This is a genomic window from Pedobacter cryoconitis, assembly GCF_014207135.1.
GTDB lineage: Bacteria > Bacteroidota > Bacteroidia > Sphingobacteriales > Sphingobacteriaceae > Pedobacter > Pedobacter cryoconitis_D.
On sequence record NZ_JACHCC010000003.1, the window covers coordinates 457,715 to 498,709 of the forward strand.

General features: G+C 39.0%; 39 protein-coding genes (1 of these 39 running past the window's edge). 22 read left to right on the forward strand and 17 right to left on the reverse strand.

Features of this window, described 5'->3' with window-relative positions:
• The 4 genes in view from HDF25_RS07415 to HDF25_RS07430 are tightly spaced (at most 19 nt apart) and all read right to left on the reverse strand, a layout consistent with a single transcriptional unit that may run on beyond the window.
• A protein-coding gene (locus tag HDF25_RS07415; RefSeq protein WP_184624093.1) for a YihY/virulence factor BrkB family protein crosses the window boundary here: on the reverse strand, nucleotides 1–593 show its 5' portion. Its footprint begins 397 nt before the window's first position; 593 of the gene's 990 nt are visible here — the first part of the coding sequence; it begins with the start codon at nucleotides 591–593; its stop codon lies beyond the left edge, outside the window.
• Between the two features lie 9 nt (nucleotides 594–602).
• The gene (locus HDF25_RS07420; RefSeq protein WP_184624094.1) at nucleotides 603–1,010 is read right to left on the reverse strand and encodes an acyl-CoA thioesterase; all 408 of its coding nucleotides are present in this window, start codon (nucleotides 1,008–1,010) and stop codon (nucleotides 603–605) included.
• A gap of 2 nt (nucleotides 1,011–1,012) precedes the next feature.
• Complete coding sequence (gene mltG / locus HDF25_RS07425; protein ID WP_184624095.1) at nucleotides 1,013–2,068, reverse strand: endolytic transglycosylase MltG; 1,056 nt, start codon at nucleotides 2,066–2,068, stop codon at nucleotides 1,013–1,015.
• A 19-nt stretch (nucleotides 2,069–2,087) separates the two neighbouring features.
• Nucleotides 2,088–2,855: a PASTA domain-containing protein gene (locus tag HDF25_RS07430; RefSeq protein ID WP_184624096.1), complete on the reverse strand. Its 768-nt coding sequence runs from the start codon at nucleotides 2,853–2,855 to the stop codon at nucleotides 2,088–2,090.
• A gap of 199 nt (nucleotides 2,856–3,054) precedes the next feature.
• Here HDF25_RS07430 and HDF25_RS07435 point away from each other — a divergent pair, with 199 nt between their 5' ends.
• From HDF25_RS07435 to HDF25_RS07445, 3 genes are all read left to right on the forward strand, one after another.
• Nucleotides 3,055–4,041, forward strand: coding sequence for a D-alanine--D-alanine ligase (locus HDF25_RS07435; protein WP_184624097.1), 987 nt, complete (start codon nucleotides 3,055–3,057; stop codon nucleotides 4,039–4,041).
• A 5-nt stretch (nucleotides 4,042–4,046) separates the two neighbouring features.
• Nucleotides 4,047–4,628: a Crp/Fnr family transcriptional regulator gene (locus HDF25_RS07440; protein ID WP_184624098.1), complete on the forward strand. Its 582-nt coding sequence runs from the start codon at nucleotides 4,047–4,049 to the stop codon at nucleotides 4,626–4,628.
• Nucleotides 4,629–4,705: 77 nt separating this feature from the next.
• Nucleotides 4,706–5,131, forward strand: coding sequence for a DUF983 domain-containing protein (locus tag HDF25_RS07445; protein WP_184624099.1), 426 nt, complete (start codon nucleotides 4,706–4,708; stop codon nucleotides 5,129–5,131).
• On the opposite strand, the gene HDF25_RS07450 is transcribed toward HDF25_RS07445, so the two are convergent.
• Nucleotides 5,118–6,539 carry an MATE family efflux transporter gene (locus HDF25_RS07450; protein ID WP_184624100.1) on the reverse strand — a complete coding sequence of 474 codons (1,422 nt, stop codon included), beginning with the start codon at nucleotides 6,537–6,539 and terminating at the stop codon, nucleotides 5,118–5,120. The genes HDF25_RS07445 and HDF25_RS07450 overlap by 14 nt on opposite strands.
• 11 nt (nucleotides 6,540–6,550) lie before the next feature.
• Complete coding sequence (locus HDF25_RS07455; protein WP_184624101.1) at nucleotides 6,551–6,970, reverse strand: acyl-CoA thioesterase; 420 nt, start codon at nucleotides 6,968–6,970, stop codon at nucleotides 6,551–6,553.
• A gap of 227 nt (nucleotides 6,971–7,197) precedes the next feature.
• On the opposite strand from HDF25_RS07455, the gene rpsO reads away from it, so the two are divergent.
• The 3 genes from rpsO (at nucleotide 7,198) to HDF25_RS07470 (ending at nucleotide 12,361) form a co-directional block, all read left to right on the forward strand.
• The gene (gene rpsO / locus HDF25_RS07460) at nucleotides 7,198–7,503 is read left to right on the forward strand and encodes a 30S ribosomal protein S15 (RefSeq protein ID WP_184624102.1); all 306 of its coding nucleotides are present in this window, start codon (nucleotides 7,198–7,200) and stop codon (nucleotides 7,501–7,503) included.
• A 116-nt stretch (nucleotides 7,504–7,619) separates the two neighbouring features.
• Nucleotides 7,620–9,767, forward strand: a complete 2,148-nt coding sequence (pnp, locus tag HDF25_RS07465) for a polyribonucleotide nucleotidyltransferase (RefSeq protein ID WP_184624103.1) — start codon at nucleotides 7,620–7,622, stop codon at nucleotides 9,765–9,767.
• A 356-nt stretch (nucleotides 9,768–10,123) separates the two neighbouring features.
• On the forward strand, nucleotides 10,124–12,361 hold the full coding sequence (locus tag HDF25_RS07470; RefSeq protein ID WP_184624104.1) for a S41 family peptidase: 2,238 nt from the start codon (nucleotides 10,124–10,126) through the stop codon (nucleotides 12,359–12,361).
• Between the two features lie 23 nt (nucleotides 12,362–12,384).
• Here the strand turns inward: HDF25_RS07470 and HDF25_RS07475 are convergent, their stop codons facing one another.
• Both HDF25_RS07475 and HDF25_RS07480 read right to left on the reverse strand, forming a co-directional pair.
• Nucleotides 12,385–14,751 carry an ABC transporter permease gene (locus HDF25_RS07475; RefSeq protein WP_184624105.1) on the reverse strand — a complete coding sequence of 789 codons (2,367 nt, stop codon included), beginning with the start codon at nucleotides 14,749–14,751 and terminating at the stop codon, nucleotides 12,385–12,387.
• Between the two features lie 19 nt (nucleotides 14,752–14,770).
• On the reverse strand, nucleotides 14,771–17,137 hold the full coding sequence (locus HDF25_RS07480; protein ID WP_184624106.1) for an ABC transporter permease: 2,367 nt from the start codon (nucleotides 17,135–17,137) through the stop codon (nucleotides 14,771–14,773).
• Between the two features lie 483 nt (nucleotides 17,138–17,620).
• Between HDF25_RS07480 and HDF25_RS07485 the strand changes: the two genes are divergently transcribed.
• Complete coding sequence (locus HDF25_RS07485; protein ID WP_184624107.1) at nucleotides 17,621–18,076, forward strand: VOC family protein; 456 nt, start codon at nucleotides 17,621–17,623, stop codon at nucleotides 18,074–18,076.
• A 238-nt stretch (nucleotides 18,077–18,314) separates the two neighbouring features.
• On the opposite strand, the gene HDF25_RS07490 is transcribed toward HDF25_RS07485, so the two are convergent.
• Nucleotides 18,315–18,542 (reverse strand): GNAT family N-acetyltransferase, encoded by a 228-nt coding sequence (locus tag HDF25_RS07490; RefSeq protein WP_184624108.1) that lies wholly within the window; start codon nucleotides 18,540–18,542, stop codon nucleotides 18,315–18,317.
• Nucleotides 18,523–18,792 carry a hypothetical protein gene (locus HDF25_RS07495; protein WP_184624109.1) on the reverse strand — a complete coding sequence of 90 codons (270 nt, stop codon included), beginning with the start codon at nucleotides 18,790–18,792 and terminating at the stop codon, nucleotides 18,523–18,525. The genes HDF25_RS07490 and HDF25_RS07495 overlap by 20 nt, the downstream gene beginning before the upstream one ends.
• A 234-nt stretch (nucleotides 18,793–19,026) precedes the next feature.
• Here HDF25_RS07495 and rpe point away from each other — a divergent pair, with 234 nt between their 5' ends.
• The 4 genes from rpe (at nucleotide 19,027) to HDF25_RS07515 (ending at nucleotide 23,094) form a co-directional block, all read left to right on the forward strand.
• The gene (gene rpe, locus HDF25_RS07500) at nucleotides 19,027–19,701 is read left to right on the forward strand and encodes a ribulose-phosphate 3-epimerase (protein ID WP_184624110.1); all 675 of its coding nucleotides are present in this window, start codon (nucleotides 19,027–19,029) and stop codon (nucleotides 19,699–19,701) included.
• Between the two features lie 87 nt (nucleotides 19,702–19,788).
• Nucleotides 19,789–20,856: a 3-phosphoserine/phosphohydroxythreonine transaminase gene (gene serC, locus HDF25_RS07505; protein ID WP_184624111.1), complete on the forward strand. Its 1,068-nt coding sequence runs from the start codon at nucleotides 19,789–19,791 to the stop codon at nucleotides 20,854–20,856.
• Between the two features lie 6 nt (nucleotides 20,857–20,862).
• The gene (locus HDF25_RS07510) at nucleotides 20,863–21,813 is read left to right on the forward strand and encodes a D-2-hydroxyacid dehydrogenase (RefSeq protein ID WP_184624112.1); all 951 of its coding nucleotides are present in this window, start codon (nucleotides 20,863–20,865) and stop codon (nucleotides 21,811–21,813) included.
• Between the two features lie 57 nt (nucleotides 21,814–21,870).
• Entirely contained in the window at nucleotides 21,871–23,094 is a 1,224-nt protein-coding gene (locus HDF25_RS07515) for a DUF1015 domain-containing protein (protein WP_184624113.1), read from the forward strand.
• 1 nt (nucleotide 23,095) lies between these two features.
• Here HDF25_RS07515 and HDF25_RS07520 read toward each other — a convergent pair whose 3' ends face one another.
• Together HDF25_RS07520 and HDF25_RS07525 are read right to left on the reverse strand one after the other, a co-directional pair.
• Nucleotides 23,096–23,608 (reverse strand): hypothetical protein, encoded by a 513-nt coding sequence (locus tag HDF25_RS07520; protein ID WP_221450871.1) that lies wholly within the window; start codon nucleotides 23,606–23,608, stop codon nucleotides 23,096–23,098.
• Between the two features lie 66 nt (nucleotides 23,609–23,674).
• Nucleotides 23,675–24,454, reverse strand: a complete 780-nt coding sequence (locus HDF25_RS07525) for an S-adenosyl-l-methionine hydroxide adenosyltransferase family protein (RefSeq protein WP_184624114.1) — start codon at nucleotides 24,452–24,454, stop codon at nucleotides 23,675–23,677.
• A gap of 102 nt (nucleotides 24,455–24,556) precedes the next feature.
• On the opposite strand from HDF25_RS07525, the gene HDF25_RS07530 reads away from it, so the two are divergent.
• The 5 genes from HDF25_RS07530 (at nucleotide 24,557) to HDF25_RS07550 (ending at nucleotide 28,830) form a co-directional block, all read left to right on the forward strand.
• The gene (locus HDF25_RS07530; protein ID WP_184624115.1) at nucleotides 24,557–25,531 is read left to right on the forward strand and encodes a PhoH family protein; all 975 of its coding nucleotides are present in this window, start codon (nucleotides 24,557–24,559) and stop codon (nucleotides 25,529–25,531) included.
• Between the two features lie 35 nt (nucleotides 25,532–25,566).
• Nucleotides 25,567–26,520: a phosphoribosylaminoimidazolesuccinocarboxamide synthase gene (locus tag HDF25_RS07535; protein WP_184624116.1), complete on the forward strand. Its 954-nt coding sequence runs from the start codon at nucleotides 25,567–25,569 to the stop codon at nucleotides 26,518–26,520.
• A gap of 38 nt (nucleotides 26,521–26,558) precedes the next feature.
• On the forward strand, nucleotides 26,559–26,948 hold the full coding sequence (locus HDF25_RS07540) for an STAS domain-containing protein (protein ID WP_184624117.1): 390 nt from the start codon (nucleotides 26,559–26,561) through the stop codon (nucleotides 26,946–26,948).
• Entirely contained in the window at nucleotides 26,948–27,859 is a 912-nt protein-coding gene (locus HDF25_RS07545) for a ribonuclease Z (protein ID WP_184624118.1), read from the forward strand. The genes HDF25_RS07540 and HDF25_RS07545 overlap by 1 nt, the downstream gene beginning before the upstream one ends.
• Nucleotides 27,860–28,089: 230 nt before the next feature.
• Nucleotides 28,090–28,830: a hypothetical protein gene (locus HDF25_RS07550; RefSeq protein WP_184624119.1), complete on the forward strand. Its 741-nt coding sequence runs from the start codon at nucleotides 28,090–28,092 to the stop codon at nucleotides 28,828–28,830.
• Here HDF25_RS07550 and HDF25_RS07555 read toward each other — a convergent pair.
• Nucleotides 28,795–29,610: a CPBP family intramembrane glutamic endopeptidase gene (locus HDF25_RS07555; protein WP_184624120.1), complete on the reverse strand. Its 816-nt coding sequence runs from the start codon at nucleotides 29,608–29,610 to the stop codon at nucleotides 28,795–28,797. The genes HDF25_RS07550 and HDF25_RS07555 overlap by 36 nt on opposite strands.
• Nucleotides 29,611–29,697: 87 nt before the next feature.
• On the opposite strand from HDF25_RS07555, the gene HDF25_RS07560 reads away from it, so the two are divergent.
• Entirely contained in the window at nucleotides 29,698–30,204 is a 507-nt protein-coding gene (locus HDF25_RS07560; protein ID WP_184624121.1) for a DUF4112 domain-containing protein, read from the forward strand.
• An 8-nt stretch (nucleotides 30,205–30,212) separates the two neighbouring features.
• Here HDF25_RS07560 and HDF25_RS07565 read toward each other — a convergent pair whose 3' ends face one another.
• The 3 genes from HDF25_RS07565 to HDF25_RS07575 all read right to left on the reverse strand — a co-directional run bounded on the left by HDF25_RS07565 (nucleotide 30,213) and on the right by HDF25_RS07575 (nucleotide 32,820).
• Nucleotides 30,213–30,884: a hypothetical protein gene (locus HDF25_RS07565; protein WP_184624122.1), complete on the reverse strand. Its 672-nt coding sequence runs from the start codon at nucleotides 30,882–30,884 to the stop codon at nucleotides 30,213–30,215.
• 119 nt (nucleotides 30,885–31,003) lie between these two features.
• The gene (locus HDF25_RS07570; protein ID WP_184624123.1) at nucleotides 31,004–31,957 is read right to left on the reverse strand and encodes an MlaD family protein; all 954 of its coding nucleotides are present in this window, start codon (nucleotides 31,955–31,957) and stop codon (nucleotides 31,004–31,006) included.
• Nucleotides 31,958–31,977: 20 nt separating this feature from the next.
• Nucleotides 31,978–32,820 (reverse strand): N-acetylmuramoyl-L-alanine amidase, encoded by an 843-nt coding sequence (locus tag HDF25_RS07575; RefSeq protein ID WP_184624124.1) that lies wholly within the window; start codon nucleotides 32,818–32,820, stop codon nucleotides 31,978–31,980.
• Between the two features lie 337 nt (nucleotides 32,821–33,157).
• Between HDF25_RS07575 and HDF25_RS07580 the strand changes: the two genes are divergently transcribed.
• From HDF25_RS07580 to HDF25_RS07595, 4 genes are all read left to right on the forward strand, one after another.
• Nucleotides 33,158–33,637, forward strand: a complete 480-nt coding sequence (locus HDF25_RS07580; RefSeq protein ID WP_184624125.1) for a hypothetical protein — start codon at nucleotides 33,158–33,160, stop codon at nucleotides 33,635–33,637.
• Between the two features lie 248 nt (nucleotides 33,638–33,885).
• On the forward strand, nucleotides 33,886–36,627 hold the full coding sequence (locus HDF25_RS07585; RefSeq protein ID WP_184624126.1) for a putative LPS assembly protein LptD: 2,742 nt from the start codon (nucleotides 33,886–33,888) through the stop codon (nucleotides 36,625–36,627).
• A gap of 9 nt (nucleotides 36,628–36,636) precedes the next feature.
• Nucleotides 36,637–37,884 carry a competence/damage-inducible protein A gene (locus tag HDF25_RS07590; protein ID WP_184624127.1) on the forward strand — a complete coding sequence of 416 codons (1,248 nt, stop codon included), beginning with the start codon at nucleotides 36,637–36,639 and terminating at the stop codon, nucleotides 37,882–37,884.
• 58 nt (nucleotides 37,885–37,942) lie between these two features.
• A complete protein-coding gene (locus HDF25_RS07595) occupies nucleotides 37,943–39,292 on the forward strand; it encodes a dihydrolipoamide acetyltransferase family protein (RefSeq protein ID WP_184624128.1) in 1,350 nt (449 codons plus the stop codon).
• Between the two features lie 70 nt (nucleotides 39,293–39,362).
• On the opposite strand, the gene HDF25_RS07600 is transcribed toward HDF25_RS07595, so the two are convergent.
• Nucleotides 39,363–40,238, reverse strand: a complete 876-nt coding sequence (locus HDF25_RS07600; protein WP_184624129.1) for an HD domain-containing protein — start codon at nucleotides 40,236–40,238, stop codon at nucleotides 39,363–39,365.
• Between the two features lie 236 nt (nucleotides 40,239–40,474).
• Here HDF25_RS07600 and HDF25_RS07605 point away from each other — a divergent pair, with 236 nt between their 5' ends.
• Nucleotides 40,475–40,858: a ribonuclease domain-containing protein gene (locus HDF25_RS07605; protein ID WP_184624130.1), complete on the forward strand. Its 384-nt coding sequence runs from the start codon at nucleotides 40,475–40,477 to the stop codon at nucleotides 40,856–40,858.
• Nucleotides 40,859–40,995: the final 137 nt, after the last annotated feature.

Below are 40,995 nucleotides of genomic sequence, written 5' to 3' on the forward strand. Positions count from 1 at the left end.
CCCTTGATATGAAGTCCTTTATTGATGTAATTTAAAGCGAGTTCACCCAGGGTCATCGCACCTATGGTAATGATCAGGGAAATGGCGAGCACTACGGTAAGAACCAGAGCAATCAGACGCTGTTTAAGCCATGTTCTGGTTTCTCTGACCAGTGATGACTTATTAAAGGCGTTCATCAGACTGTGCATGCCGTTAGTGGCGAAAAATACGGAGAGCACGATACCGAAGGATAGTAATTTCCCATTCTGGATTTTGATAATTTCGGACAGGGTCGATTCAAAAGCCTTAAAAGCCTGGGAAGGAAGAATAAGTTGTAGTAACACCATCAGCTGATCCTGAAAACCAATGCGTTTTGGAATAAAGGGAATCAGGGTAAAAAGAAAGATGATACCAGGGAAAATAGCCAGCATAAAGGTGTAGGCCAGGGAAGAGGCTTTATTCACTAATTCCTGTTTGCCAAGCTCCCTGAAAAAGAAGGAAGCTACGGTGTAAAGGGGAATAGGGCTAAATCCGGGGGCAACATAAACTTTTGTCCAGTCTATAAATAAGGAATATAGCCTAATCTTTAGAAGATGTTTGTGTACCCAATTCATTCATTAAATCTAGTGATAATATTTTGCGATCCTTTCCATAAAATAGTCAGGAGGAGCGCAGGGTTTCTTTTTGTCCATGTCAAAGAATACCAGTGTGGTAGATCCGATGTTAATGAGTTCTTCGTCTTCGTTGAACAACTCATAATCGAATATGATACGTACCCCTGGTAATGTTTTGACGGTAGTTCTGATGGTGAGTTCCTGATCGTATAATGCAGGTTTGATGAATTTACATTTCAGTTCGAGCAGGGGTAACATGACCCCTGACTCTTCCATTTTACCGTAAGTCATCCCGAGGCTGCGTAACATCTCTACGCGGCCTACTTCGTAATATTGGGCATAATTTCCGTTGTAAACGTAGCCCATCTGATCAGTCTCACTATATCTTACTCTGATCTTAGTATCGTGTGTATACATGCCTATTTGAAAATATTGCGTTTGTCTAAGGCTGCTCTGTAGGCTTTTGCATTTACTTCATGCTGTGCTTTGGTTTCTGCAAAAGCGTGGTATCCTGAGAAATCTGCTTTAGCGCACATATAAATGTAATTGTTATGGTCATGGTTTAAAACAGCGTCAATAGCATTGATACTTGGCATCATGATCGGGCCCGGAGGTAAACCAGCGTATTTATAAGTGTTATACTTAGATTCTATACGTAATAATGGGCCGGTTACTCTTTTTACAGTGAAATCGCCGTTGGCAAAAATTACCGTCGGGTCTGCCTGTAACAAAATGCCTTTGTTTAAACGGTTCAGATATAATCCGGCAATAATAGGCATCTCCTTGTCGTAAAGGGCTTCTCCATCCACAATCGAAGCCAGAATAGTTACCTGCTGAGGGCTTAAATTCAGGGCTGCTGCCTTTTGTTTACGGGATGCATTCCAGAACTTATCGTATTCTTTCTGCATTTTGTTAAAGAACTCTAAAGGGGTGATGTTCCAGTACATGTCATAAGTGTTCGGGATGAACATCGTATAACTGTTATCTGTGGTAAAACCGTATTTTTCTACTAATGCAGCTGAGTCAAGAACTTTGATGAAGGCCATTGAATCGGCTTCAAGGCTTTTAGAAAGATAGGCTGCAAATTCCTCTTTTTTCCTGATGTTATGGAATTTTAAACTCACAGGGTCCTGGTTTCCGGCTTTGATCATATTGATCAGGCTGCGGTTGTTCATTCCTTTAGCCAGTTTATAGCGTCCTGGTTTTAAACGGTCAGCCAGATCCATCTTAGCAGCTGCCTGGCTAAAGCTTTCGGCATCTAGCAGCAGATCTTTGCTTTTGATTTCCTGAAACAGGTTTTCTATTGTAGAGCCTGTCTTAATGTACAGGTGTTTTTCTTTACCGCTGATGTTAGGAGCGAAGTAAATTTTATATTGTTTCAGACCGAAAAATCCTCCTACAGCAAGGACGATTAAGCTGGCAATCAATACTATTTTAGTACTCTTTTTTGGTTCTTTGGTGGTTTCAGTAGTCATAGAGAATTTGAAATTCTAATTATTTTTTATTGGATAGGGTGATATTGATCGGGGTACCAATTTTAACTTTTGATACTGAATCTGTCAATGCAGGGCTCTGCGCAACAATAACAGCATTTGCCGTGTCGGTAATTGCACCTTCATAGGTAATTGTTCCAAGTTTCAGATTCGAACCTCTCAATGAGAATGCAGCTTCACCTTTAGTAAAACCTAAAAGGGCCGGGATATCTACATCTTCATTTCCTCTGCCGTCACCCAGTAACATATCTATTTTAGAGCCTTTAGGAATCACGTCACCTGGTTTGATAGCTTGTCCGCCGAAGGAAACCTCCAGTACGACATCTTTACTGATATCAGCCTTGTATACTGTATCGCCTACTTTTAAACCAAAACTATGGATGATTGACTGTGCCTCAATAAATGATTTGAACTGGATCTCAGGGAATTTTACATTAGGTGCCTGAGCAGTATTTATAGTCAGATAGATCGTTCTGTTGTCTTTTACAAAAGTATTAGCTTCTGGATCCTGATCAATTACCGTACCCGGAGGCATATCCATAATATAGACAGAATCTACCTCATAACGCAAACCCAGGTCTTCGAGTTTGGATACAGCCTGGTTAAAGGATAAGCCTTTTACAGCTGGTACATTTAAGCCCTGACCATGTTTGGTATAATAGCGTAAACTGAAAAAAGCAATAAACAAGAGTATAGCCACAGTGGCGATGGCTGCAAGGAGATTGTTCCTGAATGATTTAGTTTGTAAGTAATTGATGAATTTTGCCATTTAATTATTTTGTGTGCCTTGTAATTTCGTCCAAATTTAGACTAAAAATATATTTTATCGGAATTTAAATGAGATCTGAATAAACTATTTTGATATTTTTGAGCCGTATCTTATCGTTTAATCTGATTAATCAGGAATATCCGGTATGAAATCTATAAGTATAAAGGCTTCATAACGGAGATTAAAGAAATATATTTTTATGAAGAAAATAATAGCCTTGCTAACTGGCGGCACAACTGGAGAATGGGTAATATCAGTAAAAAGCGCAGCAACCATAGCGCATAACCTTGATCCGGATAAATTTGAAGTCTATAAAATTATGCTTACGCAGCAGGGATGGTTCTATGAACCGGTTGATTCTGTAAAGATTGAAGTAGACAGAAATGACTTTTCACTGGTCTATAACGGCCGAAAAATAACCTTTGACGGTGTTTTTATTGCAATCCATGGTGCCCCGGGTGAAGATGGGAAATTGCAGGGCTATTTTGATATGCTCGGCCTTCCTTATACGACCTGCGACGCACTGACTTCGGCGGTAACGATGAATAAAGGGTATACCAAAGCAATTGTTCAGGATATTCCAAATCTGTTTATTGCTAAATCTGCGCAGATTTTTAAAGGTACACCTTATAGTCTTTCGGATATAAAAAATGGACTCAACCTGCCTTATTTTGTGAAACCGAATAATGGAGGAAGCAGTATAGGTATGAGTAAGGTGAAAAATCAATATGATCTTCAGGGAGCAATTGATAAAGCGTTTAAAGAAGATACGCAACTCCTGATTGAAGAATTTATCGAAGGCCGGGAGTTTACGGTTGGTGTCGTGAAGCTGGATGGTAAAATAGTTGTTTTACCCGCAACTGAAGTGGAAACAGCGAAAGAATTCTTCGATTTTGAAGCGAAATATACACCAGGTGTAGCCACGGAAACTACGCCGGCGCCATTGCGTCCTGAAACGCGTTTAAGGATAGAAGAGATTGCAACTGCTGTGTATTCTAAATTGAATTGCAGGGGAGTAGTCAGAATTGATTTTATTCTGGTTGGTGATGAAGGCGATTTCTACTTTATTGAAATCAACACGATTCCGGGACAGACGGCTACAAGCTTTATTCCTCAGCAGGTAGCTGCATATGGAATGAAACTCAATAACTTTTATACTAAACTGATTAAGGAAACCATCGGTTAAGTAACATGTATAGTCAGTATTTAGCAGAGCACGATTTTAAAATCACTGTTTATAAAAAGGGGGATGTGATTTACGAGCCAGGGCAACTGCCGAGATATGTTTATTTTATCAAAAGCGGAGAGGTCAGAATGGCGACTGTAAATCATGATGGAAGAGAATTCATACAGGGGATCTTTAAATCGAGGCAGCACTTTGGCGAACCGGCTTTATTGCTGGATCGCCCTTACCTGGCTTTTACCATCGCTTCAAAGGATTCGGAAGTCATTCAGCTGGATAAGGCTGCCTTTCTGAAGATGATTGAAGAACACAGATCTTTCAGCATGGACCTGATTATGACAATGAGCAGACGCTTGTTTTATAAGTCTATGATGCTGGAAGAACTGGCCAATGAGCAGGCTGAACACCGGCTGCATACGCTGATTAATTATCTGTGTCAGGATATGGAGAAGGGTGCTTTACTGAATGTTACGCGGCAAACACTGGCGGATATGAGTGGTTTAAGAGTGGAAACGGTGATTCGGACCATCAGGAAACTAGCTGCCTCAGGTGAGCTGAAACTTATCCGGGGCAAGATTGTTAAGCTATAGTATGATGTAGATCATAAATTTGACGGATTATAATGGTTAATTTTGTATATTAATTATTACGAATAAACATTAACGTTATGGCACCTATTTCAAAACTAGAAGCAGTCATCCAGTGTAAATGCCCAAGATGCAGGCAAGGAAATATCTTTCCAGGTAAAATGTACTCTTTTTCGTTTAAAGGGCAGGTAACAAATGAATATTGCCCGCATTGTAATCTTCGTTTTGAAAGAGAACCGGGATTCTTTTATGTGGCGATGTTTATCAGTTATGCCATGAATGTCGCTGAAATGATTACAGCAGCTGTGGCAACTTATATTTTAGGTCTGCCGCTGGTTTATGATAATCTATGGTATTATATAGGTATTCTACTGATTACAGTATTTATATTTTCCCCGTTTAACTACCGTTATTCAAGAGTAATGCTTCTGCATTGGTTAACTCCTGGTTTGGGCTATATTCCTGGCAGTGGCGATGAACCGGTAAATACGATTAAATCTGCTTAGTTTTCCAGTTACCTTTCTTAAATAAGATATATCCAGCTATAGCGATTCCTGTTTCCGCAACCGGGATCGCTATAAATACGCCCTCAGGCCCCATGTTGAAGGTTTTTGCCAATAGATAGGCCATTGGAATCTGAAAAATCCAGAAGCCGAAAAAGTTGATAATTGTAGGTGTTCTGGTATCTCCGGATCCATTAAAGGCACTGGTCATTACCATACCTATACCATAAAACATAAAGCCCAGACACATGGTTCTCAATGCTCTGGAAGCAATTTCCTGGATCTGCTGATCTGCAGTGAAAAAGGAGACGAGATAATGGCCAAAGATCAGACTGATCACCATAGTTATCCCCATATAAATCATCGCATATTTAGCTGTTTTCAAAACAGATTCTTCAGCACGTTTGATGTCTTTTGCACCAAGGTTCTGACCTACCAGGGTAGCGGCTGCACCACTCATGCCCCATGCGGGTAGCAGGAAGAAGAGCATTAGCCTGATGGCAGTCTGATAACCTGCCGAGCCATGATCTCCACCGGTAGTAGCGACCAGTTCTGCCAGAAATATCCAGCTGCATGAGCCAATAACAAACTGGAAAATGGCAGGAACCGCAATCTTTAACAAAGCCTTGATCTGCTGGAAATGAGGCGTAAAATAAGCTAATTTGATTTTTAACAGACTTTTTCCGCTGATTAACTGGTATAACTGATAACATACGCCAATGCTTCTTCCAATAGTGGTAGCTATGGCAGCCCCGGTTAATCCAAAAGCGGGGATAGGACCAAAGCCATTAATTAATATAGGGCACAAAATGATATTGGCGATATTGGCTACCCATAAACTCTTCATCGCGATAGCTGCATTTCCAGCCCCTCTGAAGATTCCGTTAATCAGAAACAACAATACTATAATGGTACTTCCTCCCATCATAATCTGGATAAAAGGGGTGCCTGCTGCTGTAGTTTCTGCGGATGCACCCATCAGCATTAATATTCTGCCAGCATAAATAAAACCAACAATACTAATCACGAGATTCAAAGCAACGGAGATCAATATAGCCTGCATACCTGCTTTGGAAGCAGCCACCGGATCTTTTTCACCGATCCGTCGGGCTACGACTGCAGTAGCTGCCATACTTAGCCCGACTGCAAAAGAATAAATAATTGAAAGTACTGATTCAGTTAAACCTACAGTTTGTATGGCCTCACTGCTATTGTGCAGATGGCCCACAAAATAGAGATCGACAAGGGCAAATACCGATTCCATGATCATTTCGAGCATCATCGGAATGGCCAGTAACAACACAGCTCTGCGGATACTTCCATGAGTGAAATCTAATTCTTCGCCCTGGATAGCTTGCTTTAACAAATGAAATATTTTGCTGATACCCGTTTTATGCTGCTGCGTTGTCATATTTGGTTTTTCTATATACTATAGGCTTTAATCATCTCCTCACTAACCTTACATCCTTTGCCTGTGGTGGTGTCAATTAATACGTAGTCAAAATAACCATCTGAAGCTATTTTTCCGGTACGTGTATTCTCTATCTCAAATTGTACGCGACAGCCTTTATCGTTAATGGTCAGTATCCCGGTACGTATTTTTAACTGGTCCCCTAAAATCAGAGGTCTTTTATAATCTACATGTGCAGTACGTACTACCCAGCCAAATCCGCTTTTCAGGAATTCTTCCATTGGCATTTTATAGAATTGTTCCATCTGATCGTAACGTGCAGCTAATACGTAATCAAAGTATTTGCTGTTATGTACGTGGTTGAACATATCTATATCATCGGGTCTTACTTTAAGTGCCGTCTCAAATATACTGTATTCGGTCTTTTCCATGTTACAAAAGTAAAGTTTGAAGGTTGCTTATTGAAATATATTCTCCCGAAGGGGTGGTTAAGCATAGTTTAATTGCTGGTTTTGTATTTTTTTAGTCTGTTTTTCAATGGTTTAGGTGTGATGGTATTCTGTTTAAATGATTTTGAGGATACTTGTTTATCCTAAAAACTTACACTATCTTTGCGCGTAATTAATTAATCAATATACACTTTAGTATAATTCAAGCAATGTATTTAAGTAAAGAAGTAAAAGCCGACATTTTCAAAAAACACGGCGAAGTAGAAACTAACACAGGATCTGCAGAAGGACAAGTAGCGTTATTCACTTACCGTATCGCGCACTTAACAGAACACTTGAAGAAAAATCGTAAAGATTTCTCTACTCAATTGTCTCTTCAAAAATTAGTAGGTAAACGCCGTGGTATTTTGGCTTACCTGTTTAAAAAAGATATCAACCGCTACCGTGCTATCATCAAGAACTTAGGTTTAAGAGATATCATCAAACCAATTGGCTCTACAAGAGACAGTAAATAAGCGTTATAATATCAGGAAAAGCCATTCTCAGGGATGGCTTTTTTAATTGAGAAATAAAAATACTATATATAAATCAGATGTGTAGAAAGAGGAAAACACATCACAACAATTTGTAAATGAATGTAATAAAAAAATCGTTCGATCTTGGCGATGGAAGGACCATCGAAATTGAAACCGGTAAATTAGCTAAACAGGCTGATGGTTCCGTAGTGGTAAGAATGGGTGATACCATGTTATTGGCAACTGTAGTTTCTACTGTAGGCGCTAAAGCTGGTGTTGACTTTTTACCTTTATCTGTAGACTACCAGGAAAAATATGCGGCTGCGGGTCGTATTCCAGGTGGTTTCTTACGTCGTGAGGCAAGATTATCTGACTATGAGGTTTTAATCTCCCGTTTGGTTGACCGTGCTTTACGCCCAATGTTCCCTGAAGATTATCACTCTGATACTCAGGTAATGATCACTTTGATCTCTTCTGATAAAAATATAATGCCGGATTCACTGGCTGGTTTAGCTGCTTCAGCTGCCATCGCTGTTTCTGATATTCCTTTTAACGGACCGATCTCTGAAGTTCGTGTAGCAAAAATTGATGGCGTTTTAGTAATCAATCCTTATGTTAGCGATTTAGAACGTGCTACTTTAGAATTCTTGGTAGCAGGTACTGAAAACGATATCGTAATGGTAGAAGGTGAAGCTGATGAGATTTCTGAAGAAGAAATGGTTGAGGCTATCGAATTCGCTCACAAAGCTATCGTTATTCAGGTTAAAGTTCAGAAAGAACTTGCTGAAGCAGTTGGTAAAACTAAAAAACGTGAATATTCTCACGAGGATAGCAATCCTGAATTAAAAGAGCAGGTTTATGCTGCTACTTATGATCAGGTTTATGCTGTTGCGAAAAGCAAAAGTGCTAAACATGAGCGTACTGAGAAATTTGCTGAGATTTTAGGTGGTTTCGTTGAAACGCTTGGTGAAGAAGTTGATGCTGTAACTAGCTTCTTAGCTAAAAAATATTTCCACGATGTACAATATGATGCTATCCGTAACCTTGTTTTAGACGAAGGTATGCGTTTGGATGGTCGTGATGTACGTACTGTACGTCCTATCTGGAGTGAGGTAAGTTACTTGCCATCTGCTCACGGTTCGGCAGTATTCACACGTGGTGAAACTCAATCTTTAACTACAGTTACACTGGGTTCTAAAGATGATGAGCAAATGATTGATGGTGCTTTCATCAATGGTTACAACAAATTCTTATTACACTATAATTTCCCAGGATTCTCTACAGGTGAAGTTCGCCCGAACAGAGGTGCTGGTCGTCGTGAAATCGGTCATGGTAACCTGGCTATGCGTTCTTTAAGAAAGGTATTACCTGGATTGGAAGCAAACCCATATACTATCCGTATCGTTTCTGATATCTTAGAATCTAACGGTTCTTCTTCTATGGCTACTGTTTGTGCTGGTACTTTAGCACTGATGGATGCTGGTATTAAAATCAAAGCTCCGGTTTCGGGTATTGCAATGGGTTTAATCACTGATGAGAAAACTGGTAAATATGCAATCCTTACTGATATCCTGGGTGATGAAGATCATTTAGGTGATATGGACTTCAAGGTTACTGGTACTGAAAAAGGTATCGTAGCTTGTCAGATGGACTTAAAAATCAATGGTTTGAAATGGGAAGTGTTAACTGCTGCCCTGAAACAAGCTAATGAAGCTCGTTTACATATCTTAAATGAGATGGCAAAAACTATTGCTGCTCCACGTGAAGATTACAAGGATCACGCTCCTCGTATCGTTTCATTAAGTATTGACAAGGAATTCATAGGTGCTGTAATTGGCCCAGGCGGTAAAATTATTCAGGAAATGCAACGTGAAACTGGCGCATCAATCTCTATCGAAGAGGTGGGTAACAAAGGGATCGTTGAAATCTTCGCTGATAATAAGGCTGCTATTGATGCTGCTGTTAAGCGTATCAATGCAATCGCTGCTAAACCAGACATAGGTGCTACTTATGATGGTAAAGTAAAATCTATCATGCCTTTCGGTGCTTTCGTTGAAATCATGCCTGGTAAAGATGGTTTACTGCATATCTCTGAGATTGCATGGGAACGTCTTGAAACTATGGATGGTGTATTGAAAGAAGGTGACAAAATCCAGGTTAAATTATTGGATATTGACAAACAAGGTAAAATGAAACTTTCAAGAAAAGCTTTATTACCTCGCCCACCTAAACCAGAAGGTGTTCAGGAGAACAAACCAGCTTAGGTTTCTTCAATAGTATAAAGGAAAAGGCGGTCTCTTTACGGGATCGCCTTTTTTGGTTTAAAAATAAGGTGTATTTTATTACTGGCCGGATAGCTTTGAAGGAAGCTATATGCCAGTAATAAAATACACCTTATTTTTAAAATCACTGGGTTAACTTAATAGGAGACAGCTTTTCTTGCTTATACTATCTTGAAAATATCAGGTTTTTATCTCTTTGGTGTGTCCAAAAGAATGTCTGTAGGTTATTCACATTTTAATTTGTTGGAATTAAAAATGATTTCATGAAAAAATAACACCTTAAATGCTATAAATTCTAAACCTTGTTTCATCTTTGGAGATTACTGCTGATTTTTTTTATGAAAAAATATATTCTGATACTTACGTTACTCTTTGGCCAATGTACTCATACTCATTTCAGTTTTAACGGTGATTTTGAAAACATAGATTCAATTTCAAAAAAGCCCATTGGCTGGTCGTTCTCTTTTAATGAAGAACAAGCAGCAGGTTATTCAACAAAACTAGATAGCGCTGTTAAACAAAATGGTAAGTATAGTATTTCTCTTCAAAAAATAAATGATAAGTCGGAATTTGGAGTAATAGATTATATGATTCCTGAGGCTTTTGATGGAAAAGTTATAGAGCTTCGGGGGTACATGAAGACGGCAGGTGTCAAAAGAGGTTTTGCTGGCCTATGGCTAAGATTGGATGGCGATGGCAAAATGCTTGGTTTTGAAAATATGAAGAGGCAAGGTATCGGAGGAACAAAGGATTGGAAACAATATATTATCAAATTACCCTATCCGGCTGGAGTAAAGGCAATTCATTTTGGAGGGGTGAATGCTGGAGATGGGAAAGTCTGGTTTGATAATTTTGAGTTATTTATAGATGATAAACCTATCGAAAAAGTAAAACAACTCATCTTAAAAAAAGCAGACACAGATACCTCTTTTAGCAGAAACTCGAAGATTTCAAGTATATTAATGACGCCGCGACAGATTACAAATTTAACTATTACTGGTCAATATTGGGGCTTTTTAAAGTATCATCATCCTTCAGTCTCCCAGGGCGACTATAATTGGGATGCAGAACTTTTTAGACTTTTACCTGGTGTAATTAATGCAAAAAACAATAATCAGTTAAGCTCGGTATTAGAAAAATACCTTGATAAATTACCTGCCCCTAAGATTTGTAAAGTATGTAATGAACGAATTGACAGGAACGAAGTTTTAAAGCCTGATTATGGAGAGTTATTAACAGGACAGTTCTTAAGTAAGTCATTAACAAATAAGCTTGATTTTATTAAGAATAACCGCAATATCGGAGAAAATTATTGGATAGGAAGGGAATGGGCTGGAAACCCCAGATTCAAGAATGAAAAATCATATAATTCTATTGCTTATCCGGATGCCGGGTTTCGTTTATTATCACTCTATCGTTACTGGTCAATGATAAACTACTACTATCCGTATAAAAACTTAATCGGAAAAGATTGGAATAAGGTTTTAATTGAATTTATACCAAAATTTATTAATGCTTCAAACGGAAAAGAATATACATTGGTTACTTTAGAACTTATAGGTAAACTAAAGGATTGTCATGCCAATATTATGGGGGGAAATCCTACATTGAGTTCTATTAAAGGTAATTATGCAGCTCCTTTCCAGGCAAAGTTCATAGAAAACAAACTTGTTATAACAGGTTATTATCTTGATACGCTAAATATAAAAGACAAGTTGAAAATTGGAGATGTTATAAGCGAAATTAATGGAAAAAAAGTATCTGATCTGATAAAAACCTACCTGCATATTCAGCCGGGTTCAAATTATAGCGCGCAATTAAGGGATTTACCTGATAACTATTTACTGAGAAATAATGACCCATCATTAAAAATTATTGTACAAAGAGGCAATTTGACATTCCCTTATGATGCTCCTCTTGCAGATGTGAGATTGACTTCTTTTAATAATATTAATTACACTAAGTCAACCGGGCATTTTTTGATCAATAATGACATTGGTTATATATATCCGGCCAGGTATAGAAATGATGAATTGCTAAGTATTAAGAAGGATTTTGAACATACAAAAGGTATAGTTATCGATATGAGGTGTTATCCTTCAGATTTTATGCCCTTCACGTTTGGAAATTATATTAAATCAAATCAAACTGATTTTGTGAAGTTTGAATGTTTTAATATTTCAAAACCTGGATCTTTCATATATTCTGGAAAAGCGAGTAATGGAGGGGGGATAATTAGTAATTTTTATAAGGGAAGAATAATAGTCATCGTTAATTCAACCACTCAAAGCCAGGCCGAATATACGACTATGGCATTTCAAAGCTCCCCAAATGTTAAAGTCATTGGGAGTCAGACAGCTGGTGCAGATGGGAATGTCTCTTTGATTAGGCTACCCGGAAATATTGCTACAGCCATCTCAGGCATCGGTATATTTTATCCGGATGGAACTCCAACTCAACAGGTTGGAGTTAAAATTGACTATGTCATAAAACCTACAATTCGCGGAATTAGACAAGGAAAAGATGAATTATTAGAAAAAGCTATTCATATCATAGAAAAAAATGAATTGAAGTAATTTGATCAAAAGCAAACCCTGGGTTATTCGCATTTTAATGCATCTACCGGCGTTGATTTAGCTACTTTAATGGATTGTGCACTGACCGTGAGAACAGCAATCAATAAGGATAAACCAATGGCTATAGCAAATGGAAGGATCGTTATGGCTACCTTAAATTCAAAAGCTGATAACCATTTATTGATAATGATGTAAGCCAAAGGAAATGCAATCAGGTTAGCTATAGCAACCAGTTTAATAAAGTCCTTGTTTAGCAGGGTCAGGATGTTCATAGTACTTGCACCAAGTACTTTACGAATACTGACTTCTTTTTTTCTTTGTTCCGCAATAAAGAGGGCCAGTCCTAATAATCCCAGGCAAGAAATAAAAATAGCGAAACCGCCAAACCAGTTTGATAAAATACCTAATAGCCGCTCGCTCTGGAATTTCTGTTCAAAGGCATCATCTACGAACTTCCTGCTGACCGGGAAATTCGGATTGAGGGTTTTAAAAACCTGATCGATCTGATCGACTGAGGTACTGATATTCTGAGTGGAATTTAAACTTACAACCGCATATCTGACTTCTTCTGTATGGTTAGTAATATACATTGGTAAGGCATTTTTGTAGGGCGATTCCATGACGAAATCTTTCATGACGCCTATAATGGTAAGTCTGTTGCGAAATGTATTGATGACAGTACCTATCGGGTGTTTTAATCCCATTGCCTTGACTGCTGCCTGGTTCACTACAACATTTGTAGTGTCATTATGGTAGCGCGAAGAGAATTCTCTGCCTGCTACCATACCTGAACCAATTGTTTTAGCAAAATCATAACCTGCATCGCGATAGTTGAACAAAACTTTTTCTTTAGGGCTCTTACCTGGCCAGCTAATGCCAAAGGTATTATTCCCACCCTCATTTAAGCTTACGCTAAAATAGGTGACCTGGCTGGCCGCCCCGCTTTTGATCAACTGGTCTCTCAATAAGGGGAGCTTTTCTTTATCACTGAGATTTCCCTGAAGGGGGATTTCTACGAGGCTGGCTTTGTTATAACCCACTGGCTTGTTTTTGATGAAATTCAGTTGCTGGTAAATAACAGCAGTACAGATGATTAAACAGACGGCAAAAACAAACTGAAATACGACTAAGACTTTCCTGATGGAAAGGGAAGAACTACCGGCAAGACTAAAGCCTTTTAATACTTTTACAGGCTCGAAAGAAGAAAGGTAAAAGGCTGGATAACTTCCGGCAATGACTCCTGTGAGTAAGGTTAATCCTGTTAATAGTACCCAGAACCTTGGGTCACGGTACTGGATAACCAATTCGATATTAAGCAGTGAATTGAAATAGGGTAAACTAAGCTCCATTAGCGTAAATGCAAAGAGCATAGCAATGAAGGAGAGTAAAATGGACTCAATCATAAACTGGCCAATCAGAGCACCTCTTGAGGAACCGATAGACTTCCTGACACCAACTTCCTTAGCTCTTTTTTCTGATCTGGCAGTGGAAAGATTCATGAAATTAACGCAGGCAATCAGTAAAATACAAAAGGCAAGGACCAGGAATATCCTAAGCTGATCAATCCTTCCTCCAACCGATTTTCCATTCTCAAAATTGTCGTATAGATGCCATTTGGAGAATGGATGTAATAATGCTTCATTAGTAGCACCTTTAGTGTGACGTTTATAGATGTCTTTAACCAGGTTGTTAGCCTTATCAAAAACAGTACTGTTTTGCAGTTGTACCAGGGTGACACACATATTGTTCTCCCAATTAATTGTTCTTGCCCAGGACTGTTGTTTTGCAAGTAATGACCATGGCATCAGGTAGTCAAACTGAATACTGCTGTTTTTGGGGATATCTTCTATGACGCCCTCAACTTTGAGTACCTCGGTGTTTTTTAGTTTTACTGTTTTGTTAATAGGATCTTCATCACCAAAAAGACTTTTCGCCATAGTCTTGGTTAGAATGACAGAATTAACATTATTCAGGGCTGTTCTCGAGTCTCCTTTGATGAATTTATAATCGAGTATTTTAAGAAATGACGGATCTGCATAAACAGATTTTTTCTGGAATTTCTTCTCTCCATTGCTGATAACCTCATCTTCCGGAAATGTGGAATGTGAGGTATATACTACACCGGGGATATTATTTTTGATTTCATCAGACATTGCGCCTGGTGTGCTTGGCCAGCTAAATGTTTGTGTATTTGCCTTATAATTGTTATAAACAATGTAGGTTTTATCGAAATTGGTGAATTGCCGGTCATAACTCCATTCATAGGATACGTATAGTAGTAATATCATGCAGCTGGCCAGGCCAATGGACAGACCCCCTACATTAATTAGGGTGTATCCCTTGTTTTTCCAGAGGCTACGCAGCGCTATTTTCAGGTCAAGTCTAAACATGTCTTCTGTTTTAATAATGTTATTCGCATTTTAATGCATCTACGGGTGTTGCTTTAGCTACTTTAATGGATTGTACACTAACAGTGAGTATCGCAATAAGAAGTGACAAACCAATGGCTATGGCAAAGGGCAGAACAGTGATACCCACATTAAATTCAAAGGTTGATAACCATCTGTTTGTAATGATATAAGCCAGGGGAAAAGCAATCAGATTAGCAATAGCTACCAATTTAAGGAAGTCTTTGTTTAATAGGGTTAATATATTCAGAGTGCTTGCACCAAGTACTTTGCGGATACTGACTTCTTTTTTTCTTTGTTCGGCGATAAACAGTGCCAGGCCTAATAATCCCAGACAGGAGATGAAAATGGCGAAACCACCAAACCAATTGGATAGAATACCTAACAGACGCTCGCTTTGGAATTTCTGTTCGAAATTATCATCTGCAAATTTTCTGTCTACCGGGAAATTTGGATTGAGTTCCTTGATGACTTCGTCAATCTGATTTATTGAAGTACTCACATTCTGTGCTGGATTTAGTCTGGCAATTACATAACTGGCTCCTTCAGTCTGGTTGGTAATAAACATAGGACCAGCATTTTTGTAAGGAGATTCCATCACAAAGTCTTTCATTACACCGATGATGGTACATTTAATGCCAAAGATATCTATAGTTGACCCAATGGGGTGTTTTAATCCCATCACTTTTACTGCTGCCTGGTTCACGACAACTTTAGTTGAGTCATCATGGTACTGGACAGAGAATTCTCTGCCTGCTATCATTTCTGAGCCAAGGGTTTTGGCAAAGTCATAACCTGCATCGCGATTGTTAAATAACACGTCTTCATTTGGGTTTTTACCTGGCCAGCTCACGCTAAAGGTATTATTCCCACCCTCGTTAATACTTCTGCTGAAATAGGTGACCTGAGTTACTGCCCCGGCTTTAATCAGCCGCTCTTTCAGCAAAGCTAGTTTTTCTTTGCCTTTTAGATTTCCCTGGATAGGTATTTCCACTAAGCCCGCTTTGGTATAACCTATAGGTTTACTCTTAATGAAATTTAATTGCTGATAAATAACAGAGGTACATATAATCAGACAGGCTGCAAATACGAATTGAAATACGACCAGAATCTTTCTTACAGAGAGCGAAGAACTGCCTGCGGTACTAAATCCCTTCAATACTTTAACGGGTTCAAATGAAGAAAGATAGAAAGCTGGGTAGCTACCCGCAATAAAACCTGTGATTAGTGTTAAGCTGGTCAGGACTGCCCAGAACATCCAGTCCTGATAATGGATGACAAGCTCTAAATTCAGCAAGGCATTGAAATAGGGCAGGCTGAGTTCCATCAGGGTAAATGCAAAAAGCATAGCAATTAAGGAGATTAAGATGGATTCAACCATAAACTGGCGAATCAGGGCACCTCTTGATGAGCCAATTGATTTTCTGACACCAACTTCTTTGGCTCTTTTCTCTGATCTGGCTGTGGAAAGGTTCATGAAATTAACACAGGCAATGAGTAGTATACAAAATGCGAGGATGAGAAATATCCTGAGTTGGTCTATCTTACCCCCAACTGATTTTCCATTTTCAAAGTTATCATATAGGTGCCATTTAGATAAAGGATGTAATAATACGACGTTAGTTGCCTCTTTAAAATGACGTCTATAGATGTGGCGTATCTCATTACTGGTTTTATTAAAAAGAGTATTATTCTGAAGCTGAACTAAAGTTAAACACATATTGTTTCCCCAGTTGATGGGTTTTGTGGAGGGCTTCAGCTGATTAAACAATGACCAGGGCATCAGGTAATCAAACTGAATACTGCTGTTTTTGGGTACGTCTTCAATAACGGCTTCGACTTTTAACGCCTCAGTGTTATTTAATTTTACAGTTTTATTGATCGGGTCTTCATCACCAAAAAGATTTTTCGCCAAAGTCCTTGTCAGAATCACCGAATTGACATTGGTTAATACTGTTTTTGGATTTCCTTTAATAAATTTGTAGTCTAATATCTTCAGGAACGACGGGTCTGTATAAATCGCTTTCTTCTTGAAATTCTTTTCTCCATTAGAGATTAATTGCTCATCCGGATAGGTGGAATGAGAAGCGTAAAGAACACCTGAAATTTTGCTTCTGACTTCATCCGCCATTGCATTCGGAGTCCATGCCCAGCTGAAGGTCTGTGTATTGGTCTTAGCGTTGTTGTAAACTACATAAGTTTTGTCAAAATTGGTAAATTGTCTGTCAAAGCTCCATTCGTAAGATACATAGAGTAGTAGTATCATACAACTAGCCAATCCAATGGCCAGACCTCCTACGTTAATTAAAGTATATCCTTTGTTTTTCCAAAGGCTGCGTAAGGCTATTTTCAGATCAAGTTTGAACATGTCTTTATATTTTAGAGAGTAATTTTCTATGCAGATTGCTAATCGTATGCCAATGCTTGAATAGTTATCTGAGGGGCCTAAAAACTGAGATTTTAATTTTGAATGACTTTATTTTGTTCGTTTTCGGACAATGGGTGTGCATTTTCGTTCGGTGATATTCAATTGGATGTTCAAGTTACAAGGAATGTGGAAGAAACAGAAAAGTACTTCTTCTATTAGTTTAAAATATAGTATGCAATTTATATTGGCCGGATAGCTTTGAAGGAAGCTATATGCCAATATAAATTGCATACTATATTTTAAAATCTCTGGAATTCTCCGGGCGTTTATCCAGAAGTAGAACACAATGTGCAGTGCTTATAGGGTTAAGAGACGAGTTAAGGCCCTTAGATATACTTTTGATACGTTTTATTGTCACATTCTGAATCAATGTTTCTGTTGTTTTTTAGATTTTATAACTTGAATTGCTTAAAGGATAAGGTTATGATAAAGGGACTATATGAAACGCATTTGTTTGTTGCGGATCTGGAACGGGCTATTGATTTTTACAGAGATATAATGGGATTGGTGTTATGCCGCCTGGAAGAAGAACGAAGGATAGCATTTTTCTGGATAGGGGAAGATAAGGGAGCAATGCTCGGACTTTGGGAAAAACCTGAGGAGGAGCTTGGTCCACGTCACTTTGCATTCAGATGTGAACAGGATTTTATACTGAATAAGTCTGTAGAATTCTTGAAAAATCACGGTATGAAACCATATAATTTTTTGAAGAACGGAAGTGAATCTCCAATGGTTTTTGCCTGGATGCCAGCTCTTGCAATTTATTTTGATGATCCTGATGGAAATGCCCTGGAGTTTATCGCTGTTTTAGAAGGAGAGGGGAAACCTGAGCTGGGGGTAGTCAGTTATGAGGAGTGGGTATTGTTAAAGGCCAGATAATCCGGATTATCCGACCTTTAAATGAGAAGTTAATCTATGTATTCTTAGCCTAGCCTTTCGAATAAACAGGTAACTTGGTTTCCCGAACTCATTGGGCTCAAGGGAGAACGTAATGCAAATTAAGAGATAAAGATGTTTTAATAGCGGAAGTGGTAACATTCAGCAAATTTTACTGACTGTTGCCGCTTTTCTGATCTTATGTTTTGTGTAAAATAGATGGATGGAGCTTGCCGGAATATTATTTGGTTAAGTATTTTGATTCACGTTGAAGCAGGGCATGCATACGGATATCGTATTTCTGCCCGTTCCATTGCATCCATTCTCTAAGAAGGCCTTCGAACCGGAAACCTGATTTATGCAGTAGCTTTTCCGAACCGGCATTACCTGGCCTGGTTTCAGCTTCGATTCTGTTGAGGCCCAATTCCTGAAAACCGAACCGGATGATTTCAGCAAGGGATTCTGTCATCAGGCCCTTGCCCCAGTACCCGGAGTTTTATTCCCCATCTGATGGATATGTTCTTTTCGAAATTTTGTTTGAAATGTGCTATGACAGGAAGAATATCATCCTCTTGTTTTAGGGTGATTACAGGAAAAAATGCTGTTACGCGATCATCAGTAAATAAATTGAACAGATCCTTTTTATGCGCAGCAGTTATTTCAACCAGATTTGTTCTGTTAGTCTCCAGTACAGGGAATTTATATATTATTTCTTCCATAAATGAATTTTTGTCAAAGTACAAACTTCGTTCAAAGCATAAAATTAATACCGTAATATAGTAAATCTGTTGTTTAGTAAATGTTAAGGGTGATACCTTTTATATCCTTAATTTAATACTAAAAACAGGTTATTTTTTTATATTTACTTCCTCAATCACATGACAATAAAAATGCCGTTCAGGTGTTTTTAGGAATGAACATCATCTTTAAAAAGGATTAACAAATTAGAAAACATGACACACCTGATTGCCCCTTCTGTACTTTCTGCTGATTTTGCCAATTTACAACGCGATGTTGAAATGATTAACTCAAGTGAAGCGGACTGGTTTCATGTGGATATTATGGATGGTGTATTTGTACCTAATATCTCTTTTGGCTTTCCGGTTATGGAAGCCATTAAACGTTATGCCAAAAAACCACTGGATGTACACCTGATGATTGTAAATCCCGATCACTACATTGAGCAGTTTGCAGCAGCCGGGGCCAGTATAATTACTGTACACTACGAAGCATGTGTACATCTGAACAGAACTATCCAGGCTATTCACCAGGCTGGCGTAAAGGCCTGTGTAGCATTGAACCCACATACACCGGTAGAGTTACTGACCGATATTCTGCCCATGCTGGATATGGTATTGGTGATGTCTGTTAACCCAGGCTTTGGAGGCCAGCAATTTATCCCGAATACACTACTGAAAATCAGAAGGCTTAAAGCAATGGCAGCTCTTGTTAACCCAGATCTGCTCATTGAGGTAGATGGCGGTGTCAGTGTGACTAATATGCCTGAATTGCTCGCTGCAGGTGCGGATGTTTTTGTCGCCGGAAATGCAATCTTTGGCGCCTCATCTCCCGAGGGGATGATCGCAGAAATGAAGCGTATATCAGCTTCTTCCTTCAGTAATATATAATACCTATTCAGGCGGTAGTATATTTCAAAAAACCAAATAATATTTGGATAAAACAACTACATTTACAGTAATTAATTAGCATATAAAATGAGACATAATTTTGGAGCAGGGCCCTGTATTTTACCTCAGGAAGTGTTTAGACAGGCGTCGCAAGCCGTTTTAGATTTTAAGGATGGGTTATCGATATTAGAAATATCCCATAGAACACCAGAGTTTGAAGCCGTAGTTGCTGAAGCTGTTAAATTGGTTAAAGAGTTGTTAAATGTACCAGAGGGTTACTCTGTTTTATTTCTACAGGGAGGGGCTAGTCTGCAGTTTGCCATGGTTCCAATGAACCTGCTAAGTGAGGGACAAACAGCTAGTTATCTGGAAACTGGTGTATGGGCTAATAAGGCAATTAAAGAAGTGAAAAACTTCGGTACTGCCAATGTGGTTGCTTCTTCAAAAGAAGCTAACTTTAATTATATCCCTAAAGATTATTCAATTCCTGAAGACAGTGTTTATTTTCACTGTACCTCGAATAACACCATTTACGGAACTGAGATGTTTAGTTTACCGGTGACTAAAGTTCCAATTGTATGTGATATGTCTTCTGATATCATGAGCAGGGTCGTTGATGTTTCAAAATATGATCTGATTTATGCTGGTGCACAGAAAAACATCGGACCAGCGGGCTCTACTCTGGTCATTATTAAAGATGAGATTTTAGGTAAAACAACCAATAAAATCCCAGCGATGCTTGACTACAGACAGCATATTGAAGGTGGATCAATGTATAATACTCCTCCTGTTTTTGCCATATATGTGGCTATGCTGAACCTGAGATGGTTAAAATCCAAAGGTGGAGTTGCCGAAATTGAGAAGGAAAATAACGCGAAAGCACACGCTTTATATACTGAAATTGACAGAAATCCTTTATTTAAAGGTACCGCTGCAGTAGAAGACCGTTCCAGAATGAATATCTGTTTTGTGATGGAAGATCCGGAACTGGAAAAACCATTCCTGAAATTCGTAGAAGACAATGATATTGAAGGAATTAAAGGACATAGAAGTGTAGGTGGATTCAGAGCTTCAATTTATAATGCTTTGCCAATTACAAGTGTACACAGACTAGTAGAATTAATGCAGGTTTTTGCAGAGAAACACCAAAAATAAAATTCAATGATTAAGATACTTGCAAACGATGGGATTGATCCGATCGGAAAACGATTATTAGAAGAAGCCGGTTTTATAGTAGATACAGAAACTGTTGCTCAGGATAAACTGATTGAAGCCCTGCAAAATTATGATGCAATTACAGTTAGAAGTGCAACAAAAGTCCGTAAAGATGTCATTGATGCCTGCCCGAATTTAAAACTGATAGGCAGAGGTGGAGTAGGAATGGATAATATTGACGTGGAATACGCAAGGGAACAAGGTCGTGCTGTGGTGAATACACCGGCAGCCTCATCTTTGTCTGTTGCTGAACTGGTATTTGCCCATTTATTTACTGGTATTCGTTTCTTACAGGATGCTAACCGCAAGATGCCTGTTGAAGGAGCAACTCATTTCAATAAACTGAAAAAAGATTATGCAAAAGGTACTGAGCTTAGAGGGAAAACTTTAGGGATCATTGGTTTTGGCAGAATAGGAAGAGAAACTGCTACACTGGCTTTGGGTCTGGGTATGAATGTTCTGGCCTATGATCTTTATCCTTTTGACGGGAAACTAACTCTTAAATTCCAGGGTAATCTGAGCCTGGATATCCCGGTGAAAACGGTAAGTCTGGAAGAGGTAATTAAAAATAGTGATTTTATTACTTTACATACTCCATTCGCAGATCGTCCTATATTAGGCGCTGCCGAATTTGAACAGGTGAAACCAGGTGTTGGTATTGTAAACTGTTCAAGAGGTGGTACAATTGATGAGCTGGCTTTGATTAATGCACTGGACAGTGGTAAAGTTGCTTTTGCAGGATTGGATGTATTTGATAATGAACCTACGCCTCAGGAAGCAATTTTAAAGCATGCTAAAATTTCTCTGACGCCGCATATCGGGGCTGCAACGAATGAAGCACAGGAGCGTATAGGTGAGGAATTAGCTTCATTAATTATCGCACATTTTAAAAAATAAAGTTAAATGGTTTGGGATTTGATTATATTCGGTCCCAAACCAAATAACTCCTATTTCATGCTTTCAGTAAAGCCATTTTCAGCGCTTATTCCTGCTGCGCATTTGCAGTCTTCAGTGGTTACACGTCCACTGGAATACTATAGTACGGGTGAAGCTAAACTCATAGCTTCCGAAAATAATTACAGCTTCCTTCATTTAATCAGTCCGGCTTTGGATCATGCTTATCTTCGTGATATGCATCAGGATTTTGTATTCCGCAAAATCGTTGAAAATTTCGATTCTTTTCTGGAGGATAAGGTATTAGTCCAGGTAGATCATCCCTGTTATTATGTTTACCAGGTGAGTGCTAATGGGTTGACACAGACTGGTTTGTGGGTTTTAAGTGATGTTAAAAGTTATCTCGACGGAAGTATCAAAAAGCATGAGTTAACTGTAGAAAGGAGAGAGAGACAGTTGTCAGAATATCTGCAGAATACGGGTTTGGATGCTAATCCGGTACTGATTACTTATCATCCGGTGGAAGCCATTGAAACGATCACACAGAAGTATCTTAAGCAGAGTCCGGTCATAGATTTTGTATTTGCTGATCAGACCGGACATAAGGTTTGGGTAATCAATTCACAGGAAGATATTGAGCTGATTACAGATGAAATCGGGAAGCTTGAATCGGTATATATTGCTGATGGTCATCATCGCGCTGCGGCAATGTCGAAAATGGATTTTTTTTCCACAGTATTTATGAATACGGACGAGATCAGGGTATTACAGTTTAACAGACTGGTGAGGGATCTTCATGGATTGTCTGCAAAGGGTTTTCTGGCTACACTATCCAATTCATTCCTGATTGAAAAATCGGCTGCTCCGGTCAACCCGGAACGATTGCATCAGATTGGGATGTACCTGGACGGACAATGGTATGTGCTGATACCAAAACCTCATACTTATAATGAAAATGATCCTGTAGAACTATTGGATGTAAGCATTTTACAGAATCTGATTCTGGGACCAGTGCTGGGAGTGGAGGACCCGCGGACAAATGCAAGAATTACTTTTGAAGGAGGGACGACGCCATTGGAAGAGATTCAGAAAATGGTAGACCACAGTCTGTATGCTGTGGCCTTCACACTATATGCTGTTTCTGTCGAACAGATTATCAATGTGGCTGATGCAGATAAGGTAATGCCTCCTAAATCGACCTGGATTGAACCTAAGTTCCTGGTTGGGATATTAACTAATTATTGTATAAACTCTGTTAGCGAGCCTGTAAAAGTCAGCCACTAAATCAAGATTTTTTGCTGAGTTTACTATAGAAGAAGAACCCGCCGGCTATAATCATGATAATTAAAAAAATGATCGTATAAGTCTCGGTGTTCTTCTTTTCTGTAATATCTGCTGTTTTAATTTTTAACTGTTCATTCTGATCCTGGAGTTTCTTGATGGTAAGCATATAACCTTCTATTCTTTTAGAGGTGTTGCTGGCATTACTTTGCACTTGCTGTACTTCCTGGTCTTTATAATTCATCAGTACCTTCAGCTCGCGGAAGATGTTATTGTCATTCAGAATAATATTACGCAGAATTTCATTGGAGTTTTTAAGGTCATTTTTGGTTTGCAAACCAAAGATTCCTGTTCTGGCATTCAGACTTAAATCATACTGACCAAACCTCGCACTGCGTTCAGCAAGGAGCGAATTTATTTTTAAACGTTGTACCTGATATGCTGAAGTGTCGCTTTGTATAGCTATTGCATTTATACTGAAACTTAGGAAAATAAAAAATAGGAGCGATCTAATCATGGGAATGTTTTTTATAGTATAAAGCAAAATCTATGCCTTATTGTATTTTAAAAGGAAATACCGGAATCAGGGATGAAACTGGATGCGGACAATATCACTCAGATGTAAGCCGAGAAGCCCGCTTGCTTTACCTTTGTTAATCGCAATTTCCAGATGATTGCTGATTCCAAAAAGACATAATTTCTCTCCTTCAGGAACTTCATTGTAATGCCAGCTGAGTTGGGTAATGGTTTCGCTCTTCCGGAAAAACAGCGTGAAATCCCGGTTACGCTGAATCTTCATGAAGAGTTCTTTGGTAATATTGGTGATCACATTGCAGAAGGTGTCAATATAGATGACGCTTCCTCTGATCATATCTTGTTCAATCACGGGGTTAAGTAGCATCTTCTCTTCAATGTTCGCTGTTGGCAGACCAATGTCCTTGAGTTTACCTCCTTTGGCCAGATGACTGGCTGCTTTAACAAAAATATCGACCAGCGGAAAGTGAAGATATTTCAGATCCTGCATAATATTCAGCTCTACAATCTCATCGGGCTGACCATCAAAAAGCAGTGAAAAAATCCCGTTATCAGCGCCGACAAAATAATGGTCCTGATATTTTAGGCCAATATATTTTGTGTTTTCACTAAAGACCGAATCTATACCTATCAGATGCACAGTGCCTTTAGGAAAATAGTGATACACATTTTTCAAAACGAAGGCCGCATAAGAAATATTGAAAGAAGGAACTTCATGGGTTATATCAACAATTGTAGCTGTAGGCAAGATCGTCAGGATACTGCCTTTTAGTGCAGCCTGATAAAAATCTTTGGATCCTAAATCTGTTGTTAAAGTGATAATGGCCATTAAAAATTGAATATTTATTCTTATTCTTGCGTATGCGGTAAAGCGCCTACAAATATTCAATTTTTATATCAAAATATACACTCCTATCTAAAAAACAATATTTTGAACGAACTTAAGCTAACATTAGAAACAGTAGATCCAGTACAATTCTGGGGTGCAAACAACGAGCATTATGAGTTGATCAAACATGCATTCCCCAAGCTGAAAGTTGTTGCCAGAGGTAACGAAGTGAAGGTGTTAGGGGATGAGGATGAACAAAAACTCTTCGAGAAGAAGTTTGGTAAAATGATTGCCCATCTGGAGCAGTATGGTACTTTAAGTTCAGGTGACATTGAATCAATTCTTGCGTTTAAATACAACGCTGATTCTTATGGGGCAGATGCTGCTCCGGAAAAAGTAAATGGATCTGGCGGTGGAGGTGAGGTCATTGTATTCGGTAATAACGGAATGATGATCAAAGCCAGAACGGCTAACCAGAGAAGAATGGTAGACAGCATTGTGAAAAACGATGTGCTTTTTGCCATCGGCCCTGCCGGTACGGGAAAAACCTATACGGCAGTAGCACTTGCAGTCCGTGCATTGAAAAACAAAGAGATTAAAAGAATTATTCTGACCAGACCAGCGGTTGAAGCAGGGGAAAGCCTGGGTTTCTTACCGGGGGATTTAAAAGAAAAGGTAGATCCTTATCTGCGTCCGCTATATGACGCCCTGGATGACATGATCCCGGCAGAAAAGCTGAAATTATACCTGGAGAACAGAACTATCGAGATTGCGCCGCTGGCTTTTATGCGTGGCCGTACTCTGGATAACTGTTTTGTGATCCTAGATGAGGCTCAGAACTCTACAGACCTCCAGTTAAAGATGTTTTTAACACGTATGGGGCCTTCTGCCAAGTTCATTGTAACGGGAGATGTGACCCAGATTGATTTGCCTAAAAAACAAATGTCCGGCTTGCATAATGCTTTACGCATACTGGACGATATTCCTGGTATCGAGATTATTTATCTGACAGGGGAGGATGTAGTGAGACATAAGCTGGTGAAACGGATATTGAAAGCATACGGAGATATACAGTAATTTTTAAACAATAATTGATGTGATCCATCAACAACATGAAAGCAATAAAAGAAACAAATTTTAATTTTCCTAAACAGAGTAGTTTTTACAAGGGTAAAGTGCGTGATGTATATACCATTGATCATCGTTTGATGGCTATGGTGGTGACTGACAGGATTTCTGCATTTGATGTGGTTTTACCTGAAGCTATTCCTTTCAAAGGGCAGGTGCTGAACCAGATCGGAGCGAAGTTTTTAAAGGCAACAGCCGATATCGTACAGAACTGGGTTATTGCTGTGCCGGATGAAATGGTGACCATTGGTCGTATCTGTGAACCGTTTAAAGTAGAAATGGTGATCAGAGGATATCTTGCAGGTCATGCCTGGAGAGAATATAGTGCAGGAAAACGTACGGTTTGCGGCGTAGCTCTTCCGGATGGACTGAAGGAAAATGATCAGTTACCACATCCGATTATCACGCCTACTACAAAAGCTGCTGTAGGTCATGATGAGGATATTTCAAGGGAAGACATCCTGGCTAAAGGAATTGTTTCAATTGTCGACTACGATCAACTGGAAAAATATACTTATGCTTTGTATCAGAGAGGAACTGAAATGGCTGCGGAACGTGGTCTGATCCTGGTAGATACTAAATATGAATTTGGTAAATCAGGTGATGAAATTTACCTGATTGATGAAATCCATACACCGGATTCTTCACGTTATTTTTATGCTGAAGGTTATGATGAACGTCAGGCGACAAATACACCGCAGAAACAACTTTCAAAGGAATTTGTACGTAAATGGCTGATCGAAAATGGATTTCAGGGTAAAGACGGTCAGGTAGTACCGGTGATGACCCCGGAAATTATCGATTCTATTTCTGAACGCTATATTGAATTATATGAGCAGATCACTGGAGATCAGTTTGTGAAAAATGAGCAGGATAATATCCTGGAGAGAATTGAGAAAAATGTTTTAGAGAGTCTGAACACACTTTTATCAAATTAAATACTTAATTTGTTCTATTAAATTACGGGAGGGATGTTATGAAATTTTCAGTAGATAAACACGAAAAATATGTTGCTATCAGACTCGACGAAACGAAGCTGACAGCTGATATTACACCCAGGTTGAAGTCTGAGTTCATTTTATTAAATACTGAGGGGTATTGTAATATTGTCCTGGATTTATCTGTTGTCAATGAATGTGATGACTCTCAGGATCTGAGCTGTCTGCTGGTAGGGGACAGAATCTGTAAAAAAGCAAACGGATTGTTTATTGTGACGGGAGTGACGGAGTGTATAGCCAGGTTACTGGAGATCTCTTCGATTGATCAGTCACTAAATATTGTAGGTAACCTGGATGAAGCGGAAGATCTGATCTTCATGGAAGAAATCGAGAAGGAATTACTAGGGAGCTTTGATCAGGAAAATTAATGAAATTTGAGGTTACCATTTTAGGGAGTAGCTCTGCTACTCCTGTTTTTAATAGAAATCCAACAGCACAGCTTTTAAATTGTAAAGATAAGTTTTACCTGATCGATTGCGGGGAGGGAACTCAGCAGCAATTGATCAAATTTGGCCTTAAAGCCAGTAAAATTGACGTCGCCTTTATCAGCCACCTTCATGGTGATCATTATTTTGGTCTGGTAGGTTTACTTTCTACGATGAACCTTAACGGACGTGTGAAACCTTTTAAGATTTTTGGTCCGGCCGCACTCCTGGAAATCCTGGAAATTCAGTTCAGGTATTCTGAAACTACATTGAAGTATGAAATTGATTTTTGCCCGGTCATTGCTGATGAATCAAGAGTGATTTTTGAGAATCAGGATATGACAGTGGAAACAATTGTGCTCAATCACAGAATTCCATGTACGGGGTTTAAGTTTACGGAAAGAAAGCGGTTACGTAAAGTTTTAGTGGATAAACTGGAAGCGGACAATATCTCACCGGAGTATTATCCGTTGCTGAAAAAAGGACTGGATCTGAAATTGCCGGGTGGAAGGATAATTAAGAACGAAGATTATACAAAGGATTCGGATACACCAAAGAGTTATTGTTATTGTTCGGATACGATGGCGGATGGTAGTTACCTCGAGGTGATAAGGGGCTGCACGATGTTATATCATGAAGCTACTTTTATGGACGATCTGCTGGAACGAGCTAATATAACACATCATACGACGGCTTTACAGGCTGGTAAGATTGCAAAGGAGATCGGAGCAGGTAAGTTGCTGATCGGCCACTTTTCATCACGGTACAAGTCTTTATTGCCGCTTTTAGAGGAAGCGCAAGGGGTATTCGAGAACACGGAGTTAGCCCTCGAAGGAATCACATTCACCGTTTAGGTGATTTTCAGAGGGGTAAATAAAAATGGTTGTTCAATTTCAGGCCGCGTCATTCCTTACAGGAATGAATGCCCGAAATTGAACAACCATTTTTATTTAAGCACTATAAAATTTCTAAAGATTCATTCAATACAGGCAGGGTGCATAAGTAGGATGGTTTGATTTTTTGTATGAATAGCTTATTTTGGTAGTCGTTTGCGACGGTTACATAAAGAGTTACCCAGGGCAAGATGGAAAGACAATTTGAGTTTGATATGGAAGAACAATTTATTAAGTTTTTTGGAGAGCAAAGTGCCGATGCAAATATGCTTTTATTAAAGAAGGCCCTGCCTGAAAAATCTATAATGATTGAGTTTGAAGGAAATCGCTATCTGAAAGGTTTTCTGGCCCATTTCTTTACAGCCAGTGATCTGGAGTTTGTAAAGGAACTGATTCATCAACTTATCGATCTTAGGATTAAGGATAATGCTGATGATCATTTTGTGGAGAAGAATTTTCATCTGAAAAGGAGTTTGTTTACAACTGCAATTGTGACTTACATGAGATGTTTTAATAGTCCCAAAGGAAAACTGCAAAAACTGGATATTAAACACCTGCTTAAAAAATTGCCCGATGACCTGGTTTTTAATGGCAAATTTATGAAAGAAAGACTTCTTGGTTTACATGAGAGAATAGCCTTTCTCAGGAATAAGTATATAGCCCATGCCGATGATAATGATTTTGAAACCGTCGGAACTTATATGACACTAAATTATAATGGGAAGAACCTTGAATATTCATTAAATGGTATTTATCTGGCCACTTATAATTTTGATGAAGAGGAAATGCAGAACTGGATATTTCTCATTTCTTTTTATATCAAGTATCTGGTTGAAAAACAAAACGAACTCACCGATGCATTTTTTAAGAGTATCAGCAAAGAAGATCTTTTTAGATTAGCTACTGAAGCAGGTGCCTTTGAGAAAAAATAGCCGATGAAAAGCGAGTATGGCCAGGGCCATAATAATGAGGTAACTGATCATTCCAACTTGTTCAACTCTTGTTTCGTAGCCTTTTTCTATTACTGCGTTATATATACCGGCCCCGTTTTTAAAACCCAGTGACCATTGCCCGAAATTCCAGGCCGCATGCAGACCGATCGGTAAAGCAAGTCCTTTTGTTTTTAAGGCCGCCAATCCAAAAAGTATAGATCCTAAACCAGCCCCGAGGAGGGCCTGTGACCAGGTCATTCCCCCGGCTACGTGCTCTGCGGCAAATATGAATGCCACAATTAATTGGGCTTTCCATGAACCAATCACGTAATTCAGACTACGAAGGGGATAACCACGAAATGCCAGTTCTTCTCTGCAGGCTATTCCAAGATATAAAAGCAGGTTGGTGACAATAGTTACAAAGGTTATTTCGGAAGACCTGACCAGGCTGATATGTCCTGTCATTAATACGAGCAGGGGCTGCATTATTGCTAAAAATAAACCAACAGTAAATCCAATCAATAACCTGGAAATACTCTGGGAGCCCGGTATCAAACCAATAGCCCTCAATTGAAGGCCTTCCCAGCGAGAGAACAGGATAGTCAATATCAATGCACCCAGACTGGCTATCATAACAAGTGTAAATTGATTCCATTCAGTTACTGGTAACCCTTGCATTAATCGGGATGAGGCAGCCAGTATAATAGCACAACAAAGACAAAAGAGTATTGCCCTGCATACTGTGGGGGTCCATTTAATGACTTTTGAGTCCTGTGTCATAAATATCTAGCGATTAGACATAGATCATTCTATTATTAAATATAAGCTTAATTCAAAACAATACCCTCGTAATTCCGTTAATCTGGCATGCCTAAGTCTTTTCACCACAATGATAAAATACCCAATACAACAACGTTACAGCTAGTCTCCAGACTTTCTTTTTTGATGGATGAACAGTTCAGGATCCCGGGGACTAAATTCAGGTTTGGCCTGGATCCCTTGCTTAATCTTATTCCCTATGCAGGGGATATAGCTGGTTTTGTAGTTTCCGGAGGGCTCTTATTAGCGATGGCAAGCAAAGGACTAACCAGTAAAATTGTTGTTTTGATGTGTATGAATATTCTGCTGGATACAATCATAGGAGCAATCCCTGGTGTCGGACAGGTCTGGGACTTCTATTTTAAATCAAACACGCGCAATATGCGTCTGCTCCAGGAGTATTACATTGAAAATAAGCATCAGGGGAGTGGTAAGAATATGATTGTACTTGCACTGGTGATTCTGTGTCTGATTTTTATCCTGCTCATGGTGGTGTTATTCTTTGTCACGATGTGGATCATCAGCTGGTTTTCAAATCCTTTTTCTATGATTTAAGATGAGTTCTAGTTTGCCTGATGTTTCTTTAAAGCCATTATTTCGTCATGCTGTTCGGATATCAATTGCTGCTGAGATTCCAGCTTTTTATTTATTTCGATTAAATACAAAGTCAATTCTTCTATTTTCTGCATCTGTTTCTTTTGCATTTCTCCTAAATCCAAACCTTCTTGCGCTATCTCCCTGGTGGAAGGCATTCCCGGCAGGCGATTATAAAACTTCACATGTGTTTCTATCTCTTTCAGATCAGGCAATTTGTAAGCCGGATCAAATACAAAATCTGCCCAGTTATCCATAGTGACCTTTATACTGCGGGCAGCAACAGACCCCTCTACAGCCAATTTATAATTGCCTGTAACGGATGTACCGATACCCACATTACCGTTTTCACAAATACGCATGACTTCCCTAAGCGGTGCTGGTATTCCGCCACCTAATGTACCTACAGGGGCAGTTTGAAATATGAAATCACTTTTAGTATTCCAGTCTCCCAGTCTTAAAAGTACACAAGGACCATTGGAAAGATATTTCCACCCGCCATTCCAATAGTTATTAAGTCCTAAATCCGCATAATAGCCTGGTATAGGATTAAGACTGAAACCATTATATGGATAAGTCGTTTGAGCAAATGACTTAAAACTTAATAATGTAACTGCTAAAAATATAAAGTACTTATTCATGAGAGGTTAATGATTTAAATAAAAAACAAAAAGGGCTATATAATTTTGGATGTTAGTTCTCTTTTCAGGAGGTACTTCCAAAAGTATATAACCCTTTGTATTATTATATTACTTATTGATTATTTATCTTTTTTCGAGCCTCCTCCAAATACAGAGAAGTGTACATAACGTTTCGGATTAGCCTTCAAATCAATAATCAGGTTATCCAGGTTCTTAGAAGCGTTATTCAGGTTGTCGTACATTTTAGTATCGTTAACCAGTAAACCTAAAGTACCCTTACCATCATTCACTTTACTTACGATACCCTGAAGATCTGCAACTGCTTTATTGGCATTGTCTATAGTCTGCTTAAAGTTTGCAGCCGCTACCTGATCAGTAATTTTATTGATATTAGCGAGGATTGCGTTAATGCGTTCATTATTGTTTTTCAGGTTAGAAGAGATAGATTCGGCATTGGCTAAAATAGCAGCTATCCTTTTACTCTCTGAACCCACAAGCCCATCAACCTTTTTTGAAGTTCCTTCAAGAGATGCCAGTGTACTGGCAATACTGTTGAAACTCTTGTTGACATTTTTCTGGAAATCAGGATTCAGAATGGAATTTACACTGGTTAGTATAGAGTCCATTTTACCGATAATCATTTCTGCCTTCTTCTGAACTGGCTGAACGGTTTCCATCAGGTTTTTCTCTACTTTAGAATTTAAAGTATCACCTTCCTGAGCATAATCTTTACCACTACCCAAAGACATTACAATTGCTTTACTTCCCAATAGGTCGGTACTTTCAAGCCTTGCAATACTCGATTTTGGAATATCGTATTTACCTTTGATTCTCAAAGTAGCCAGGATTGATCCGTCAGGTTGTAAAACCAGCTTGTCAACACGCCCGATCTGAAAACCATTAATCAGCACTGGCTTTGAAATCGCTAAACCATCAACACGTGAGTATCTTGCATATAATAGGGTTTCACTCGAAAAGATAGAATTACCCTTCAGGAAATTATATCCGATAATTAATAAGGCGATAGAAAAGGCTGCTAATATGCCTACTTTGGTTTCGTTTGCTATTTTCACGTATGGGGGTGTTGTTTTACTTAATTTACTTCTGTTTCTCTTTTGTAGGTTTTTACAGCTTTGAATATGGCATTCACAATCTCAGCCTGTCCGCTTGCAGAATTGATATAATCCTCTTCAGCAGGGTTGGAAATAAATCCGATCTCCGTTAATACTGCTGGCAGGCCGCATCGCTGTAAGATTAAAATTCCCTGTTCTTTAACACCTCTGTCAAACCTTTTATTGTCGCGGGTATAATTATTTTGTATCAACCGGGCCAGCTTCAAACTCTTATCCCGGTATACATTTTTAAACAAAGATAGTATAATAAATGTTTCGGGATCCTTTGGATCGTATCCGTCGTAGTTTTTTTTGTAATCCTTTTCCAGACTGATATCTGCATTCTCTCTCAACGCTCCATCCTGTTCATTCAAGCGGTGACTACCCGCAACGAATGTTTCAACACCGCTGGTAGTCTTATTTTTGACGTAGCTGTATTTAGGAACCTTTCTCCCATTTTTTTTGGTATATCCGGTAACCACTTTATGGTCGGGCATAGAATTACAATGGATAGAAATAAATAAATCAGCTTTTGCAGCAGTAGCAATTTCCGGTCTGCGGTACAGGGACACATCGACATCAGTTTTTCTGGTATAAACGATCTTTACTTCCGGCATTTCCTGTTCAAACTTTTTACCTAGTTTAAGGGCAACCTGTAAGGTGACATTTTTTTCCAGAGAATAGCTTCCTGCAGCCCCCGGTTTATCTCCGCCGTGCCCGGCATCAATAACTATAGTTTTTACTTTATATCCCTGGGATAGGGCAATATGCGTAGAGAGTATTAATAAAACCGAACATAGGAACGCATTTCTTTTCAATTTCATTTAGCTTCTTTGTGTTTAATTTTCTGATATGTTAATTTTGTTGCCTGAATATAGCATTCTCAGATGTTTTTCAATCTGAAAAAATGTAATTCTGGTGAAAAATCTATATGTATAATGCCTTATCGGGCACAAAGATAGTATAATAAAATTTTCCCGGAGAATAAGGAATGCAATGAAAGATCCAAAACCTGAAAGGTTGATATGTTGAACAACAGGATGTTTCGCCAACGAATAATTTGTTTTGAAATTATTTAATCTGTATTTGCTGTAATACTAGATTTATTATAGTAGATTTAGTAAATTCAGTAAGGTTTTATCCAATCATATTCAAATAGTTATGAAACTTTCAGCTAACATTATCTTATTGATTTCTATTGTTTTACTAGTGTCAGACAGTGGGTTTACTTTTGCTTCTCAGGGATCTTCCATAACACAGGTGTCGCAGGAAAGGGACACGGCTAAAAAGATCGTAGTTAAAACTCAGCTCAGACCTGCGGGGGCCGGAACCCGCGCAAACTTCATCAGACAAGGTGACTCAAAATTAGCTTATTCGGCTGTCGATTCTACAAAATATAGTAAAGATGGCAGCACCATTTATTTGTATGGAAAGGCAAAGGTAACTTACCAGTCCTTTGAACTGGATGCCGATTATATTACCTATAACTCTAAAACCAATACTGTTTTTGCCAGTGGCAGAAAAAACCAGAGGGGAAGATATGCCGGCAGACCAGTCATCCTGATGGAAAAACAGGGGGCCTCGGTAGCGGATTCAATTCTTATGAATGTTAAATCAGGTACAGGAACTGTTTTTCATTGATTTAACCCACAGATTCATTGATGATTACAGGTGTAAAACAGCTGTCGGCAGAATGTTGTTTTACGTTGATTAATCAATCTGTTTTAAAATTATTTTTAACGCGTAAATTGTTGATAGTCTTATACTTGTGGCGATAAAGTTAAATAACTTTTAGACAATTTGCATTTGCTCCCGGCAATGCTATATTTTTCGCTAATTTTGGACGTTTTGGGTTAAAGACATTGCATTTATTACATTCACACAAGAATTTGAAATTTTTACGAACTATCATCTTACTGAATTCCATTATCTTACTGGTGTCAACCGGTCAGCAGGCTTTTGCTTCTGCTGGTTTTTCGATGCGCCAGGTATTACAGCAGCAGGATACAACAAAGAGAGACACTACCAGGCATAATAAAATTAAACCGGGAGAAACAAAAGTCAAAGGGGGAGACGTTAAGGAAGGCGGTGTCAATGCTAAAGGCGGGCCAGGTAAAGGTACTGTGGTTAAACAGGGTGATTCGAAAATAGAATATTCTGCAGTCGATTCTACAAAATACAGCAAGGACAAAAGTATTATTTATTTATATGGAAAGGCGAGGGTAATCTATCAGTCTTTTGAGCTGGATGCGGATTATATCACCTATAATTCAAAAACAAATACCGTTTTTGCCAGTGGTAAAAAAAATGCTAAAGGGAAATATGTTGGCCGACCTATCTTTAAGATGGAAAAGCAGGGTTCTTCGGTAGCGGATTCACTCTCTTATAATACAAAATCAGGCAAAGGAACAGTATATAATACCTTTACAGAACAGGAAGGGGGATTCTTCTCCGGTGGACAGAGTAAACGCCAGCCTGATAATGAAATTCACGTCAAAGGAATGACTTATAGTACCTGTAATCTACCTCATCCCCATTTCGGGATTTTTATTACGAAAGGTATTGTAACCGATAAACAGATTATTACCGGACCAGTTTATCTGAAGATTGAAGATATACCGCTTCCTTTAGGTTTACCATTTGCTTTTTTTCCAAAACCTAATAAACGAAATTCAGGGGTGATTATCCCGAATGTCGGGGATGACTATACCAGAGGATTCTTTTTCAGGGATGGAGGATATTATCTGAACCTGAATGACTATTGGGATGCAAAAATACTGGGAACTATTTATACCAGGGGGTCTTATGGTGCATCCATTACCTCCAATTATGTAAAACGTTATAAATATAATGGTAGTATCAAGGTAGATTATAACAGTAACCGTTATGGCCTGGAAGGTACACCGCAGTATAACCCGGTCAAAGATTATAGTATTCAGTGGCAGCACTCGCAAAATGCCAATGCACATCCGGGAACGAATTTCAATGCCAGTGTGAATATCAGGACAAGTGGTTATAATACGAATACTGCAGGGGGAAATAGCTATGATTTCCGTCAGATTACACAGAACGCATTATCTTCCAGTATCAGTTACGGAAGAACTTTTGCCGATGGCAAGGTTACTTTCGCGGCAGCTGCCAGGCATAGTCAGAACACACAATCGAAATCGGTAGATGTAACTTTACCTGATATCTCATTAGGGGTGCAGTCATTCAGTCCTTTTGATTCCAAAACCAGGGTAGGTGATCAGAAATGGTACCAGAAGATCACTGTGGGGTACTCTATGGTTGCTTCAAACTCTATTTCAACCGTAGATAGTCTCCTGTTTACCAAAAAGGCAATAGACAGGCTGAGAAATGGTTTCCAGCATACTGTTCCTGTTAGTATCAACTTTACGGCCCTGAAATATTTTAACTTTTCTGCCGGAGGAACTTATATAGAAAGATGGCAGTTCCAGTCTACCCGCCAAACAGCTATCAGGGGGATATTGCAGAATGGCGTTGTTCAGCCTTATAAGACAGTGATTGATACTGTACAGGGATTTAACCGTTCAGGTGAATACAGTATCAATATGGGGGTGTCTACCAAAATCTATAATACGCTGCAATTTAAAAAAATGGGGAATCTGAAAGCATTACGTTTGGTAATGACGCCTAATGCGAATTTCAGTTACCGTCCGGATTTCTCGGATCCTTCAAAAGGAAATTATAAAGAGTTGCTTTATCAGGATGGTACTCCGGTCTATGATCCGGTTTACAACAGGAACAAAAGATATTCTATTCATGATGGTACTTTGTATGGCGGACCAGGAGAGGGCAGAAATGCTAGTATCAGTTTTGGTCTGGATAATACACTGGAAGCAAAAGTGTTTTCAAGAAAAGATACAACAGGTACCGGGATGAAGAAGGTTCCTATTATTCAGGGTTTAGGATTTAATGGTTCCTATAATTTCCTGGCACCTTCATTTAAACTTTCTGAGATTAGTTTCAACGGACGTTCGCAGTTCACCGATAAATTCGGGATTACCTACGATGGTTCATTTAACCCTTATGCCGTTAGAGATTCCATCTTTAACGGGCAGATTGTAGGTAAAAACCTGGTGGACAGATACACCATACCACGTTTAACCAGATTTAGTGTTTCTTTTGGCTATAGTTTAAATGCTGAAGCTTTTAAAGCGAGAAATGACAACCTCGACAAAACAAAGAAACAGGCTACGCAAAATGGAATGACACCTGAACAGGCTGCACAGCTGGCACAGGTGAGCAGTGATCCAAATGCATTTGTGGATTTTAAAATTCCATGGAATTTCACCTTCTCTTATCGTTTTGATTATATGAGACAGGCTAACGGGTTAATGCCTACAGCTACGAATACATTGAACTTTAACGGTGATTTTAACGTTACCCCTAAATGGAAAGTACAGTTTACTTCAGGATATGACTTTAAGAGTGCGGGACTATCGCCTACTTCATTCTCTATTTACAGAGATTTACACTGCTGGGATATGAGTATTCACTGGATTCCAATCGGACCTTACCGGAGTTATAACTTGACCATCAAAGTGAAGGCTTCCATCCTGCAGGATTTGAAATTGAGCAAGCAACAAGCTTATTACACACGTTTTTAATGAATTTTTATGTTAGCTGAAATTATTACCATAGGCGATGAGATACTGATTGGCCAGATTGTAGATACCAATTCTGCTTGGATGGCTAAAGAATTAAATGCAATTGGAATTAAAGTTAAACAAATCACCTCTGTCTCTGATGATGCCGATCATATCATAGAGGCACTCAGTCAGGCTGAAAAAAGAGCTCAGGTGATTTTAATCACGGGTGGATTAGGCCCTACAAAAGATGATATTACCAAATTTACCCTGGCCAGATATTTCAAGATGGAGATGCGCCGCGATGCCGCTGTATTGGCTCATGTAGAGGAAATATTCAGAAAGTTTAACCGCCCGATGATTGAATCGAACAGGAAACAGGCCGATGTGCCCGATGGTTGTACGGTTATCCAAAACCAGAACGGAACAGCACCATGTATGTGGTTTGACCATGAAGACCGGATTATAGTTTCTATGCCAGGGGTACCTTTTGAGATGATGTACCTGATGGAAGAAGAAATTTTACCGAGACTCAAAAAGGCCTTTAAATTGCCGGTTATCTATCATAAAACCATACTTACAGCAAACCTGGGTGAATCATTCCTGGCTCAGCAGATTGAAAGTATTGAAGATAGTTTACCTTCTTCTATTAAACTGGCTTATCTGCCAAAACTGGGTCAGGTCAGACTGCGTTTAAGTACATCAGGGGCTGATGAGGCCAAACTGAAAGCAGAAGTAGAGGTCTATGCACAGCAGATCATTGAAAAAATCAGGCCATATGTAGTGGTTGAAGATGATATTGCCCTGGAAAAAGCTATCCTGGATATCATGGAGAAGAAAGGACTTACCCTTTCTACCGCGGAGAGCTGTACGGGCGGATATATAGCCCATCTGATTACACAACATCCAGGCTGTTCAACAGTATATGCGGGTGGTGCAGTGGCCTACTCTTACGAACTGAAGGAATCTGTTCTGGGCGTGAAGGCTGAGACCCTGGCAAAATATGGTGCGGTTAGTGAGCAAACTGTCATTGAGATGGCAGCTGGTGCAAAAACTCATTTTAAAACAGATTATAGTGTAGCCGTAAGTGGAATAGCCGGACCCGATGGCGGAACTGAAGATAAACCAGTCGGAACTGTCTGGATAGCAGTAGCCAACAAGGATGGGGTGGTCTCCAAACAGTTCAGTTTTGGTAACAAAAGAGTACAGAATATAGAGCGTTCTGCTATTGCTGCCCTCACAATGATTTTGAAACTACTGAAAGAAGATGCCAATTAACTGTAAAAAAGCCTTACTTTTGCAATCGATAGGAAATACCAAATTTACTGTAAACTAAATGGCACAATACGAATTATTATTACCTAAAATGGGAGAAAGTGTTGCAGAAGCAACAGTCATCAAGTGGTTAAAACAACCTGGTGATATGATCAGTTTGGATGATACCCTGTTAGAAATCGCGACAGATAAAGTGGACTCTGAAGTTCCTTCGCCAGTTGCGGGAAAATTGATTAAACAATTATATAAGGAAGATGATGTAGTTCAGGTTGGTGCTGTAATTGCACTGATTGAAACAGATGCTGCCGCAGGTGAATCTGCTGATACAGTAGAGAAAACAGTTGTTGCTGAACCTGCTCCTGTAGCAAATATTCCTGGTACTGAACAGCTGAATGTGGTTGCACAACCTTCAGCAGGCAAAACAGAATCAGATCGTTTTTATTCTCCTTTAGTTAAAAATATAGCTGCCCAGGAACAGATTAGTTTAGCAGAGCTGGATCAGATTGCCGGTAGCGGATCTGATGGCCGTCTGACTAAAGATGACCTGTTGAATTATATCCAGAACGGACGTCAGCATACAGGTACTGTAGTTGCTGATCGTGTTCAGCCTGTAATTAGCCAGCCAGTTGAAACAAACAATACACCTGCACCGGTTACAGCAGCAAAATCTGCTCCGGCCCAGCCAGTGGTTAGTGTAAGTGGTACTGACGAAATTATCGAGATGGACCGCATGGGTAAACTTATTGCTGATCATATGGTCATGAGTAAGCAAACCTCAGCTCACGTAACTTCATTTGTTGAAGCGGATGTGACCAATATGGTATTGTGGAGAGATAGGGTAAAGAAAAATTTTGAGAAAAGAGAGAATGAAAAAATCACTTTTACACCAATCTTTATCGAGGCAGTAACTAAAGCAATCAAAGATTTTCCAATGATCAATGTATCCGTTAATGGGACTAAGATCATTAAAAAGAAAGATATTAATATTGGTATGGCTGCGGCCCTTCCAAGTGGAAACCTGATTGTGCCGGTTATTAAAAATGCAGATCAGCTGAATCTTGTCGGACTGACTAAATCTGTAAATGATCTGGCTAACCGTGCCAGAGCATCTAAACTGAAACCGGACGAAACACAGAACGGTACTTTCACTTTAACTAACGTAGGTTCATTTGGTAACGTAATGGGAACGCCTATTATTAACCAGCCTCAGGTAGCGATCCTTGCTGTTGGCGCAATTAAAAAGAAACCAGCAGTATTAGAGACCGAATACGGTGATGTAATCGCTATTCGTCATATGATGTTCCTTTCGCTTTCTTATGACCACAGAGTAGTTAATGGTGCTTTAGGTGGTACGTTTGTACGCCGTGTAGCAGATTACCTGGAAAACTGGGATATTAACAGAGAAATTTAATCCTTTACAAGAGGAAAAATATAAAACAGAAGGGGTGTCCGATTTTCGGATACCCCTTTTTTAATGTTTATTATCCTTTGTCACTTAGTCTGGAATACTTTCCGTCGATATAGAGTTCGGGATCTATCACCCGGTGTTTCAGACTGAAGCCCGGAGTGTACTCTTCATAGTCTTTAAATCGTTTGATTTCCTCTATCCGTTGTTTTCCAACAGGATCAGCTTCAATTTGGTTGAGTAGCTGTATATCATCTTTTTCGAAATCACCTTTCGAAATTACCTTTTTCTGAAACAGATATTTAAGAATTTCAGTCAGTCGTTCGTTAGCGTAGAGATGTTCCTGTTTCCCAAAATATTCCAGGTTCAATATCTCATACTTTTTCTTAATCCATTTGGCCTGAGCCAGAGAAGTAATCATGATCCTTCCTTCGTGAATTGTCATAGAAGATAAGAACCGTTGAATCTCTTTCATCGTGATAAACCCGGCATAAAATAAGTCCCGGAGTGAATAATCTATTCTGTCTGCACAAAGATCGGGTAGGGGCTGTTCTAAAATTTTGAAATCCTGTCCGGTCAGTTCCTGAACTGTATAGCCGTGTTTTTCCAGTATTTCAGGAATACCAGAAGCGCTGAGGATTCTACCGTAGATTTCTTCATGATAATCTTCTCCCGGATGATCAAAAACATAATCTGTTACATGAGAAAATGCAGTGTGTGAGATGTCATGGAGTAACCCCGCAACCTGCTCCAGTTCATTTCCTCCTAAACGTTGGATCAGCAGCATAACGCCTACCGAATGCTCATATCTTGTTAGTGTTAAGGTTGGGTTAACGAGAAATATCCCGCCACCCTGGTGTATATTTTTAAGTCTCTTTACTGCCGGGTTTTCCAGGAGTTCTTCAACAAGGGCCGAAACCTGAAAGCTGCCGTATAAATTATCTTCTATCATTAAATATTAAAAATGTCGGGCAATTTACGGAAATAATGAGGTTTCATCTGCGTGTTTCGCCACTGCGGTTAATTATTCTCTTTTTTATTTTTCTGGCAGGTACTCAGAACTGCGCTTTCAGGCATATTTTATTAATATAAACAATTCATTAAATTTTCAGGATTCAATATTATTTCAATATAAATCGCTGATATTTAGGTTATCTATTTAAATAAATTAATCAAAAAACAATTCCTATGAAAAACATTAAAACCTTATTTGCGCTGATTGCCGGCTGCATTCTGTTGTTAACTTTCAGCATTCCTGGTTCAGCTTCAGCATCTCTGAACTTATTACCTAAACAAACAGCTACTGCAACTAAACAAGCGGTTACAGTTCCTCAGAAAGCTTATACAGTTGCAGAATATGTAGCTCAGAATGGCAGACCTCCAAAAGGGTATGTGGGTGGAACAGTATTCCAGAACCGTGAAGGTTTATTACCACAGGGGGTAAATTACAAAGAGTATGATGTGAACCCGAAAGTTAGCGGACAGAACAGGGGAACAGAACGTATTATCCTGGGTGATGACGGCAGTCGTTATTATACAAATGACCATTACCAGTCATTCACACAGTTCTAATAAACGAATTCCGTTGGGATAGATAAAAGGGTACCCGGAAAGTGGACTGCCCCCAAAAAGTTAGACAAATTTAATTATTAGATTTGTTATAATGAGCCCGATATTCCGTCGGGCTCATTCCATTTAAATTCAGTTTT

Excerpts from the sequence above, each read along its gene's own strand:
- HDF25_RS07420 (WP_184624094.1), bottom strand. The coding sequence starts at position 1,010 with ATGTATACACACGATACTAAGATCAGAGTAAGATATAGTGAGACTGAT.
- mltG (WP_184624095.1), bottom strand. The coding sequence starts at position 2,068 with ATGACTACTGAAACCACCAAAGAACCAAAAAAGAGTACTAAAATAGTA.
- HDF25_RS07430 (WP_184624096.1), bottom strand. The coding sequence starts at position 2,855 with ATGGCAAAATTCATCAATTACTTACAAACTAAATCATTCAGGAACAAT.
- HDF25_RS07435 (WP_184624097.1), top strand. The coding sequence starts at position 3,055 with ATGAAGAAAATAATAGCCTTGCTAACTGGCGGCACAACTGGAGAATGG.
- HDF25_RS07440 (WP_184624098.1), top strand. The coding sequence starts at position 4,047 with ATGTATAGTCAGTATTTAGCAGAGCACGATTTTAAAATCACTGTTTAT.
- HDF25_RS07445 (WP_184624099.1), top strand. The coding sequence starts at position 4,706 with ATGGCACCTATTTCAAAACTAGAAGCAGTCATCCAGTGTAAATGCCCA.
- HDF25_RS07450 (WP_184624100.1), bottom strand. The coding sequence starts at position 6,539 with ATGACAACGCAGCAGCATAAAACGGGTATCAGCAAAATATTTCATTTG.
- HDF25_RS07455 (WP_184624101.1), bottom strand. The coding sequence starts at position 6,970 with ATGGAAAAGACCGAATACAGTATATTTGAGACGGCACTTAAAGTAAGA.
- rpsO (WP_184624102.1), top strand. The coding sequence starts at position 7,198 with ATGTATTTAAGTAAAGAAGTAAAAGCCGACATTTTCAAAAAACACGGC.
- pnp (WP_184624103.1), top strand. The coding sequence starts at position 7,620 with ATGAATGTAATAAAAAAATCGTTCGATCTTGGCGATGGAAGGACCATC.
- HDF25_RS07470 (WP_184624104.1), top strand. The coding sequence starts at position 10,124 with ATGAAAAAATATATTCTGATACTTACGTTACTCTTTGGCCAATGTACT.
- HDF25_RS07475 (WP_184624105.1), bottom strand. The coding sequence starts at position 14,751 with ATGTTTAGACTTGACCTGAAAATAGCGCTGCGTAGCCTCTGGAAAAAC.
- HDF25_RS07480 (WP_184624106.1), bottom strand. The coding sequence starts at position 17,137 with ATGTTCAAACTTGATCTGAAAATAGCCTTACGCAGCCTTTGGAAAAAC.
- HDF25_RS07485 (WP_184624107.1), top strand. The coding sequence starts at position 17,621 with ATGATAAAGGGACTATATGAAACGCATTTGTTTGTTGCGGATCTGGAA.
- HDF25_RS07490 (WP_184624108.1), bottom strand. The coding sequence starts at position 18,542 with ATGACAGAATCCCTTGCTGAAATCATCCGGTTCGGTTTTCAGGAATTG.
- HDF25_RS07495 (WP_184624109.1), bottom strand. The coding sequence starts at position 18,792 with ATGGAAGAAATAATATATAAATTCCCTGTACTGGAGACTAACAGAACA.
- rpe (WP_184624110.1), top strand. The coding sequence starts at position 19,027 with ATGACACACCTGATTGCCCCTTCTGTACTTTCTGCTGATTTTGCCAAT.
- serC (WP_184624111.1), top strand. The coding sequence starts at position 19,789 with ATGAGACATAATTTTGGAGCAGGGCCCTGTATTTTACCTCAGGAAGTG.
- HDF25_RS07510 (WP_184624112.1), top strand. The coding sequence starts at position 20,863 with ATGATTAAGATACTTGCAAACGATGGGATTGATCCGATCGGAAAACGA.
- HDF25_RS07515 (WP_184624113.1), top strand. The coding sequence starts at position 21,871 with ATGCTTTCAGTAAAGCCATTTTCAGCGCTTATTCCTGCTGCGCATTTG.
- HDF25_RS07520 (WP_221450871.1), bottom strand. The coding sequence starts at position 23,608 with ATGATTAGATCGCTCCTATTTTTTATTTTCCTAAGTTTCAGTATAAAT.
- HDF25_RS07525 (WP_184624114.1), bottom strand. The coding sequence starts at position 24,454 with ATGGCCATTATCACTTTAACAACAGATTTAGGATCCAAAGATTTTTAT.
- HDF25_RS07535 (WP_184624116.1), top strand. The coding sequence starts at position 25,567 with ATGAAAGCAATAAAAGAAACAAATTTTAATTTTCCTAAACAGAGTAGT.
- HDF25_RS07540 (WP_184624117.1), top strand. The coding sequence starts at position 26,559 with ATGAAATTTTCAGTAGATAAACACGAAAAATATGTTGCTATCAGACTC.
- HDF25_RS07545 (WP_184624118.1), top strand. The coding sequence starts at position 26,948 with ATGAAATTTGAGGTTACCATTTTAGGGAGTAGCTCTGCTACTCCTGTT.
- HDF25_RS07550 (WP_184624119.1), top strand. The coding sequence starts at position 28,090 with ATGGAAAGACAATTTGAGTTTGATATGGAAGAACAATTTATTAAGTTT.
- HDF25_RS07555 (WP_184624120.1), bottom strand. The coding sequence starts at position 29,610 with ATGACACAGGACTCAAAAGTCATTAAATGGACCCCCACAGTATGCAGG.
- HDF25_RS07560 (WP_184624121.1), top strand. The coding sequence starts at position 29,698 with ATGCCTAAGTCTTTTCACCACAATGATAAAATACCCAATACAACAACG.
- HDF25_RS07565 (WP_184624122.1), bottom strand. The coding sequence starts at position 30,884 with ATGAATAAGTACTTTATATTTTTAGCAGTTACATTATTAAGTTTTAAG.
- HDF25_RS07575 (WP_184624124.1), bottom strand. The coding sequence starts at position 32,820 with ATGAAATTGAAAAGAAATGCGTTCCTATGTTCGGTTTTATTAATACTC.
- HDF25_RS07580 (WP_184624125.1), top strand. The coding sequence starts at position 33,158 with ATGAAACTTTCAGCTAACATTATCTTATTGATTTCTATTGTTTTACTA.
- HDF25_RS07590 (WP_184624127.1), top strand. The coding sequence starts at position 36,637 with ATGTTAGCTGAAATTATTACCATAGGCGATGAGATACTGATTGGCCAG.
- HDF25_RS07595 (WP_184624128.1), top strand. The coding sequence starts at position 37,943 with ATGGCACAATACGAATTATTATTACCTAAAATGGGAGAAAGTGTTGCA.
- HDF25_RS07600 (WP_184624129.1), bottom strand. The coding sequence starts at position 40,238 with ATGATAGAAGATAATTTATACGGCAGCTTTCAGGTTTCGGCCCTTGTT.
- HDF25_RS07605 (WP_184624130.1), top strand. The coding sequence starts at position 40,475 with ATGAAAAACATTAAAACCTTATTTGCGCTGATTGCCGGCTGCATTCTG.